The sequence below is a fragment of the Pseudomonas sp. FSL W7-0098 genome, from assembly GCF_005930585.1.
Classification (GTDB): Bacteria; Pseudomonadota; Gammaproteobacteria; order Pseudomonadales; family Pseudomonadaceae; genus Aquipseudomonas; species Aquipseudomonas bubulae.
Genome location: NZ_RXHW01000003.1, coordinates 452,645 through 494,921, shown reverse-complemented (window position 1 = coordinate 494,921; position 42,277 = coordinate 452,645). Strand labels below are relative to the sequence as shown.

Annotated in this window: 41 protein-coding genes and 3 pseudogenes; 12 read left to right on the top strand and 32 right to left on the bottom strand. The window is 56.4% G+C overall.

All coding sequences use genetic code 11. The features are described 5' to 3' along the window. From FHL07_RS08065 to FHL07_RS08040, 6 genes and pseudogenes are all read right to left on the bottom strand, one after another. A pseudogene (locus FHL07_RS08065) lies at positions 1-112 on the bottom strand (electron transfer flavoprotein subunit beta/FixA family protein); the annotation flags it as partial. A gap of 36 nt (positions 113-148) precedes the next feature. Continuing rightward, a complete protein-coding gene (locus FHL07_RS08060; protein WP_133145056.1) occupies positions 149-1,576 on the bottom strand; it encodes a purine-cytosine permease family protein in 1,428 nt (475 codons plus the stop codon). A gap of 77 nt (positions 1,577-1,653) precedes the next feature. Next, entirely contained in the window at positions 1,654-2,796 is a 1,143-nt protein-coding gene (locus FHL07_RS08055) for an acyl-CoA dehydrogenase family protein (protein WP_095026677.1), read from the bottom strand. Next, on the bottom strand, positions 2,793-3,953 hold the full coding sequence (locus tag FHL07_RS08050; RefSeq protein ID WP_138738344.1) for a CaiB/BaiF CoA transferase family protein: 1,161 nt from the start codon (positions 3,951-3,953) through the stop codon (positions 2,793-2,795). The genes FHL07_RS08055 and FHL07_RS08050 overlap by 4 nt, the downstream gene beginning before the upstream one ends. A gap of 292 nt (positions 3,954-4,245) precedes the next feature. After that, complete coding sequence (gene hutC / locus FHL07_RS08045) at positions 4,246-4,998, bottom strand: histidine utilization repressor (RefSeq protein ID WP_095018697.1); 753 nt, start codon at positions 4,996-4,998, stop codon at positions 4,246-4,248. An 80-nt stretch (positions 4,999-5,078) separates the two neighbouring features. Continuing rightward, positions 5,079-5,783: a YoaK family protein gene (locus FHL07_RS08040; RefSeq protein ID WP_095003339.1), complete on the bottom strand. Its 705-nt coding sequence runs from the start codon at positions 5,781-5,783 to the stop codon at positions 5,079-5,081. Between the two features lie 260 nt (positions 5,784-6,043). Between FHL07_RS08040 and FHL07_RS08035 the strand changes: the two genes are divergently transcribed. Both FHL07_RS08035 and FHL07_RS08030 read left to right on the top strand, forming a co-directional pair. Continuing rightward, positions 6,044-6,718 carry a histidine phosphatase family protein gene (locus FHL07_RS08035; protein ID WP_095003338.1) on the top strand — a complete coding sequence of 225 codons (675 nt, stop codon included), beginning with the start codon at positions 6,044-6,046 and terminating at the stop codon, positions 6,716-6,718. A gap of 188 nt (positions 6,719-6,906) precedes the next feature. Next, positions 6,907-7,128, top strand: coding sequence for a YgdI/YgdR family lipoprotein (locus FHL07_RS08030; protein WP_095020697.1), 222 nt, complete (start codon positions 6,907-6,909; stop codon positions 7,126-7,128). 44 nt (positions 7,129-7,172) lie between these two features. On the opposite strand, the gene FHL07_RS08025 is transcribed toward FHL07_RS08030, so the two are convergent. Genes FHL07_RS08025 through FHL07_RS08015 form a run of 3 tightly spaced genes read right to left on the bottom strand, consistent with a single transcriptional unit; the run spans position 7,173 to position 9,981 of the window. Continuing rightward, positions 7,173-8,465: an NAD(P)/FAD-dependent oxidoreductase gene (locus tag FHL07_RS08025; protein WP_095018696.1), complete on the bottom strand. Its 1,293-nt coding sequence runs from the start codon at positions 8,463-8,465 to the stop codon at positions 7,173-7,175. Continuing rightward, positions 8,462-9,160: an amino acid ABC transporter permease gene (locus FHL07_RS08020; protein WP_138738343.1), complete on the bottom strand. Its 699-nt coding sequence runs from the start codon at positions 9,158-9,160 to the stop codon at positions 8,462-8,464. Before FHL07_RS08020 ends, FHL07_RS08025 begins: the two co-directional genes overlap by 4 nt. Positions 9,161-9,219: 59 nt before the next feature. Continuing rightward, on the bottom strand, positions 9,220-9,981 hold the full coding sequence (locus FHL07_RS08015; RefSeq protein ID WP_095018695.1) for an ABC transporter substrate-binding protein: 762 nt from the start codon (positions 9,979-9,981) through the stop codon (positions 9,220-9,222). A gap of 171 nt (positions 9,982-10,152) precedes the next feature. Here FHL07_RS08015 and FHL07_RS08010 point away from each other — a divergent pair, with 171 nt between their 5' ends. Next, on the top strand, positions 10,153-10,929 hold the full coding sequence (locus FHL07_RS08010) for an IclR family transcriptional regulator (protein ID WP_095003333.1): 777 nt from the start codon (positions 10,153-10,155) through the stop codon (positions 10,927-10,929). Positions 10,930-11,062: 133 nt separating this feature from the next. Here FHL07_RS08010 and FHL07_RS08005 read toward each other — a convergent pair whose 3' ends face one another. From FHL07_RS08005 to punC, 8 genes are all read right to left on the bottom strand, one after another. Beyond that, positions 11,063-12,076, bottom strand: a complete 1,014-nt coding sequence (locus FHL07_RS08005; protein WP_095018694.1) for an AraC family transcriptional regulator — start codon at positions 12,074-12,076, stop codon at positions 11,063-11,065. A gap of 127 nt (positions 12,077-12,203) precedes the next feature. Next, entirely contained in the window at positions 12,204-13,241 is a 1,038-nt protein-coding gene (locus tag FHL07_RS08000) for a Rieske 2Fe-2S domain-containing protein (protein ID WP_138738342.1), read from the bottom strand. 208 nt (positions 13,242-13,449) lie between these two features. Continuing rightward, complete coding sequence (locus FHL07_RS07995) at positions 13,450-14,283, bottom strand: SDR family NAD(P)-dependent oxidoreductase (protein WP_095003330.1); 834 nt, start codon at positions 14,281-14,283, stop codon at positions 13,450-13,452. A gap of 16 nt (positions 14,284-14,299) precedes the next feature. Beyond that, the gene (locus FHL07_RS07990) at positions 14,300-15,067 is read right to left on the bottom strand and encodes an SDR family oxidoreductase (RefSeq protein WP_095023741.1); all 768 of its coding nucleotides are present in this window, start codon (positions 15,065-15,067) and stop codon (positions 14,300-14,302) included. Positions 15,068-15,156: 89 nt separating this feature from the next. Continuing rightward, entirely contained in the window at positions 15,157-16,401 is a 1,245-nt protein-coding gene (locus tag FHL07_RS07985; RefSeq protein WP_370688638.1) for a helix-turn-helix transcriptional regulator, read from the bottom strand. Between the two features lie 155 nt (positions 16,402-16,556). After that, positions 16,557-18,983, bottom strand: a complete 2,427-nt coding sequence (locus tag FHL07_RS07980) for an efflux RND transporter permease subunit (protein WP_095003327.1) — start codon at positions 18,981-18,983, stop codon at positions 16,557-16,559. Then, complete coding sequence (locus tag FHL07_RS07975) at positions 18,980-19,957, bottom strand: WD40/YVTN/BNR-like repeat-containing protein (RefSeq protein ID WP_095023740.1); 978 nt, start codon at positions 19,955-19,957, stop codon at positions 18,980-18,982. The genes FHL07_RS07980 and FHL07_RS07975 overlap by 4 nt, the downstream gene beginning before the upstream one ends. 262 nt (positions 19,958-20,219) lie before the next feature. Continuing rightward, a complete protein-coding gene (punC, locus tag FHL07_RS07970; RefSeq protein WP_095026752.1) occupies positions 20,220-21,401 on the bottom strand; it encodes a purine nucleoside transporter PunC in 1,182 nt (393 codons plus the stop codon). A gap of 119 nt (positions 21,402-21,520) precedes the next feature. On the opposite strand from punC, the gene punR reads away from it, so the two are divergent. Next, positions 21,521-22,480 (top strand): DNA-binding transcriptional activator PunR, encoded by a 960-nt coding sequence (punR, locus tag FHL07_RS07965; RefSeq protein WP_095020703.1) that lies wholly within the window; start codon positions 21,521-21,523, stop codon positions 22,478-22,480. Here punR and FHL07_RS07960 read toward each other — a convergent pair. Both FHL07_RS07960 and FHL07_RS07955 read right to left on the bottom strand, forming a co-directional pair. Beyond that, positions 22,416-23,027 (bottom strand): LysE family translocator, encoded by a 612-nt coding sequence (locus FHL07_RS07960; protein ID WP_095020704.1) that lies wholly within the window; start codon positions 23,025-23,027, stop codon positions 22,416-22,418. The genes punR and FHL07_RS07960 overlap by 65 nt on opposite strands. A gap of 227 nt (positions 23,028-23,254) precedes the next feature. Continuing rightward, positions 23,255-23,791: a DUF4174 domain-containing protein gene (locus FHL07_RS07955; protein ID WP_095018690.1), complete on the bottom strand. Its 537-nt coding sequence runs from the start codon at positions 23,789-23,791 to the stop codon at positions 23,255-23,257. Between the two features lie 226 nt (positions 23,792-24,017). Between FHL07_RS07955 and FHL07_RS07950 the strand changes: the two genes are divergently transcribed. From FHL07_RS07950 to FHL07_RS07940, 3 genes are all read left to right on the top strand, one after another. Further along, complete coding sequence (locus tag FHL07_RS07950) at positions 24,018-24,557, top strand: DUF3455 domain-containing protein (protein WP_095003322.1); 540 nt, start codon at positions 24,018-24,020, stop codon at positions 24,555-24,557. A 77-nt stretch (positions 24,558-24,634) separates the two neighbouring features. Further along, positions 24,635-25,201, top strand: a complete 567-nt coding sequence (locus FHL07_RS07945) for a sigma-70 family RNA polymerase sigma factor (RefSeq protein ID WP_095018709.1) — start codon at positions 24,635-24,637, stop codon at positions 25,199-25,201. Then, positions 25,198-25,920 (top strand): anti-sigma factor, encoded by a 723-nt coding sequence (locus FHL07_RS07940; protein WP_095020706.1) that lies wholly within the window; start codon positions 25,198-25,200, stop codon positions 25,918-25,920. Before FHL07_RS07945 ends, FHL07_RS07940 begins: the two co-directional genes overlap by 4 nt. Here the strand turns inward: FHL07_RS07940 and FHL07_RS07935 are convergent. From FHL07_RS07935 to FHL07_RS07920, 4 genes and pseudogenes are all read right to left on the bottom strand, one after another. Beyond that, the gene (locus FHL07_RS07935) at positions 25,907-26,503 is read right to left on the bottom strand and encodes a DedA family protein (RefSeq protein WP_138738341.1); all 597 of its coding nucleotides are present in this window, start codon (positions 26,501-26,503) and stop codon (positions 25,907-25,909) included. The two genes, FHL07_RS07940 and FHL07_RS07935, sit on opposite strands and share 14 nt — an antisense overlap. 46 nt (positions 26,504-26,549) lie before the next feature. Next, complete coding sequence (locus FHL07_RS07930; RefSeq protein ID WP_095025408.1) at positions 26,550-27,596, bottom strand: EamA family transporter; 1,047 nt, start codon at positions 27,594-27,596, stop codon at positions 26,550-26,552. A 721-nt stretch (positions 27,597-28,317) separates the two neighbouring features. After that, positions 28,318-28,521: a helix-turn-helix domain-containing protein gene (locus FHL07_RS07925; protein ID WP_138738340.1), complete on the bottom strand. Its 204-nt coding sequence runs from the start codon at positions 28,519-28,521 to the stop codon at positions 28,318-28,320. 1,723 nt (positions 28,522-30,244) lie between these two features. Continuing rightward, positions 30,245-30,617, bottom strand: a pseudogene (locus FHL07_RS07920) (YobI family P-loop NTPase); the annotation flags it as partial. A gap of 23 nt (positions 30,618-30,640) precedes the next feature. Between FHL07_RS07920 and FHL07_RS23625 the strand changes: the two are divergent. Beyond that, a complete protein-coding gene (locus FHL07_RS23625; protein ID WP_178084380.1) occupies positions 30,641-30,778 on the top strand; it encodes a hypothetical protein in 138 nt (45 codons plus the stop codon). Between the two features lie 423 nt (positions 30,779-31,201). Here FHL07_RS23625 and FHL07_RS07910 read toward each other — a convergent pair whose 3' ends face one another. From FHL07_RS07910 to FHL07_RS07890, 5 genes are all read right to left on the bottom strand, one after another. Continuing rightward, entirely contained in the window at positions 31,202-31,990 is a 789-nt protein-coding gene (locus tag FHL07_RS07910; RefSeq protein ID WP_178084379.1) for a hypothetical protein, read from the bottom strand. A gap of 153 nt (positions 31,991-32,143) precedes the next feature. Then, positions 32,144-33,294 (bottom strand): IS3 family transposase gene (locus FHL07_RS07905; protein ID WP_138738338.1). Its coding sequence is split into 2 segments (ribosomal slippage): positions 32,144-33,057 and positions 33,057-33,294, totalling 1,152 coding nucleotides; the frame shifts between segments, so codons are not numbered across the junction. A gap of 82 nt (positions 33,295-33,376) precedes the next feature. Then, positions 33,377-34,117, bottom strand: a complete 741-nt coding sequence (locus FHL07_RS07900; RefSeq protein ID WP_138738337.1) for a hypothetical protein — start codon at positions 34,115-34,117, stop codon at positions 33,377-33,379. Next, on the bottom strand, positions 34,104-34,517 hold the full coding sequence (locus FHL07_RS07895; RefSeq protein ID WP_138738336.1) for a hypothetical protein: 414 nt from the start codon (positions 34,515-34,517) through the stop codon (positions 34,104-34,106). Before FHL07_RS07895 ends, FHL07_RS07900 begins: the two co-directional genes overlap by 14 nt. A 503-nt stretch (positions 34,518-35,020) precedes the next feature. Continuing rightward, positions 35,021-36,181: a DUF3800 domain-containing protein gene (locus tag FHL07_RS07890; RefSeq protein ID WP_138738335.1), complete on the bottom strand. Its 1,161-nt coding sequence runs from the start codon at positions 36,179-36,181 to the stop codon at positions 35,021-35,023. A gap of 324 nt (positions 36,182-36,505) precedes the next feature. Here FHL07_RS07890 and FHL07_RS07885 point away from each other — a divergent pair, with 324 nt between their 5' ends. Continuing rightward, positions 36,506-37,093 carry a hypothetical protein gene (locus FHL07_RS07885; protein WP_138738334.1) on the top strand — a complete coding sequence of 196 codons (588 nt, stop codon included), beginning with the start codon at positions 36,506-36,508 and terminating at the stop codon, positions 37,091-37,093. Further along, on the top strand, positions 37,093-38,019 hold the full coding sequence (locus FHL07_RS07880; RefSeq protein WP_138738333.1) for a Kiwa anti-phage protein KwaB-like domain-containing protein: 927 nt from the start codon (positions 37,093-37,095) through the stop codon (positions 38,017-38,019). Before FHL07_RS07885 ends, FHL07_RS07880 begins: the two co-directional genes overlap by 1 nt. Before the next feature lie 127 nt (positions 38,020-38,146). On the opposite strand, the gene FHL07_RS07875 is transcribed toward FHL07_RS07880, so the two are convergent. Both FHL07_RS07875 and FHL07_RS07870 read right to left on the bottom strand, forming a co-directional pair. Further along, positions 38,147-38,392: a hypothetical protein gene (locus FHL07_RS07875; protein ID WP_138738332.1), complete on the bottom strand. Its 246-nt coding sequence runs from the start codon at positions 38,390-38,392 to the stop codon at positions 38,147-38,149. A 374-nt stretch (positions 38,393-38,766) separates the two neighbouring features. Continuing rightward, positions 38,767-39,513: a hypothetical protein gene (locus FHL07_RS07870; protein ID WP_138738331.1), complete on the bottom strand. Its 747-nt coding sequence runs from the start codon at positions 39,511-39,513 to the stop codon at positions 38,767-38,769. Positions 39,514-39,914: 401 nt separating this feature from the next. Between FHL07_RS07870 and FHL07_RS07865 the strand changes: the two genes are divergently transcribed. Together FHL07_RS07865 and FHL07_RS07860 are read left to right on the top strand one after the other, a co-directional pair. After that, the gene (locus FHL07_RS07865) at positions 39,915-40,127 is read left to right on the top strand and encodes a hypothetical protein (protein ID WP_238705521.1); all 213 of its coding nucleotides are present in this window, start codon (positions 39,915-39,917) and stop codon (positions 40,125-40,127) included. Between the two features lie 101 nt (positions 40,128-40,228). Continuing rightward, positions 40,229-40,441 carry a hypothetical protein gene (locus FHL07_RS07860; RefSeq protein WP_138738330.1) on the top strand — a complete coding sequence of 71 codons (213 nt, stop codon included), beginning with the start codon at positions 40,229-40,231 and terminating at the stop codon, positions 40,439-40,441. A 341-nt stretch (positions 40,442-40,782) separates the two neighbouring features. Here the strand turns inward: FHL07_RS07860 and FHL07_RS07850 are convergent, their stop codons facing one another. Together FHL07_RS07850 and FHL07_RS07845 are read right to left on the bottom strand one after the other, a co-directional pair. After that, positions 40,783-41,367, bottom strand: a complete 585-nt coding sequence (locus FHL07_RS07850) for a hypothetical protein (RefSeq protein WP_138738329.1) — start codon at positions 41,365-41,367, stop codon at positions 40,783-40,785. Between the two features lie 503 nt (positions 41,368-41,870). Then, positions 41,871-42,223: pseudogene (locus FHL07_RS07845) on the bottom strand (AraC family ligand binding domain-containing protein); the annotation flags it as partial. Positions 42,224-42,277: the final 54 nt, after the last annotated feature.

Genomic DNA, 42,277 nt, shown 5'->3' with positions numbered 1-42,277 from the left:
AGGGGTTCATCGACATCTTGACGTTGGCGAGGTCAACGCCGGAGTTGTCCGCTTTGACGCGCACTTTAACGTTGTAATCGACCACTCGTTTGATACAGGCCAGCACCTTCATTGTTGCTCCCTCTATGGCTACTTGATTGGAAACCTCTTAAACCGTCGCGGGCTCAACAGGCAAAATCAGTTGATCCGGCACCGACTGCCCCGAGTTGCGTGCCACGAAGTAGTACACCAGCGCTGGCAGCGTCAGGCCGATGATCCAGGAAATATCAGTCCCCCCCAGGTGTTCCACCAGAGGCCCGGTGTAAAAGCTGGTGGCGATAAACGGCAACTGCACCACCACTCCGAAGGCGTAGACCAGAATACCGCGCAGGTTCCAGCGCCCGTATCGGCCATTCGGGTTAGACAGCGCCGGTACGTCATAGCGCTCTTTACTGATGAGGTAAAAGTCCACCAGGTTGATCGCGCTCCACGGCGTAAAAAAAGCCAGTAAAAACAGAATAAACGCCGAAAAATCCTTGAGGAACGAATGCTGCCCAAGCAAGGCCAGAGCAGTGGCAAAACCTACCATCAGCAGGATGTAAAACAGGCGTAAGGTCTTGGAGATTTCATGGTTGCCGCGAAAGCCGCTGACGATGGTGGCCAGGGACATGAAACTGCCGTAGGCATTGAGCGTAGTGATGGTCACCTTGCCGAACACCACGCAAAAATACAGCAGCGCCGCCATCGCCCCGCTCGCCCCCATGCCGACGATGTAGGCCACCTCATGCCCGGCAAACTGGCTACCGGCCAGGGCAGCCACAAACACACCGAAAACCATCGATATTTGCGAGCCGACGACAGAGCCCAGCCCCACTGCCAGAAAAGTTTTCAGCGACGAGGTGCTGGACGGCAGGTAACGCGAGTAGTCCGCCACATAAGGCCCGAACGCGATCTGCCAGGAGGCTGACAACGATATCGCCAACAGAAAACTGCTCAGGGAAAAGTGTTTATTGCTCAGCAACAGGCCAATGTCATTCTGAGCAATCAGGGTGTAGAACAGGTAGAAAAACGCCAGCACGCCGACCACGCTCGCCACACGGCCGATCATGTGAATGGTGCGATAGCCCAGAATGGTCAGCAGCACGATCAGGGCAGCAAAAATCAGGATGCCCCACGAGTCACTCACCCCCACCAGTTGCCCCACGGCCTGCCCGGCCAGCACCGAGCCGCTGGCCGAGAAACCGACATACATCAGGCACACCAGCACAATCGGGATCACGGCGCCATAGACGCCGAATTGCACCCGGCTGGAGATCATCTGCGGCAGGCCCAGCTTGGGCCCCTGCGCCGCATGCAACGCCATGATGGTGCCACCCAGCACTTGCCCGATCAGCAGGCCGATCAGCGACCAGAACACATCCCCTCCCAGCACCACGGCCAGGGCTCCGGTGACAATCGCAGTGACTTGCAGGTTGGCCCCGAACCACAAGGTGAACTGGCTGAACAGGCGCCCATGGCGCTCTGACTCAGGGATGTAATCGATAGAGCGCTGTTCGACCAGCGAGGCCCGCGGTGAATCTTGGTTGAGCGTGGACATAAGCAGTTCCTTCAGGCTGGCACCCGGGGTGCGCCGTGTTGTTTTGGGAAAGACTTTTCCAATCCTTGGCCGGCGGATTATCTGGCTGCGTCGAGCAGGGCACGGGAGATAATGATTTTTTGTACCTCGGAGGTGCCTTCAAAAATCCGCAAGATCCGCGCATCACGAACATAGCGCTCCAGCGGCAAATCCCGGCTGTAGCCATAGCCACCGTGCAGTTGCAGCGCAGCATCGGTGATAAACCCGGCGCATTCGGCAGCGACCAGTTTGGCGGTGGCCGAGTCGAGGCTGAAACGCTCGCCGCTGTCACGCCGGGCAGCAGCTTTCATGGTCAGCATGCGCGCGCTTTCGAGCTGCGCATACATATCAGCCAGGCGCCATTGCGTGCCCTGATAAGCGGCCAGCGGTTTAGGCCCGATCTGCCGTTCACGCACCCAGCTCAGGCTGGCTTGCAGGGCGGCATTGGCAATCCCCAGCGACATGGCTGCCACTTCCACCCGCCCACGGTCCAGCACCGCCATGGCCGTGTTGAACCCCTGGCCTTCTACGCCGAGCAGTGCCGATTCGGGCAGCCAGCAGTCCAGCGCCAGTTCATAGATGGTACTGCCACGCAGGCCCATGGTTTTTTCCGGACTGGAGAAGCTGATGCCCGCCGTGCCCCGGGGCACCATAAAGGCACTGATGCCCTTGTGACCTGCATCTGCGTCGGTCTTGACGTAGAGCACAATAAAATCGGCCTCCCTGGCATTGGTGATGTAGTGCTTGTTACCGCGCACCCGCCAACCACCTTCTTCACGTACGGCGCGGCTGCGCATATCCGCCGGGTTGGAGCCCGCCGCAGGCTCGGTCAGGGCAAAGGCACCGAGCAATTCGCCGCTGGCTGCCCGTGGCAGCCACTCATGTTTCTGTTCCTCGGTGCCGCCCAGCAGGATCGAGTCCGTGGCCAGAAAATGCGCAGTCATGGCCGAAGCGGTAGAGGCACAGGCACCCGCTACTGCTTCCACCACGCGGCTCATCGCCAGGCTACCAATGCCCAGGCCGCCATATTGTTCTGGCAGGTTGACGCCCATGCAACCCAGATCGCTCAACGCCCGGATGCTGGCCAGGCAAAAAGTTTCGGTTTCATCGTAGTGCTGGGCCAGCGGCTGAATTACCTCACGCGCCACTTGCTCGGCACTTTCAACTACGGCCATTTCCTCTGCGCTCATTTCAAAGTTCATGCTTTCTCTCCTGCTTTGTTCAAGCCAAATGCGGCGTTGTCTGCGCCCAATCGGGGGGCAATGGTGATGGCGTGGGGTTTACGGCCATTGAAGAACACCGGTTGCGGCACCAGCGGCAATACGCTGCCCTCGGGCTGGAACTGCAACTGGCGTACACGGGCATGTTCACTGCCCGCAGCCTGGGCCAGATCCCACACCGGTGAAGACGGCACTCCGGCATCGAGCAGGCCGTCGCATAACTGTTCAACCTTGTGCTGTGTGGTCCAGGCCTCGATAACAGCGCGTAACGCCGGCTCATTCAGGGTGCGCTGGGTATCGTTGACAAAGCGCGCATCGGTGGCCAGCTCCGGCTGGCCCATGCATTGGCACAGGCGCTCGAACAAGCGATTGCTGGCCACTGCAATCACCACCTGACCGTCTGCCGCGCGATAGCTATCAAACGGCGTCGATACCGGATGCCGGTTACCCACCAGCCCCGGCGCCACACCGTTTGCATACAGGTTGGACAGACCGGTCATCTGCAGGCTGAACAACACGTCGAACATGGCCACATCGATGTACTGGGCCCCCGGGGCATGCCGCTCGCGGGCAAACAGCGCCGAGCTGATTGCCCAGGCTGCATACACCCCGGCACACAGATCGCCGATGGCCTCGCCGCTGCGGGTCGGCCCGGTAGCGGCGAAACCGGTAACGCTCATCAGCCCGGACATGGCCTGCGCGACGATGTCATAAGCCGGGCGACTGGACAGCGGGCCTTGCTGGCCGAAACCGGAGATGCTGGCGTAGATCAGCCGCGGGTTGTGCTGCTTGAGGCTGTCGAAATCGATGCCCAGGCGTTGAGTGACACCGGGGCGGAAGTTCTCGACCATGACATCGGCATCGGCCACCAGTTCGTAGAAACGCTGGCGGTCGGCCGGGTTTTTAAAATCGATTTCAACGCTGCGTTTGCCGCGATTGATCAGCCCGAAGTAGACACTTTCGCCGTCCAGAAACGGGCCCAGATGGCGGGCGTCATCGCCCTCCTCGGGCACTTCGAACTTGATGACGTCGGCCCCCAGATCAGCCAGCATCGCGGTGCAATGCGGCCCGGCCAGCACGCGGCTGACATCCAGCACACGCACACCTTGCAGTTGTCGGGTAAACGGACTGTCGTTCATTTTCACATCCTCAAATGCTCAAGCGGCACAAAGGTGCACACTTATACCAACCTGTATGTACAAGTGAATGCAAGTGAAGGGCCAACACCTGAACGAGATCAACCAGGAACGTACAAAATTAAGATAAATAGCTATTTAAATCAGATAGTTAAAAATTAAGAACTTTTTAATACGGAATATGAGCGCACAGAAAAAATGCAAAAAACTGCCGCAACTTTGGGCATAAACAGGCGGGAAGGTAACAAAAACGCACCAAAAGTAACGCGAGTAACACGGGGCCACCCGCGAGTACTCAGTTACCGCACTGCCCTTGCAGGCGATAGCGCGAACCCGGATAGACCAGCCGGGCACACCCCACCAACCCCTGTGCAGCCCAGGTCCGGCGGCGAATCAGCAGGCATGGCTCGTTGCGCTTTACGTTCAACAGGCGGCATTGCGCGGAAGTAGCATGAATCGCCTCCACCTCATGTTCGCCGCCGGTCAGTGGCGCCAGGTTCATCAGGTAGGCATAGGCTGTGGTGCGGGTGAAGTCCTGTTGCAGGTACTCAGGGGCGATCTCGGCATTGATATAGCGCTCCTCGATCTGCACCGGCACCTCGTTTTCGTAGTGCACCATCAGAGAGTGGAATAAGCGTTTGACCCCGTCCAGGGCAAAGGGCAACACCGGCGTGGTCTTGGCCGGGACCTCTTCGAGCACAATCACTTCGCAGCGGTGCACATGGCCACGATCAGCGATTTCCTGGGCGATATTGCGAATCTCGAACAACGCCGCACTGCCCTTGGGCACGGCGACGAAGGTGCCCACCCCTTGCATGCGCACCAGCAGCCCTTCGATGGTCAGCTCACGCAATGCGCGATTGATGGTCATGCGACTCACCCCCAGCTGGGCAAGCAGTTCACTCTCAGACGGCAACTTGGCATTGGGCAGCCAGGCCCCTGAACGGATTTTTTGCGTTATGGCCTGTTTGACCCGGGCATATAGCGGTGCCGGGCTTTCGATGGAAAATGGCGCAAGGGATGAATTGTCATCGACTGACTTGGACACAACGACTCCTGTTCGTAGGGCTGGGCATGCAGCCGGGCTGCGCCAGTTTACGCGCAGCCCGGGTCAAGCAAAACGAGGGATTAACGCGGCATGTAATCCCGTTGCCAACGACGAGGTATGCGCAACGACAACACGCCCAAAACAGCCGCAAAACCGGCGCTGAACAGCAGGGCCTGGAGGCCGAACTGCGCCTCCAGCAAGGCACCCAGCACTGCACCCAGCAACATCCCGGTCCAGGGCACCAGTTGCACGCGCCAGCCACTGCGCCGCTCACCCAGCAGCCAGCGGCCCAGCCCGCGACCAAAACGCGACAATGCCCCGGTCACGTAGGTCAGGCCCACCGGCAGGCCATTGACCTGCTCCACCGCAGCATTGAGCATGCCCATTGCCACGATGGCTGCCAGCAACGCCGGCACCTGGCTGGCAAACGGCAGCAAAGCTGCTGCACACAACAACCCCGCAATCACCAGCATCAAGGGTAAAGCGCGCCGTCCGCCCCAGCGCCCCAGCAATACCCCCAGGGCGTTACCGACAATAAACGCCAGTACCGCAAGCAGCAGGCGCAACGCCATCTGCAGGTCACCGTCACCGACGGCCACCGCCAGACGCGTGGTATTGCCGCTCATAAATGAGACAAAATCACCGGTGGCCAAAAAGCCGATGGCGTCCGTCATGCCCGCCAGCACCGACAGGCTCGCCACCATGGCCAGCCCTACCCGGCCGCGCCAGGCACGTACTCGAAGATGCACGGGATTGCTCGGTTTTCGCAGTGGCGCTGGAAGCATGGCGCAAGCCTCTGTAGGAATACCAGACTAAAGAGTGAACGATTTTGTCATACAAAAAAGCCACCATAGCATTCACCCTGCAGGACAATTACCGATCTAGCGCAGGTAAAATCGAACCAATTGTGAAAAAGGCATCTAATAAACGCTTCTGCCAAGGATAAGAGGCTCAGGTTTGCAGTAATGACAAGGATCAACACAGGGGCTGCCATGCCCACTGTGCCAGGCCAGTCAGCCTTAACAGATGTATGCAGAAGAATCCCATGACCCAGTCTGTTTGGATTAAACCTCGACTCAAGCCCTATGCATTGGCGGCTATCCCGCTGTTACTGATTGCCGGCGCTGTTGCGCTGGCGGTACATGCGGATGACGTCTTTGCCCAGCCGGTAGACGGTGTGCAAACCCTGGTGTTTTTGCGCCATGCGGAAAAACCCGCCGATGGCCTCGGCCAGCTCACCTGCCAGGGACTGAACCGCGCGATTGACTTGGCTACCCTGTTGCCACAGCGCTATGGCAAGGCTGACTACGTGTTTGCAGCCAACCCTTCGCGCCAGGTTGAAGAAGGCGCCAATGATGATGCCTACAGCTACGTACGGCCGTTGATGACCATCAACCCGAGCGCCATCAAACTGGGCTTGCCGATCAATCTGGAGTATTCGGCCAACGATACCCGCCAACTGGCCAAAGAGCTGACCGACGACCAGTATCACAGCTCAACGATCTACACCGCCTGGTCCCATGGCTACTTGCCGGAACTGATCAACAGTGTCGCCAGTCAGGCGCTGGGCAAGAAGACCTCGTTGACCGAAGACTGGTCCGGTGGCGACTTTGACTCGTTGTATGTGTTGACCCTGACCTGGAAAGACGGCAAGGCCAGCCTGCTCAGTCGCGTCGACAAACAGGACCTCAACAATGGCTCCAGGGCGTGCCCGACCTGATCTGATCCACCCGCACCGGGATCACGGCGCGGTGGCGGCGCGGTTGAATTTTCCAGCACAAATGCCGATCATCCGGCGCACTCTCGGCAAAAAACGCTGTCAGATGCCACACTGACTTTCCAGCGCTGGCTGCTCGAACAACCCCGGCGCGACCCATCTCCAACTTGCGAACAGCTCAAGGTACATGCATGAAGATCAAGGTTACCGGATTACCCCTGCTTTTAGTGGCCTTGCTGGGACTGGCAGGCTGCGCGACCCCGAGCGTTGTGACCCTGCAAAACGGCACGCAATACCTGACCAAGGACCTGCCCACTACCACCAACAAGGACGGTTTCTATGAGTTCGTCGATATAGCAGGCAAGCACATAAAGGTCAGGGCCGATGATGTATCAACGATCAAGGCGGATTGAAGATCAGCGGCAAGCGCCAAGGCTGTTGACGCTTGCCCCTGCTTTTACCCGTTCAGGGCATCCAGCAACCGGTAGTAACTGATACCCGCCGCCACATACAGGCGCTGCAAGCTGTGGAAGGGAATTCTGCGCATCGGCGTGACAGGGAACGGGAAGTCATTGCTGGCCCCCGAAACTCGCGCCGCCAGATGCTTGCCCAAGGTTGTCGCCATCGCAATGCCGCGGCCGTTGTAGCCCATCAGGATCGACAGGCCTGGCTGCGGCTCATGCAACTGTGGCAACACACTATGATTGAGCGCCACACGCCCGCTCCAGCGGTATTCGATCGCCACGCCTGCCAACTGCGGAAACACGCTGATCAATGAGCGCTCAAGGTGTGCCCAGTCTTCGGCACGCCGCGGTTCGGCAAACGGCCCACGCCCACCCAGCAGTACACGCCCCTGGGCATCCTGCTTGAAGTACAGCAGCAGGCGCCGCGCATCGGAGCACACTTCCCCGCCCGGCAAAATGGTTTTGCGCAGCTCCGGCGACAGTGGTCGGGTGGCAATCAGGAAACTGTTGGCCGCCAGCACGGTTTGCCGCAGCCCTGGCCACAAGCCATCGGTATAGCCATTGGTAGCCAGCACCACACGCTCGGCCGTCACGCTATGACCTTGTGCGGTGGTCAGTTGCCACTGCGTGCCGATGCGGCGCAAGTCCGTCACCTGGCTATCGCTGTGAATCATCACGCCACGCCCCAGTGCCGACCTGGCCAGGCCGCGAGCATAGTTAAGCGGATGCAAACTGCCAGCCCGCGGGTCAACCCAGCCACCCACGTAATTGTGCGTACCGATGCGCTGGCATACGCTGTCACTGTCCAGCAACTCGGCGGCTACACCGCGCTGTTGCCACTGGCGGGCACGACCCTCCAGAGTCTTCATCGTCGCGCTGGAAAAGGCCGGCTGAATCCAGCCCTTGCGCGTGGCATCACACGCAATGCCGTATTCGCGAATCAGCGAAAACACTTCATCTGCGGCACCGCCGCAGGCTTCGATAATTTTCTCGCCACGCTCAGCGCCAAAACGCTCAAGCAACTGATCGGGGTCGTATTTGAGGCCGGGGATGACCTGCCCGCCGTTGCGCCCCGAAGCGCCCCAACCCGGCTCACCCGCATCCAGCACACAGACACTGACACCCGACTCTGCCAGGCGCAGTGCAGTCACCAGCCCCGTGTACCCGGCACCGACAATCGCCACGTCCACCCGCTTGTTTTCCGCCAGTGCCTGGGTCAGAGCCGCGGGGCGCGCCGTAGCGGACCAGAGGGAAGGTGGCAAGATCAATTTCGAGGGTGCTTTCATGTACGCCTCCGCAGCGCAAAGCGGCCTTCCAGACGACGCAAGCCATAGGACAGCGGCAAGCTCATCGACAGATAGAGCAACGCAACCAGGGTGTAGACCGTCATGTTTTCAAAGGTCGAAGACGCAATCAGTTGCCCTTGGCGGGTCATTTCCGCCACGGTGATGGTCGACACCAGCGAGGAGTCCTTGAGCATCATCACCAGCGTGTTGCCATAGGGCGGCAAGGCAATGCGAAATGCCTGGGGCAGCACAATCCGGCGCATGATCAGCAGACCGCGCATGCCAAACGACTCGGCGGCTTCGATCTGGCCCAGGTCGATGGCCTGGATCCCCGCCCGAAAGTTCTCGGCCTGATAGGCTGAATAGGCAATGCCCAAACCGATCACGCCCGCCTGCATGGCGCTGAGCTGGATGCCGAAGTCGGGCAACACAAAATAGATATAAAACAGCTGCACGATGATCGGCAGCCCGCGAATCACATTGACCACGCCGATGGCGAACAAGGCGATGGCGCGAATCACATTGACCACGCCGATGGCGAACAAGGCGATGGCGCGAATCTTGGAAACCATCATCAGCGCAAACAGCAAGCCAATCACTGAACTGAGCAGGAACGAACCTGCAGTGACCTGCACAGTGACTACTGCGCCTTTGAGCAGAATTGGAAGAAAGTCCAACGCGTCCTGGAGAAACATAAACTACCTGCGCACCGCTACAAGAAGTGACCCGCCGCAACACGGGGGCCACAGGATCATCAGTTCAGTTGCCACTTCTCGATGATGCGTTGCAGCGAGCCGTCGGCCTTGATGGCGGCAATGCCCTTGTTGACCTGCGCCAGCTTCTCGGCATCGCCCTGGCGCATCACCAGGCATACGTCGCCCATCACCACCGGCACATAGGTGCTCGACAGTTTTACGTCCGGGTTTTTACCCTGGGCCAACTGGTAGGCGATGATCGGGCGATCACCGAATGCCGCCTTGATACGGCCCAGCTTGAGGTCCCGCATCAGGTCAGGAATGGAGTCGTAGCTGCGCACTTCCTTGAAGCCGCCGTGTTTGTTCAGCGCATCGAGAAAGACCGTACCAACCTGGGCGCCGACCACTTCACCGGCCAGGTCATCCATGGTTTTGTATTCTTTAGGGTCGTCAGATTTGACGATCAGGCCTTCGCCGTAGCTGAAAATCGGATCGGAATACTGCACAACCTTTTCACGCTCTGGGGTTTTGAGCATGGCGGCGGAAATCAGGTCGATCTTGTTGGTGGTCAACGAAGGGATCAGAGCCGCAAAGGTGGTTTGCTGGATCTCGGTGTCGAACCCGCCAGCCTTGCCCACCGCCTCGGCCGCATCGACCATCATGCCCTGGATTTTCCCGCTCTTGATATCGAGGAAGGTGAACGGGATGCCCGTTGCTGTCGCCCCGACCTTATAGACAGGCTCTGCAACAGCGCTGGCTGATCCAATCAACCCGGCAGCCATTGCGCATACCAGCGTCAGCACTTGAAAAGGTTTGTGCATAGCGAATCTCCCTGTGGTCGCTTTTATTGTTGCGATACGGCACTCAACAACCCCTGCAGCCTCTGGTGCAAAATGCCGCCATCGACTATAACCAATTTACTTAAATCGTAAAGAGATTTATAAGTATCGCATATCGATACTTATAGGCCTGAAACAAGCCAAGGATGCGCCATGAGCGATAACAACAACCCTCTTTTCAACCAGTCACTGGAAAAGGGCCTGGCCGTACTTCGCGGTTTCGGCGCGGCGCGGCGCACCATGACCCTGGCAGATATAGCGTTGGTGGCAGGCATCAGCAAAAGCTCGGCCCAACGCATGGTGCATACCCTTGAAGAACTCGGGTATGTACGCAAACACCCGCAAAGCCGGCGCTTCCAGTTAACGCCCAAAGTTATGGAGATCGGCTACAACTATCTGGCCGCCGATATATTGGTAGATGTGGCAAACCCCTACTTGGCCGAGCTCAACCAGATCACCGGCGAGACGGTCAACCTGACCGAGCCCGACGGACTGGACATGGTTTACGTGTCACGTTTCGTCGCACCGAAATTTATCCCGATCCATATGCCTATCGGCAGCCGTATCCCGATGTACTGCACAGGTGGCGGGCGTGCTTACCTGAGTGGCCTGGCAGATGATGAAATCCGTGGTGTGCTGCAAGACAGCCAGCTGATCGAACTGACACGCCATACAATTACCGATGCCGACGCCATATTTGAACGGGTGCAGATCAGCCGCAAACAGGGTTATGCCACCAACAAGGAAGAAATGTTTCTGGGTGACATGACCATTGCCGCGCCGATTTTCAACAGTAACGGCCTGCCGGTCGCGGCGGTGCATGTGGTGGTGCCCAGCAGCCGCTGGAGCATGGAAGAAGCCGAAGAAAAACTGGCCTCTACAGTGATTCAGTGCGCCCGCGGGATCAGCAACTCGATCAGGACGCTGTAGCCCGTATATACGACGACTGTGGGAGCGAGCCTGCTCGCGAAGGTCGTTCGCGAGCAGGCTCGCTCCCACAAAAAGGCTTGATCGGCAACAGAGTCTCTTCAGGGGACAGAAGAGTCAGAGGCGCCAATGGTTTTCAAACCGCGCCCAAAATCAACCCGCGGTAATGCCCGGGGTTGGTCCCCGACCATTTGCGAAAGGCCTTGTAGAATGAGCTGGTATCGGCAAAGCCCAGGCGCTGGGCAATATCGGCATAGCTGTGCTCAGGCTCGGCCAGCCAGCCGATTGCCAGCTCCTTGCGCACGCTGTCCTTGAGCCCCTGAAAGGTTTGCCCTTCGTCCGCCAGGCGACGGCGCAAGGTCGATGCCGACATGCACAGACTCTGCGCCATGCCCTGGGTCTCGGGCCACTGCACGGCCGGCAACTGGCGCAGATTCTGTTTTATCTGACTGGCCAGGCTTTGCGGGTCGCGGTACTTGACCAGAATATTGGCCGGTGCTTCGGCCAAAAACCGTTTCAACTCCTGATCGCTGCGCTTGATCGGTGCATCCAGGCAATCAGCGGCAAAAATCATCCGCGTGCGTGGCCGCTCAAAGCGCAGGTTCTCGGAGAACATCACTTCGTAGTCTTCGCAGTAATCGGGCGCAGCACAACGCAGCTCAATGGCCAGAATCGGAATCCTGCGCCCGGCCAGCCAGCAGGCCACACCGTGCACGATCATCCAGTAGGCAAAGTAGGTAAAACCACGGCTGGCCTGTTGCTCAGGCTCGTGCAGGACAATCTCGGCCACGCTTTGCTGACGCACCAGGCGTGCAGGCAAACGCTCCAGCATCAACGACAGAAACCCCAGTACCACCTCCAGCCCCCGGGCCAGGGTTGGCTGCGCCATGGCCGAGCGGCACATGAACTCCAGGCTGCCGGCCCGCAACTTGCGCGGGTCCATGCCAAAAAATTCGTCGTCCAGGCGCCGCGCCAGCAACCGCCACATCCGCGCATAGACCATGGCCGGTACACGGGCATCCGGCTGGTCAAGCAACTCGCGCGCGATGCCGACCTTGTGCAGCACTTCATCCGTGGCACTGCCCGGCGCACAGCTTTGCAGCAGCGCCTCACGCACCAGATGAATGGAGATGGTGTCCTTGTTCAGCATTGGCCCTGTTCCATGCCCGATGACGTATCGATGACGGCCATCTTAAGCAGCACGGATCAAAAAGCCAGCAGTAACTTGCCGCTGGACAGGCAGCGCCAGCGGCGCGGCCCGTGGCTCAGGCAATCAATCAGCGGTTATCCACCGTGGTGATTTCACGACGCTCGGCCATGCTTGCCGGCACGCCCTCTTCGTCGGTGAAAAACTGTTGGTACCACTCGCGTAGCTGATAGACCGGACCATCGCCCTCGGCCAGCACCGGGTTGTTGATGCGCACCTTGTGCGTCCAGATATCAACGTCCTGATAGAACGAGTCGCGGTTACGCTGCACATAATCCACGGCCAGCGCTTCGTTCTGTTCATGGGTCCAGCCCGGCACTTTTTTCACCATGCAGCCAAAACGCAGTTCAAAGCTGTTGGGGCCGATCGGCACGTGGCAATTGAGCAGGATGGACTTTATTTCCAACCCTTCAAACACCGCGCTCATGCGTGTCAGGTGCGTCGCGGGGCCGTAATAGGCCGACTCGGCCACCAGGTCACCGCCCAGCCGCTCGGAGTCGCCATGGAAGATCTGCTGAGCGATATGCCCCTCGAACACATTGTGGAAGTACTTGGTCGGCGTGCCATGTACCGGACCGAAATGCTGAGCGTCCACCAGGTTGTCGACCAGCTCGCGCGGGTTGGTTTCGATGATCAGCTTGTCCATATGCCAGCTGTGCAGCCACTCATCGCTGTCCAGCTCCGGTAGATGGGGGATCACCACATCTTCGGCGGGCGGCTTGCCTTCAGGGTTGTTCCACACAAACAGCAGATTGTTGACCTCGCAGGTCTGCCAGGCACGGGTTTTGGCCTTGGGCGGAATGCGCTTGCAGTAAGGGATCTCGACACACTTGCCGCTGGCTTCGTACTGCCAGTGGTGAAAGGGGCAGACCACACGGTCATTCTCGATAGTGCCCTGGGACAGGTCGGCACCCATATGCGGGCAATGGGCGTCGAGCACACTGATCTCGCCCTTTGACGTGGCAAATGCCAACAGTCGCGAGCCGAACACATTCAGGGTATGCAGCTTGCCATCACGGTACACGTCTGCCTCGCCCAGGCAATGCCAGCCGCGACCATAGCGGGGCGACAAAGCATTCTCGACGTGGATGTGTGCGAGTTTAGTCATTTTTATTATTCCTCAGGTTAAGGGCCAGGGCGCTTTACCCGATGATCTTCACCGAGGTTCGGGGTGGGCTCATCGTTCAGATGGACTAGAGGGGCTGCCCTCACCCCAACCCTCTCCCGCAGGGAGAGGGAGCTGGTTAGCGGTGATCTTTGGGCCGCGTGCGGTCAGCCCCCTCTCCCCCTGGGAGAGGGACAGGGTGAGGGAGCGCTTAGCGCCAATCCTCGACAATCCCGTGTTCACGGGCAAACGGCTGGCAGTGGATGGTCTTGCGCTGGTGATCAACCGCCCCTTCATGGGTGGCCAGCCACAGCATCACCGCTGCTGGTACCTCTGGCGGCGCAGAGCCTGCACGCAGGGCAATGACGCCTTTGTCACCAATGGTGGCGCGCAATGCGTCAGTGGTCACCACACCCGGGTTGAGGGTGTAGGCACGAATCCCCTGCTCCCCCAGTTCCACCGACAATATGCCCGACAGCCTCGACACTGCCGCCTTGCCCGCACCATAGGCGTAACCCCAGCCGCCCTTGCCCGCTGCCACCGGCGGATCGGTTTCTCCAGCACCGGAGGTGACGTTGATCACCACACCGCCGCCCTGCTCGAGCATCTGGCTGACCACCGCCCGGGTCAGCAAGAACGGTGTCATCACATAGCCCTGAAAGACTCGCTCCAGGGTCTCGGGCTGCAACTGCATAAAAGGTACATTCAGATCGCTGCCCTGGTAGATGGCATTGTTGACCAGTACATCCACCCGGCCATATTCGGTAAACACAGCCTGGCTGGCGGCCAGTACCGACTCACTGTCGAGCAGGTCCATGGGCACCACCAGCGCCTTGCGTCCCAGCTCACGGATTGCCGCTGCGGTGGCATTCAAACTGCCGGGCAGTGGCGTGCCATCCGGGTTGCGCAAGCCGTGGGCATGGCTTTGACCTTCGTCCAGGCTGCGCGCACTGATGGCCAGATCAAAACCTGCACGGGCAAAGGCCAGCGCGGTTGCACGACCAATGCCGCGACTGGCGCCGGTAATAAATGCCACTTTGTTCATAAAAGCCCCTTAGCGGTCAGAAACGCTGTGTACGCACCATTGCGTCCATGCCGCCGTCGACAAACACTACGCTGCCGGTCATGAAACTGGCCTGCGCCGATTGCACAAAAGCCACAACCCGGGCCAGTTCTTCAGGAGTGCCCGAGCGCCCCAGTGGTGCGACAAACTCACGTACGGCCTTGCCAAACCGCGCATCGTCCTTGGCCGCCTGATGCAGCGGAGTTTCCACCGCGCCCGGTGCAACCACGTTCAAACGGATACCTTGCGGGGCCCATTGCACCGCCTTGCGCCGCGCGGCACAGGTCACCGCATACTTGGAACCGGCATAGGCCTGGTGCGTCTGACCCAGGGCATTGGCCAGTTCCAACGCCTTCGCCTCGTCACCGGCGAGCATCGCGGCAACCATTGGTTCCTGCTCGGCACCCGAATGGGTGGCCGCCACTGAACCGATCACCAGTGCAGCCGGGTTCTCCCCCTTGGCCAGCGCATCGGCCAGGCCATCAAGCAGTTCACTGACGCCAAAGTAGTTAACCGCCAGCACGATGCCGCTGGAAGGTGCGGTCACCCCGATCCCGGCGCAGCACACCAGCCCGTCGAGCACCCCGCCGCATTGCTCAAGCACCTGCGCCACTGCCGCCTGGCGCCCGGCACGGGTCGAAAGGTCAGCGATCACTTCGGCATTGCCACGGTCAATTCCGATTATCCGGTGGCCCGCAGCTCGTAATTGCGCGCACACGGCGGCGCCGATCCCGGAAGCGGAACCGCTGACAGCAGTAACTGGCATAAGACTTTCCTTGATGATGCAGGCGCAGGCGGCCTGGCTGACGATAAACCGGCGGTGGCGCAAACACCCTCGCCGGCGGGCATAAATCCTTAAGCGCTTTTACGAACCGGACGCGCCAGTTGTGGCGCCGGCACCACCACGGACTCAGCCGCTCGCAAGGCGCACTTGGGCTTTCCCAACGCGACCACGCTGTTCAGCAAAATCCTCACCAGCTCGGTCTGGCGGCGCACACCGGTCTTGGAGAAGATCGAACGCAAATGCGCCCGCGCGGTGTTGCGCCGGATATTCAGGTTTTCCGCCGCTTCCTCCAGGGACAAGCCGTTGGCCAGTTCCATCGCCAGCGCCGTCTCGGCCTTGGTCAGGTTGAACAGTTGTTTGGTCACCACTTCACTGGCCAGCGATTTGCCTACCGAGTCGCGGATATAGATCACTGCCGCCGGTTTGCTCTTGCCTTCGGCCCACTCCAGCGACGGAATGGCCTCGACCACCAGCCCCAGGCTGACCTGACCCGAAGGTCGGGTCACGGACATCGCATCGGCTGTCGCCCCGCCCTCACGCACTTCCTGGCTGAAAGCGTGCTTGACCAGGCGTTGCAGCTCGCGGTTGTCGCTGGGGTAAGTGGCTTCCAGCCTGCCCCCCACCAACTTGAGTCCATCAGCGTTCTTGAGAATTTCTTCGGCCACCGGGTTGAGGCGCAGAACCTTGCCGGTTTCGTCGAGCACGATGGTCGCCACCGACAGGCGGCTGATGGCCTGGGCGTACAACTCGCTCATGGACTCGCTGCGATCGAGCAGGTTGTGCAGATGCAGGGCGCGGCGCAAATGCGGCAGAAAACTGCTGCACAGGGCACGCTCGGCACTGGAGAAAGCCGGGGAAGACTTTGGCCGGGTGATGCGAAACCGCAGCTTGCCGCCATCGGGCGTGGAAATGTCGGCGCCCATCACGTGATAGACATTCTGCGGACCGCAGTAGGCCTTGAAATAGGCCGACTGCACCCACTCGCTCTCGCTCATCAGGTCTTCGACGGTAAATACCTGGTCCAGCGCCTGCCCGACAAAGGGGGTATTGGTTTGCGGATAGGTTTGATAGGTCAGCTCGCCCTCACCTTCGATATCTCCGGCAACGATCATCAAGCCCAGATCGGGCTGATCGGGCACTCGCAGGATCAGGGTTGCGTAGTTGGCCCGGAACATGCCACGCACGGTACACAAGGTACGACCCATTATTTTGGGGTCCAGGGCACCGTCATAAAAGCTGCCGACCATCTGATCGTAATCGGCCAGTTCAAGCCCCAGACCGGCCAGGGTCTGGTGATTCAAGGTCACTGTATCCACGGACTTATCCTCGCTTCGGGCCAGGTTCATGACCGGCCCTTTTTATTGTTCTTATGACTAGCGGCTAACCTTTGCACCACATCCGTAAAGCTGTGCAAAAGCGACTCAGTGTGTCTGTATGCCTGCCGTCATACAAGCCCGGCAAGCTGTCTGCTTCAGCGGTTTGAAGAGTCCTTCGCAGCAACGCTCGGCTTGAGCGGATAATGCCCGGCGGTCGCTTGCGCCGGGCGGGTTTTGACCTTGACCAACGGTCGTGCCAAATTGAACCAGGCCGCCAGCGCCGGTAGCAAAAAGATTGCGCCGAGCACGTTGACGAGAAACATGAAGGACAGCAGTACACCCATATCAGCCTGGAACTTCAGGGGAGCAAAGGCCCAGGTACACACGCCGATGGACATGGTCAGCGCCGTAAACACCGCCGCCGTACCCCGTTGGCACATGGCCTGGTAGAACGCCGTGCGCAGATCCTTGCCGTCAGCCATTTCATGGGCAATCCGCTCGTACAGATAGATCCCGTAATCGACTCCCACCCCCACACCCAGTGCCATCACTGGCAGGGTCGCGACTTTCAGGCCGATGCCCAGGGTCGCCATCAGGGCGTTGCACAGGATCGCGACGATGGCCAGCGGCACCAGAATGCACAGCACCGCGCGCAATGAACCAAAGGTCAGCCAGCAGAACAGCGCCACCGAACCGAACAGCGCCGCGAGCATCACCACCTCGGCCTGCTTGACCGCTTCGTTGGACGCCGCCATCACCCCCACGTTGCCACCGGCCAGCAGAAACTCCACGTTTGGCCCTTGCAAGCCGCCGATGATGCGTTGGGTTTCGTCCACTACATGGCTCACGGTCGACCCTTCGTGATCGGTGAGGAACACCAGGATCTGCATGCGCTGGCAGCCTTCGGTCACCAGGCCGTCGTCCGGCATGTAAGCGCGAGAGCCCTGGCTCAGGCCGCGCTCGGAACCGGGGATCGCCGACCAGCGCGGGTTGCCTTCGTTATTGCCGGCAATCACGGCTTTACCCATGCCTGCCACGCTCTGCACTGACTGCACACCCGCCACGCTGCGGATCTGGAAGTCGAATGATTCAATGGCGCGCATCACTTGCGGCGCCAGGCAACCTTCTTCGATGCCCTTGACCTGCACGAACACCGACATCACATCCAGGCCAATCGAATAACTGTTGATGATCTTCTGGTTGTCCTGGTTGTAGCGCGAATCGGCGCGCAGCTCCGGCGCACCCACGCCGATATCGCCCACTGCCAGATCCCGGGCCTTCCAGGCACCGACACCGAGCAGCAGCAGGCTGACCACAAACACCGCCAGCGCCGGTTTTGGCTCGGCCAGCGCCGATAGCCGCCACCACAGCGCGTGCTTGCCCTGCACCTTGAGCCCTTGGGCCATCGCCCCCGGCTCAAGCTTGAGATACGACAGGATGATCGGCAGCATCAGCTTGTTGGTGATGATCATCAGCATCACCCCGATGCATGCGGTCACGCCCAGTTCATGCACGATGGGAATGTCGATCAGCATGATGACGCCGAAACCCAGGGCGTTCATCAGCAACGCCAGCGAACCCGGGATGAAGATCTTGCAAAAAGCGCCGTGCGCAGCCTGCACCGCAGAGCTGCCCGCCAGTACATCCTGTTTCCAGGCATTGGTCATTTGCACCGCATGGGAGACGCCGATCGAGAAGATCAGAAACGGCACCAGAATCGACATCGGATCGATCCCCAGCCCCAGCAACGGCAGCAACCCCAACAGCCAGACCACCGGCAGCAGCGCCACGGCCAGCGCAACCACCGTAAGGCGCCATGAGCGTGAATAGACCCACAGCATCAACGCGGTGATGACAAAGGCAATCACAAAAAAGCCGATGACCGTCGTCAGGCCTTCAACCACGTCCCCCACCAGCTTGGCGAAGCCGACGATGTTGATCTCGATATCATCATTGCTGTACTTGGCACGGATATCTTCCAGCCGCTGGGCCACCTCGGCATAGGACACCGATTTGCCGGTTTGCGGGTCCATGTCCTGCAGGTCGGCGCGCACCATCGACGAGGTCAGATCATTGGCCACCAGACGCCCGACCTGTCCGGAGCGGGCGACGTTGTTGCGGGCCTGGGACAAGTCTTCGGCCGTGCCGGTAAAGCGCGGTGGCATCACCACATCGCCGAAAAAACCGTCCTCGGTGATTTCGATATAGCGCACATTGGCGGTGAACAGCGACGTCACACTGGCACGGCTCACACCATTGATAAAAAACACGTCATCCGTGACTTTGCGCAGGGTTTCCAGGTACTGGCGGTTATAGATATCGCCTTCGCCTTTCCACTTCACACTGACCAGAAAACGGTTGGCCCCCGTGAAGTACTGGCTGAAGTTGAGAAAGTTGACCATAAAGGCATTGCGCACCGGGATCTGCTTGTTAAAGCCCGGGTCCAGTTGCGTGTGTGTGGCGCTGTAACCCAGGGCCAGGGTCAATAATACAAACAGCGCCAACAGGCTCTTGCGCCAGACGATCAGCAAGTCGGCAATACGCTCGACCGTGCGATTTACAACACTGTTTTCACTGCTCACCGGGCACCTCCAAGGGCAGCAACACCGCCATCAGTCCCCTGGAACACACCGCGCTCGCCGCCTACCAGCAGCCGTGAGCCCACCATTACCGCCGAAGTCAAAGTACCCAGCCCCGGCAAGCGCGTAGCGCTGACCAGTTCACCCTTGCCGTCCAGGCGTACTACCGAGCTGCCAGCACCGACAATCAGCAGGCCACCGTCGTTGGGCAATAGGACATGGCCGTAGAGCGGCAATTGATTGCCGACTTTTACCGGTTCCCAGGTCTGGCCGAAGTCCTGACTGACAAACACATGGCCGCGCATGCCATAGGTCACCCAACGATCGGGGCTCAGGCGTACCACACCAAACAGCGAGCCGTTATAGAACGGCTCGAGCTTGTGCCAGCTGTGCCCGGCATCGTCGCTGCGCAGCACCAGCCCTTGCTCGCCGACCACCATGCGGCGACCGTCTGTTCCGCCATCCATGCCATTGAGGTGAGCGCTATCCACCTCCAGCGGCTGGGCTTGCCAGGTGCGGCCGTCATCCCCGGACTGGTAAAATTTGCCGAAACTGCCGAACGCCAGGACACGATTGCCACCGGCACTCCAGATGCCCAGCAAAGGCTCGGCGATTTCGCCGTCGAAGCGCACCTCTGACCAGTTGGCGCCTTCATCTTCGGAGCGCACAATCCAGCCATCATGGCCGACCGCCAGCAGGCTTTTATCCGGCAGCGCCACCAGTGCGGTAAGGGTCAGATCACGCTGCGGCTTGACCGTCGCTGGCTGCCACGAGCCCCCCTGATCGTCGCTGAGCAAAATATTGCCGCGCTCGCCGACGGCCACCACCCGCTTATCCAGATACAACATACCGTTGATTTGCAGACGATCGGGCCGCAACTGGGCCGAAGCGACATCGGAGGCATGACGTGGAGAGAAGGTAAACGCGATGGTGACAGCGACGATCAGGCAAACCAGATAGCCAATTATTGAGCGCATGGTCGATGCCTCGCTGCACGATTCAGTTGCTGGGCAGAGTTCATGCAGCCAGTCCTCTTTTTATTATCGTGGATGCTCTGGCTGCCTCCTCGGCGAGGCGTCCAGAACCTTCCTTCGATAATCGGACTGGTGAGTCACAGGCACATCGTCCAAATGGCCTAGCTGGAATGGGGGGGTGCAAGCGTATAGCCGGGTTTGACTGACGCGCCGGATAGATATCCGGCGCTTTCGTTGAGCTGAAATCACCGGGGCGACCTGCCCCTCAAGACGCCACTAATGCCTGCGCCTTCACCTTGCGTCGCTGAATAAAATACCCCAGCACCGCCAGCGGCGCCGTAGCCAGCATTACTTCAACCGTGATTTGCAGCGGCTGGCTGATAAAGGTCGACACCAGCAGGCTGCCCAAAAAGCACAACCCAAGCTGCAATGTATTTTGCAAACCCGCCGCCTTGCCTGAGTTCTCCGAAAATGGCATCAGTGCGCTCGCGACAACAATCGGATAACTCGCACCGTTAACCAGCGCCATCAAACAAAACGGGATCAGCAAGGTGGTCAGCGTCGGCACGGTCTGGGTCGCAACCCCATACAGCCCGACCATGCTTGCGCAGTAAGCCACCAGCAACCAGGGTAACAACGCCCGCCCACTGATCCGCTGCAACGCGCTGCGACAGCTGTAACCACCCACCATAAATGCCACAGTAGGCAGCGCGTAGCTCAAACCGATATCGCTTGGGCTATAACCCATATCGCCCAAAATAAAGGGTGAGGCCGTCAACCAGGCGAAAAAGCTGGCCGAACATGCGGCGAAGATCATGACGTTGCCACTGAATTTAGCCGTGCACAGCAGGTGCCAATAGCTCACCCCGGTTTTAACTGCCTTTGGCGCCACACGGGGTTTTTCCTTGAGCAACAACGTGGGTACGATCAGTAACACCGCCAGGCCCAGCAATACCGCAAAAATCGCTTGCCAGCCCAGGTGACTCAGCACCACGGCCCCCAGCAAAGGAGCCAGTGCCGGTGACAGTCCCATCAGCGGCATGATCCCGGCAAACACGCGGTTGGCCTGGTCAGGCGGGTATCGGTCGATGACCAGCGCCTGCCAGGTTACTGCCGCCGCGCAAATGCCGATGGCCTGAATAAACCGCAGGCTCAACAGCAGCACACTGTCCTGCACCCAGAACATGCCCGCGCACCCCAGGGCAAACAGCGACAACCCCGCCAACAACACCGGTTTGCGCCCCAGGCGGTCCGATAACGGCCCCCAGAGCAACTGGCCGATCGCGAACCCGGCCAGAAAGATGCTCAGGCTCGCGCCCACGGCACCGGCTGAAAGCCCCAGTTCACTGCGCAACGTGCCAAATGCCGGTAAGTACATATCCATTGCCAGGTAGCCCAGCATGCTCAGCCCGGCGAGATAACAGGTAAAACCAAAAGTGTTTTTCATGTGCACCCAAAAACTTGCCATCAAACAATTTGTTGACTGCCGCGCATTATCCAGCTGAGGATTTGCTTGTGAAGCGATAATAATTGCCAACTGGCATCGAATTTTTTGAAGGCAAACCCATGTGGTCTGAATACTCCCTGGATGTAATTGATGCAGTCGCCCGCCACGGCAGTTTCAGTGGCGCAGCCCAGGAACTGCACCGCGTTCCCTCCGCCGTCAGCTACACCGTGCGCCAACTGGAGCAATGGCTGGCGGTACCGCTGTTTGTACGTCGTCACCGGGATGTGGAACTCACGCCTGCCGGGCGGATGTTTGTCAAAGAAGCCCGCGACGTCATGAAAAAAATGCTCGGCACCCGCCGCCTTTGCCAGCAGGTTGCCAATGGCTGGAGCGGCCAGTTGCGGGTGGCCGTGGATTCAATCATCAAAAAACCGCGCTGCCAGCAGATGGTCATCGACTTCTACCGGCATTTCCCCGACGTGGAACTGATTGTTCAATACGAGGTGTACAACGGTGTGTGGGATGCCTTGGTAGACGGCCGTACCGATCTGGTTATCGGAGCCACCCGTGCAGTGCCCGTGGCGGGGAGCTTTGCCTTTCGCGACATGGGTTTTCTGCACTGGCTCTGCGTCGCCAGCCCGCGGCATCCGCTGGCGTCCATTGGCGGATTGCTGGGTGATGAGCACCTGCGTCCCTACCCTGCACTGTGCATGGATGACACTTCACGCAGCCTGCCCAAACGCGACACCTGGACCCTGGATAACCAGCGCCGCATGATGGTGCCCGACTGGGCTTCGGGGCTGGCCTGTTTGAGCGACGGTCTGTGTGTCGGCATGGTGCCCGCCCATCTGGCCCAGCCACTGATCGACCAGGGCCAACTGCTTGCGCTGAGCCTGCAGCGGCCCTTTCCGGCCAGCCCTTCGTGCATTGCCTGGGCACAGAACAACCATTCCCCGGCCATGAGCTGGCTATTGGAGTACCTGGGTGACACCGCCACCCTGAGCCAGGAATGGCTCAATGAACATCAAACAGAATCGGATACAGCGACACCACCAGCAGAATCGCCATCGTCAGGTTGAATGCCAGCAGCCACTTGGGCCGGGTCAGCACATTGCGCAACGCACTGCCGCAACCGGCCCACACGCAGACACTGGGCAAGTTGATGATGGCGAAGACCAGCGCGATGACAAACACGTTGGCGATATAACCCTGGGACGGCGTGTAGGTGGTGATTGCACCAATGGCCATCACCCAGGCCTTGGGATTGACCCATTGAAACGCCGCCGCGCCCCAGAAGCCCAGTGGCCTGCCCTGGGCCGCACCCGACTCGGACACCGGCCCCGAAGTGGCGACTTTCCACGCCAGATACAGTAAGTACGCCGCCCCCAGATAACGCAAAACGGTGTAGGCCATGGGCACGGCCTTGAATACACCCCCCAGCCCCAATCCAACCGCAAGCACCAGGAACATAAAGCCGAAGCTGATGCCCAGAGCATGGGGGATGGTGCGCCTGAAGCCGAAGTTGACCCCCGATGCCAGCAGCATGGTGTTGTTGGGGCCGGGGGTGATGGACGACACAAAGGCAAAGAGTGCGAAGGCAGAAATCAGTTCGAGGGAAAACGGCATCTTGTTATCCGGCAGTCTGGTGAGCGGTGTGTTCACACTATCGGATTACCGAGCCGGAATTGCGCTACAGATGGCCATTATTTTGACCAGACACATTTGTCCGATCAAATGATTTGACTGCGCAATTTTCACATCACTTTCACATCGCTGCGCCTAGATTGGATCCACTCCTTTAGTGAATCCCATTTAGGCCCGCTTCCCCCAGCGGGCCTTTTTTTGGCTGGTGTTCAGTCATCCAGGGTCTGAGCCGCTTTTGCCGGTTTGGCGGGCTTTGTCGATTTGCCAGCGGCTGCGCCCTTGGCCGGCGTCTCCACCGCAACCGGGGCCTGGGTTTCCTTTTCGGCAGCGGGCAAGGCATCGATGGTTTTAAACAGCTCGGCCAGGTCAACATCCCCCACTGTCTCGACTTTCTTTTCCCCATCCTTGCCGATCAGGATCACTTTGGCCTTGTCGATAATCATCCCCGGCTTGAGCCCGCGAATCAGCGACATGGTGCTCTGGGGTTCAAGGTCCTTGCCATCGCGTTTGCCTGTAATGCCCACAATCGTATAGAGCACCATATTGCGCTGGTCAAAAGCCTGCTTGTTGGCCGGATCTTCAAGGGCTTTTTTGAGGTTGACCAGGGTTGGGTCGGCATCTGCACGGGCGACCACTACCAGCGGGCGAAACTTGCCGCGATCCTGTTCAAGCGGGCTTGGAACTTCAACGGCCTGCACCGTGCCTGCAACCAGCACAGAAGCAAGGATCAATAAACGGATAAACATCCAGATCTCCTTTTATTATCGGACCGGCTTCGCGAACGTGCTGCCAATGCCTTGAAACCCTTGGCGTTGAGCCTGTATTCCCAAGCTTAGGCCAAGGGATCCGTCACGCAACCGGGTTCCCGGACTTTGCCTTTCAAGTTTATTTTTTGCAACTGCATCCAAATCCTCCTGCTGCGGGTAGTACCCGTAACAGCAGCGTGCTGTTATCCCATCAGGAGATCGGAACATGAACGCAAAACCTTTGATCAGCCATGCCAGCCTGACACTTGCCGCCATGCTGCTGGTGGCAGCCCAAGGCGCCTGGGCACAGTCGAATTTGCCCGAAAACATTAGAGTTCCCGACGGCCACAAGATGGCAATGACAACAGTTGGTGTAGGCGAAATCACATATGAGTGCAAAGAAAAAGCCAGCACTCCAGGCGAAATGGAGTGGTTTTTTGTAGGCCCAAAAGCTCAGCTCAATGACACAACTGGTAAACAAGTTGGTAGCTACTTTGGCCCGCCCGCGACCTGGCAAGCCCTGGACGGTTCCAAAGTCACCGGCACCCAGCTCGCAGTGGCCCCTGCCGGAGCTGGCAACCTGCCCTATCAACTGGTCAAGGCCAATCCTGCAGAGGGCAAAGGTGCCATGAACGGTGTGAGTTACATCCAGCGTGTGGCACTGAAGGGCGGTGCGGCACCTGCCAGCGCCTGCACAGCCGCCAACAAGGGCCAGCGACAAGTAGTGCCATACCAGGCCGATTACATTTTCTGGGCCAGCCGCTAATGCGTTACATCGTCTACGCTGCTTCGATGGAGACCGGGCAATGACCGGAGATGTCCCATCTGCAACGGCGGAACACAGTGACACTACCTGAGCCACTATTTGACTATGAGGCCTGCCTGCTGGCCTGCGCCCGCGGCGAGCAGCAGGCGCTGGTGGCCCTGTATGCCCAGGAAAGCGCGCGCTTGCTGGGGGTAGCCAAACGCATTGCCCGCGACAGCGCACTGGCTGAGGACATCGTGCATGACGCTTTTATCAAAATCTGGATGCGCGCCGCCAGCTTCGATCCCGGGCGCGGTTCTGCACGAGGCTGGATTTTCAGCCTGACCCGGCATCTGGCCCTGAACTGCAGGCGCGACACTCGCCTGGAAATTCAAGTCAGCGAAAGCAGCGAACTGGCCTTGCAACCTCTGGCCACTCTCGACGGGCGCCACCAGACGCAGGACCCACTGCAATGGCCGGATGGCTGCGAGCGCATATACGGCTGCCTTGAGCAACTCGACCCGGCCCGACGCTCCTGCATTGTGCATGCCTATGTTGACGGCTATACCCATGCAGAAATTGCAAACAAACTGGACACCCCTCTGGGCACCGTAAAAGCCTGGATCAAACGCAGCCTGAGCGCCTTGCGCGAGTGCATGGGATGACTTTTACACCTGACAATAGCGACCCGGCCGATCTCGATGCCTTGGCGGGCGAATACGTGCTGGGCACGCTCAATGGGCAACAACGGCGTGCGCTTGAGCAACGCCTGCCCCATGAGCCTGATCTGCAGGCCGCAGTCGATCGCTGGGAAGCGCGACTGTTGCCCCTCAACGACCTTGCCCCGGCGCAACAGCCTTCAGAGCAGCTGTGGCCGAGAATCGAGCGCAGCCTGAACGCCCTGAATGTCCCAGCCCTGCCAACACAGGCCCGTACTGGTTGGTGGAACCTTCTGCCATTGTGGCGCGGCCTGACGGCCGCAGGCCTGGCCGCAACGCTGACACTGGGCGTGGCATTGTGGTCCGTGACCCCAGCCATCTCACCGCCCGCCTATGTGGTGGTTCTGGTGGCACCACAAAGTCAGGCACCCGGCTGGGTCATCCAGGCCAACGATCGTGAACACATCCAGCTGATCCCCCTTGGCGTCGCGCAAGTGCCCGGCGACAAGGCCCTGGAGTTCTGGACCAAGGCCGACGACTGGGCCGGGCCGGTGTCCCTGGGGCTGGTCAAGCCGGGACAAGTGCTGTCACTGCCACTGGATCGCCTGCCGCCGCTGTCGCCCAATCAACTTTTCGAGCTGACCCTGGAAGGCCCCAACGGTTCGACAACAGGCAAGCCGACAGGGCCGATCCAGTTTATTGGCCGGGCTGTCAAAGTGATTTGACCGCTTTGGTTTTCGCCCTGGTTTTCGCCCTGTAGTGACGGGCAACGGCCACCACCACCATCAATGCGACCACGCCCAGGGCAATCGGCAAGCGATAGGGCTTAAGGTCGCCCAGTACGCCTTCGAGAAACTCCCCGGCCCAATAGCCGCCACTGGCAAACAGCGTTGCCCACACGGCCGCGCCCACGGCATTGATGCAGAGAAACTTCAATGGCGAGACCTTGCTGCCACCGATCACCATGGGCCCGATCAGGCGCATGCCATACAAAAACCGCACCGAAAAAATGGACACCGTCGGATACTGGCCAATCAACTGCGTCACGCGATCAATAGCGGCCTGCTGTTTGTGCAGGCGGGGCAACAGGCGAGCACCGAAATAACGCCCGAGCCAGAACAACAACTGATCACCCAGCATCCCCGCCAGGCTGGCATAACCAATCACCGGCAACAGCTTGAGGACATGCTGGTGTGCCGCCATCCCCCCGAGGATCAGAATGGTTTCACCTTCGAGCAAACAGCCGATAAAAATGGCCAGGTAACCATACGTTGCCAGCAGGTAATTGAAGTCAATATGTTCAAACATGCGCGATCCATAGCTCCATTGAAATCAGGGTTTAAAACGCAATGGCTCAGTGCCGGTGGCGATGATGGATATCCGGGAAATGCGGATGGTTATGGCTGATGACCGAATGCTGATGTGCATGACTGTGAGCCTTGCCCGCAGGAATATCTGCGGCATGCTCATGCTGGTGATGTTCATCGTGGGTATGGCGATGGGAGTGCTCCAGCGGCTGATGTAAATGCTCATGCTCATGGCGCTCGGTCAGATGCAGCCAGACCCCGACAATCATGCAGCCAGCAGCCAGCCAGAACAGCAGCGATACTGACTCGCCCAGCAGCACAATGGAAATTGCCGCCCCCAGAAAAGGTGCCGTTGAAAAGTACGCCCCGGTGCGCGCCGCCCCCAGGCCGCGTAATGCCAGGACAAACAGCACCAAGCTGACACCGTAGCCCAGGAAACCGATCAGCAGGGTCGGGCTCAGTACCCCAAACGACGGAACCTTCGCCCCCAAAGCCAATGCAATCGCACAGTTCACCAACCCCGCGAAAAGGCCCTTGGCGCCCGCGATATACAGCGCATCAGAAGCAGATACCTTGCGCGTCAGATTGTTATCGACCGCCCAACAGAAACAGGCAAACCCCACCGCCAATGGCCCAAGCCAGGAAAGCGACACCGCCGCAGATGCCCCGGATGGCCAGGACAACACAACGCCGCCGGCAATGATTGCCAGCATCCCCAGCACGATTCGCCGGTCTGCGTTTTCCTTGAACACCACCCAGGCCAGCAGTGCCGTGAGCACTGGTTCAAGATTCAACATCAACGAAGCCGTCGCCCCGCTGGTGAGGGTCAAAGCGAACATCAACGCCACGGGGCCCAGGATCCCGCCACATACAATTGCGCCGAGCAGCCAGGGCCATTCACCGGCACCCAGACCCGAGGGCTTCCAGCCCCGATCGCGGACACAGCGCACCAACAGCAAACCCAGGCCACTGCCCAGATACAACAGCCCGGCCAGCATCACCGGCGATACTTCGGTACCCAGCAGCTTGGCCAATGGCGTACTGGCCCCGAACAGCGCTGCCGCTGCCAATGCGTAAATCACACTCGTATTCATAACGCCCGCTCATGTCCCAGCTGTGCAAGCAGCCTAGCCTACTCGGGAATACGCGCCGCAACAGCGCTGCAAATACCCTCAACACAGCGGGGACACCCCCGGCGTGGTGCATATATCTATGATTTTTCGACGGTTTTACCCAGGCACGGAGAAAAAAAATGTACCACAATGGACACTATCGACCTTGCCTCATGAGCGCAGGCTCTATATATTCGTCCACCTGTTGCGCAGGCTCTTGAGTACTTTCTTTGTTAAAGCACCTTCCTTCGTGACCCGCTTTATAGCGCTACCGCCCGAATGGCGAAATTGGTAGACGCATGGGACTTAAAATCCCCCGGGGGTCAACCCCCATCATCCCTCCTCGTTACAAAAATCAAAAAAAACCTCAATTAAATCAGCCTGTTGAAGCGATTTCCTCTCTGTAAAATACTTTCCAAGTCCATACAGCTCAGCGCTTGGGAGCTATTAGGGAGCCGCAGCGCTCAAAAGTCCAATCTCCAGCAAGCTACGCACCGCCCACATAAGCTCCCGCCAGCCACAGAAGCTCCTGATTGATCGCCAGTCTCTATTGGCAAACGGCAAGCGAGCAGCTCCCAAGCGGCTTCCAAGTGGATCTTTGGTGATGAGGTAGGAGAGGTGATCGCGCAAAAGAAAAGGCGCACCGCCTCAACCAAAGACGGTGCGCCTTATTTTCTACCGCGAATAAAACACCAGGCTGGTGTTAGGCGGCGCTCATGCTTATTTCGGAAAATCGTTGTACATCAGCTTTTTTGTAAAAGATCTTCCGGCTGATGTGCATAAATGGTGGCAGCATGTCTTTGTACTTGCCGGTGTACCGCCAAAAGCGAAGGGTCTCAGGAGAAAGGCCGAGAATTGCGGCAGCTTCTTTAGCCGGGACGTAATCGCTATTTTGTGGCAAGCGCATAAAAATACCCTTTAAAGTCAATAGGTTTCACCTTTCGCACGTCCTGGGGCTGTCTGGTGTCAATACATGCTCATTGTTTTTTGCGGAGAGGTCAACGACCGCCCGTCGTATTTATTTGGGTTCTCTATTGACAGATCGTCAATTTAAGAAGTTAGCACAGGAAAGCTATACTATTAAGGCTCGACTTAATCTTGAGGCGGGGGGGGGGGGTTTTTAGGGGGTGACAACAAATGGCCTTTTAAAAGCTGGAATTGCTAGGACGGTTGACATTGCCTACCTTGCTCCATCTGTAAGTGCCCAGCGACACACCTTCAGAATCCCTGAACTAAAAGGCGATTGTGTCTTTCTAATTTTTAGCGGGCGCGATCGCCCATCTCGCTAGGATTTCCATGCGCCAATAAAGCTCTGATTCCAAACCCTTCAAGACCTAGGCTGTGTAGGGGGGGCTGCTACCCGGAGCCACGGTTCCAGGCCGCCCTCATTCATGGCGTCAGCGCCAACTCGATCCGCAAATGCCTGCCTAACCATTTAGGTGTGTTGAGCAGACGCTTACGCTTTACGAGCTTTTAGGAGTATAAAAACTCATCGCAACACTCGGGCAGGCGGTGAGGAGAGCCGGGATCAGAAACCGTACCAACACGTAATCCGAAGACCTGTAGGGGATAAAATCACACTCAGCCATCGCCAGGTGGTGCCTATCAAGAAAAAACTGCATAAGCCTACTCTTGAGCGCGTTTAAGAGATATGCGGGAGGGGGGATTGTCACCTCGGGATGTGAGTTCGGGTAGGGCTTCCTGGTTGACGTTCCAAGTGGCCGATCCGCCCTAAGGAGGGGGTCGAATCTGTCCAAAATTTTCTCGTCTGTGAGTTTTCCAATCCCGCTTCTTTGTTGTTATTTTGGCGGCATGACGATTCTCAAATTTTGGACGTGGTTATCCCCAAAATTTAGCCGCTTGGTTTGGGCTCAAAAGACAAGCTAGCCGTCCTGCGGCCGAATAAACGACTATTTGAAGCAAAGCGGCCTCCTTAGGTTTTCGGTAAGATTGATTGGATTTTCTTAACATGCTACCAATTGGCCTGTAAGCAAGTTGAATGTCAGAAGCACTGGGCAAATGTCAGTTGGGTTTTGCTTGAAAAGTTGAGTATTGATTAAGAGGTTTGGAGAAAGCTGTTTTTGAATACAATAACTATACACTCCGTTTTAAAAAAAAGAATTCAAGGGCAAAAATAAAATATATATTTCTTGATATTTAGAAACCACTGTAAAATCTAGGCTTTGCGCCGTTTGTGGCCAATTGATAGCTGTCACGAAAGCGGCTCGCAACTCGGGCCTTGTGTCGTTTTGATACCGTCATCTGAGGTAGGCTCTTACTAATGCTGCCTCGATGGGCTGGAGATGATAATGATAGCGGGAGAAAATTACGGTACTCCAGATCTTGATTGCTGTCTGCTGTCTGCTGTCTGCTGTCTGCTGTCTGCTGTCTGCTGTCTGCTGTCTGCTGTCTGCTGTCTGCTGGTGACTCCAGAGGTTCGCGAAACGTTTGTCAAAGCGCTGTACTGCGTAATTTCACTACTACCCGCTATCGCGATCTCTTTACTGCCGTATTACATGTATGTCGCGAATGCTTGTCCGGCAACAGGCGTAGTGGGGGGCGGTTACAAGACTTTTCTAGAGTTTATGACAGGCCCCAACATCCAGAGTACGGCGACGTTGAATCACCCCCAGTTTCTTGCCATCAATAGCCCGAGTCATCATGAGCTCTTGAAGCCTCTCCCTTGAGTTTTCAGAATTGACGACAGGGATCACAGGGATGATCAGATCAAAAAAAATCGTCTTATCGGTGACGGTGAACAGCTCGTCACGAATAGCGTAAATGAAGTGAACAGGTCGAGTTATTTGGGGTGAGTGGCGGATTGTGAAGTTGATCTCGCGCAAGCGAAAAAATATTTCCTGAGTTCCGAAACGATCCAAATCCTCAATCACCACGACGCGGACATCACTTCGTTCAAAGCAGTAGATAATTTCATCTACGTTCTTGTGAAGTACTGATCCGTGATTCACGGCCTCGAGCCCCCCCCTTTATGGTTAGGCCGTCATTACAAGGATCTGCCGGGCAGTTTGGGGCCTTCGGTAGATGATGTTCGCTACGAAGCCCTTGAGTTCGAGAAAATGGTCAAGGGCTACATCGAGCGCAAAACTGGCAAATGGCCCAAGCACCCAGGCCTTGCGTCATTGATCAAGAACGAGTTGCCCTAATTCGACATGCACCCGGAAATACCCGAACTCTGGCCTGAGTTTTTAGACCAGTTGGGAAAGCTCAACACCATGCAGAACAAAAAATTGTTCACTTCGACCTCTCTAGCCTTTCGGACTTACCAAGAAATGAATGACTGGTGTGTCGAACAAGCTGGAGCTGGACGCATATCGAAACTCCGACCAGTGCTCCTGGTTTCGACCCAACAATAGCCCGCTCGCTTCAGCTGTCAGCATCAGCTCCAAAGGGCCTTCTGCCTCTTCGACCTCCCCCCATTCGTCGTGGCGAAATTTAGGCTCCCATGAGAGAGAGTCCGGGTTGCGTGGCTCAGCGGGTGCAACGAACAAGTCATCATCCAGCTGGTAAATCCACGGAAAGCCACGACGAGATCGTGATGGCATCGCTGCAAAGCGAGGCTCCGAGCGTCATTCACCAGCTGCGGAAAAGTAGGCGGCCTTTCGCTCCGGCGTGACATTCGGCAACAGCTCTTCCACGGGCGAGAATTTGACACTGAACACCCCGTTGACCATCACGAACTCGGACGGCCTGATTCCCGCCCAGAAGAGCACAAGATCCTTGTCCCCAGTGCAGAGGAGAGTCTCCTCATCCGGGAACGCTGCAAACAGGTGCATCAGTAACTCAAGCGATCGAAGGTCGGCCAGGGCGTTGTACGCATCCTCAACCGTGTATTTACTTACGTTGAACTTGAGCAGGCCTTTGGCCGGACTCTTGCCGTTTGGCACACATACAGCACTCAAGGCAGCAAGCACCACAAGTGATCGAGCAGGGACGCCACATGCTTTGGCGGTGGATAGCACATCATCCCAGACCTCACTCACACGTCGCGCGGCTATAGGAGCCCGTAGTCTCGGCGCCAAGCACATCAGAAATTCCTGCTTACGCGCCATGCTGGCTTCACTGTCCCGAATGAGGCCCTTTACACCCTCCAGACAACCCCGCCCGCTCGGTACTATCTGAGCCAATGGCAATGCCGCGTTGATGATCTCAGTTGCGACTTCGAACTGATGTTCGATGCTTGCATAGTCGGGATTTCTTTTGAGGTTACCCTCAAGCACATACAGCAGAGGATTGATTCGAACCGGGCGCCCGGTGAGGAAATCAAGGAAGTCCTTGTCCTCCAACTTTGTTTTTTCCCCAGCACGAAACCTGCCGGCAAGCTCAGTGAAAACGCATCTGTCGGGAAGCACAATCATCGAATCCTTGAATGCGATGCCAGAAGGGAGCCAGCCATCTCGCACCAACCCAAGTGTTCTTGACGAGTATGGGCTATTCAACACTGCGCTGATCGCCCCCTGTGCCTCTAAACAGAGGACTTCCAGATTGCTCTCTGAATCGCCCCGGATTCTCTAGACACCTTGCAAGCTCATTGCGTAACGCTTTTCAAACTCTACCGGTGACAGCTGATTGTTGAAACCATGCCGGCGTTTTACGTTGTAGAAAATCTCGATGTAATCGAACACATCACTACGAGCATCTTCCCGCACGGTATATATTTTTCGCTTGATCCGTTCCCGTTTCAGAAGTTGGAAAAAGCTCTCGGCCACGGCGTTATCATGGCAGTTGCCTCGGCGACTCATACTGGCAACCAGATTGTTCGCTTTCAAAAAGCTGCGCCAATCGGAGCTGCTGCACTGGCTGCCTTGGTCGGAATGAACCATCACCTCTTGCTTCGGTTTACGCCTCCAAACCGCCATCAATAACGCATCAATGGCCAAATCACTGGTCATTTGCGACTTCATTGACCAGCCAACGACCTGACGAGAAAACAGATCTAGCACCACCGCCAAATACAACCAGCCTTCATACGTACGAATGTAGGTGATGTCGGTGACCCAAACCTTGTTGGGTTCCACGACATCGAACTGGCGCTTCAGCAAATTGGGTGAGGCGACCGCTGGCTTACCGCCGTACTTTCCAGGGCGGCGTCTATAACCTGTCTGAGAACGGAGACCTTCAAGACGCATCAGCCTCGCCACACGATGACGACCACAATCCTCACCGACCTCGCGCAGATCGTCATGGATTTTACGATAGCCATAAACGCCTGCGTTCTCCAACCATGAATGCTTGATCAAACCCAGCAGTCGCTGGTCGTCTTTAGCGCGTGCAGATTGCGGCTCAGACAACCAAGCGTAATAATCGCTGGGATGGACTTTCAGCGTCAGGCATAGCCGTCGAATGGAATAGTCGCTGGCTCGCTGCTTAATAAAGGCGTACTTCAACCGCACTCCTTGGCAAAGTACGCGGCGGCCTTTTTTAATATGTCTCGCTCTTCAGTGACGCGCTTGAGTTCCGCTCGCAGACGACGCAGTTCAGCGTGCTGATCATCATCCTGCTGCCGTTTTTCTTGAGGTTTTCTGTAGCGCTTTATCCAGGCATAGAGGCTATGCGTCGACACGCCGAGACGCGCCGCTACATCAGCGACAGACAGCTTCTTTTCGGTCACTTGATTGACTGCTTGGATTTTGAATTCTTCGGGGTAACGCGGGTTGCTCATGGCACCTCCTAATTGGCCTCAGTTTAAGGCAAAGAGGTGTCTACGAAACCCGGGGCGATTCATTTTAACCCCCGATTACTCGCTATTTACCTTTCAGTAATTTTGTATAGTAAATATATACTTTATTCGACAGATCCTCTTGGTTTCTATAAATCAAAACCCTCTCACCCTGCAAGTCAAACGCCACCTCATCGATGCCTTCCGAAACTAGCAAAATATTTTTACCCAAGCAATGAGCGATACCTAGTTCATAATGAACATTTGGATTTCTACCATTAATATTCGCAATAATGTACGGCGACACAATGATTTGTTCGATCACATGCTTTAGGATATTACCCACTCTGAAAGCCTCATCTCCTCGCACAGCTTTCAATGCGTTCATACTGCAAGCATCTCTAATTGTGTCGTATGTCTCCTCGTACATAGAATGGAACGGCGTGAGCACGAAAACTTGATTCTCTATCGCCGCCAATGAATTGAAATCTATACCTAGGTCTTCAATAAAACGATATGGATTCAGAGATAAGACTGGCTTAGTTGCGGCCTCGCTTGAGGAAGATGATTCCGCAGCACTACCCTCAAGAATGAGGTGATTAACTTCACGCCAACGCCTTGGATCTTTCTGCATCCTCTGAGTCAAATCATGTATCTTTTCCTCAAAGGAGCTTCTAAGAATATCTAGCTCGACCCGCCGAGCTTCATGATTATAAGAAGTTTTACTTCTTTTAAAATACAATATGCACGCAAGCGATGCCCCAGAGACAACAATAGAAACCAAAGCCGCAATCATCCCAAACTTGGCAAAATCAAACCCCAACATGTTCTCTCCCCACCAATAGAGCTACTGAGTACATCGCCATCATTATCGTCACAAAAAAATTAACACCTGTTCCGATGACAATACCACTTAAGCTCCAGGCCTTCAGACTTCCTCGTTCCAGGACGGCTAAACATTGGCGCCAAATTACAATGCTTAATATTTTTAGCGATAGAAAAAACAAAAGTAAAAACAGCGCTTCCGCCAAGCCCCCTCCATTCCCTACGACCATAATGAAGCTAATTAATGTCGACACCCCAAAAACAGAAATATCAACAGGAACTTCCATAGCCGCTCGCCACACCTCAAGAATGCTTAGTGGTTTGCAAGCTGTTAACTTTACCAAGAACACTATAAATAAAAGCGCAATTGGAAGTGTCGCTGTATAAATTGCCGGCGTCATTCGTAGCAATCCTATGCATCAGAAATTTTCTTGTCACACCAAAGCGTTGAGCTACTACGAGTTGTGACGGATGGCATTATGCCACACTACAAAGTCGAGAAGCACCTTAATAATCAAGCAGTTGCCATACGAATGAGGCTTACAGACACTCGTTTAGTCCACGAATAGGCTTCCCGATGAGATTTTTTGGAGCTCGAACTAGATGTCGGCGATGCTGCGTACCTATATAGAAGAAATTGTTGGCAACACGCGCTGCCTTGTCCTATCAAGAGCGCCTCAGATTGCGGATCGAATAGGCGAGTTTACTGAGACGTGGGATAGCGGAGGAAATGAAGGCCGGCGGTAGAGAACGGTTGCTCAAGATGCCGGCAATGGCTCGGGCGATCGCATTGGCGACCTACCCCAGAGCTCATGGCTGAAGTCAGGCAGAATATCGGGTATCAAGCACGGTGCGATCATCCAGATCGCCAGCCACAAAACCAGTTGCGCCGAAAACCCCGAACCTACAAAACCTCAAGTGATAAAAGCAACTTTCGGATCTGGGCGAACTGGTCTTCTGCCAAGATGTCGTACTCCCCTACGCTGCTGAGCCGATAAACATCCCGAGCTTTCTTGACTCGATCAAGCAGCGGCAGAATCTGGCTTGATGCGAGCTCCAGGAAATCATTGATGTCTGAGCGGCTTCGGGGGATTTTGTACCCCTTCGTAGCGCTAGCAATGATCACCTCGGAGTCACGCAGCTTCGCGATTCCACTGGATCTGATTTTCTGATCTCCGAGCCCCTGAAATCCTTTACTCGCTAGGTGCTTGGCGATGTCATCAGTAGATACGTACTCATCACTGACGAATTCACTTCTAAATCGCAAGAAATCCAGGATGCAAAGCTGTAGGCGCTCATCCTCATTCGGATGGCCGCCAAACTTGGCCAGAAACTGATCTGCCTGCTTCAACGCTTGCTGATGCACTCGGTAGTCCGCATACGCAGACTCGCTCATCGGCGGGGGAATAAGAGACTGATACTTCGGCGGCCACTCCAGTAATCCCAAGGTTTGGTTACGCAGGATGTTCTTGTATACCTCGACTACATCCTCTGAAGCCTTACCTTCGTAGATGTGAGCCACGGTGCCGGCGAAGAAATCTGCAACCTGGATCAGGACATCGCTATCGCTGCTCCTGGTCTGAAAAGCCGAGTCCCCAAAAAGATCATCGGAGTATCGTGCCGCCACGTACTCCCGCAGGCTAGCCTGAAACTCAGGCCCTCCGTGCTCATCGACGGTCATGTGCAAATCGGTGCAGTGATTGAACAGACGCTCGTACAAGAGGTTATTTACGCTCTTGATGAAGGACTGCTTGAATTGCAGCCCCCCATCCTTGTGCACGCGGCTTTTGTCCACGACCGTGAAATAAAGCTTCAGGGGCAGCTCGGATAGATCTAGCAGGATTTTGCGACGGCGATCCGAATCCTTGGCTTTGAGCTTACTGGACTTGATCTCACCCGTTTGAAAGTGCTGTAAGCGTAGCGCTTCTGCTCGCTCGTAGGCCCCCGACAGATTTTTCTCGGTTATGATGATCGAGCAGATCACAAAGAAGCCTGAGCTTCCCGATTTCGACGTATCCAGGTCATGATTGCCAGACTCATCGACGAATGCGAACGTCCTTCCCACGCAACTACTCCATTAGTCAAAGCGCAATGCGCCGCGCGCTTGTATGTTAACTGAGTTCTAGGCGGCCGCAGCCATGTACCCAGATAGTCTGGTAAGCCTATGGACTCGAATGGGGGCCTAGCACGCTGAAAGCGAGTGAATAAAGTTCAGACTCATGCAATCAATGATCCATTCATCTGCCACAGACGACATAGGTTAGAGCATTGTAGTCAACGTCCATTGACCTGAATTGAAGGCATCTGGGCTACAAATTCCGAAGAGCCTAGTGAGGCTGCACCCGAGTGATAAGCTGATTCCATAACGACTAGCTGGTGCGATCGACGCATGAAAATCAAAATCTTCCCTGCCATTCTGCTGTTCATGGCTTCCTACTTCCCTTTGAGTCTGATCCTGCTGTTGCAGGATGTATCCGAGGCTAGTTGGAATAGCACATTTTGCCGCTCGTTAAGCACTTGCGGTCTTCCAGTGCTGATGAATGCCTCTCGATCGCTCAGTTTGTTCATGATCTGCTTGGCCAGCCTTGTTTTTTTCATAGCAGTCATGAAAATGATCCCTGCTGATCACGACCTGACGGTGACAGAGGCCAAACCTGCTCCGAACGACCTGATTAATTACGTCTTTCCGTACGTGGTCTCGTTCATGGGACTGGATCTCGGGAGCAGCGGCAAGTTGTGCGGGTTTCTGGTTTTCCTAGGATGGATGTTCCTCATTACATATCGATCAGGCCAGATTCTGATGAACCCAGTACTCATCGCGGCAGGGTGGCAGCTACACGAAGTGACCGTTCGCATCGGGGGAAGTGATCGCACTGGCTTCGCCTTGGCTAAGGCCCCTGTAAACCCTGGTGATGCTTTCAAATACAGCAAGCCGCAAAACGGCGTCTATGTGTTAACGAAGAAGGAATCCACGTAATGCCTGGACAGGAAGCACTGACGCAACTTCGAGCGTTTGACGTTGAGAATGCCACCCTTAGTATGTGGACGCTGAAGAAAAGTACCAGCAGACAAAACCGCTTCCGAGCCCAAGCCGTCATCGTGTCTGACGACCTGCGTACAGAGCTAAAGCGAATCGCCACAGATGCTATCCAGCGGCGCGAAGAGGTGGAGGATTACGGTCTACTGACTCAGACCAACGATACGTCCTGCCTCTACTTGGGAGCTGATGAGACGCTATTCCCCATGATCGGAGTGCTTGTTGATGCACCTCCGGATGAGCATCAGATCCAGAATGCCGAGGAGCTCTTGGGCAGTGCGGCCTACCTTGTGCGGATGGAGCACCAGGCCGACACTCTATACTGTGTATGTCGTCTGGCCGGAGACTGGACGACAAAAGAGCGGCAAACTCGTGTGAAGCTAGTTTTCACGCGCACTGAGCTAGACCTCGCCCAAGATGATGTATTCGCCATCTCGAAGCATTTCGATTTCTTCGTCCTCAACGAGGACATTCTCGTAGCGAACCCGAAGAACTTCGAATCGTTGCTTGAATACAAAACGACGTACATCAACTCTTTCGCTGAGTTAAGGGCAGATAGAGGCTTCCAAGCGGCGTTCGCTGATATGGCTGCGCTGGAAACCTTTGTCGGTACCAACACCACGCACCTACGCCGTATGGCGGTGGTACAGGAGCGGGGCTTCTACAATAATCCGGCCTATATGCAGCGTCTCCTAGTGGTCAACGAGGCGCGAGGATGGGACATAGCGTTTGATGACGACGGCAAGATCGTTGCTTCGGCGGAGACCGCCAGGACGATCATCCATGTGTTGCTGAACCATCGCCTTCGCTCCGAACTTTCAGAAAGCGACTTTGACGTACCGTCCGCTAGCCCAGTCGGTACGTAGCAACGTAGGGCTGGCTTAGCCCCCAGCCCTGATCGTGCCGCAACCCTTCCCAGAAGCCGGCTCGGAATGACGCGCGAGACAAACCTTAGCAAGCCTTTCTCATTGTGAAGGGAAAGCGCGCAGTCAGTCATGGAGCGAGAGCAGCCTCGATCAAGCGTGCGTTAGGTACGGCTCGGCGCACGTTTTCTATGGCGCCCTCAATTGCGTCATCTGCAGAGGGTGCTTCTCGGACAAACTCGAGAGCCAGACGGCCAGGCAGCCCTACTCCGATCAATGCATCATCGCAGTCTTCTTCCGCCAAGCTCTCCATCAGCGTGTCCATGTCGCTCTCGTCAGACGTCAGTTCGTACTTCAGAGTGAAGGTAAAGACCATATCTAATACTCCGTTTCAGCTAGATCCGACGTGTTTTGTATTATTGCTCGGCACGAAAAGCAGTGCCCTCTGGGACTGCAAATACCTGTTTGACTCAAGCGCTCGACAGAAAAAACAAAGCCCCAGAGGTTCGCGGCTCCGGGGCTTCTATTTTCGCCTCCATCCCTTAATGGTCTGACGAACGTGCCAGGACATTACCAGCACCTTTTAGATTTTTCACTACGATTTTGGATACCTCTGCGCGATAGTTTGCCGTACGAAGTCACCGAAGCAACCCGACTCCCAGGTGCGGATATCCTCACTAATCCCGCCGCGCTCACTCGCACATAAGCCAAGCCCCTAGGGGCGCTGTTCTCCAAGACCTTCATATGTTCTTACGCCTCAATTTTGACGCTGCCCCCAACGGCCTTCTTGGCTCGCAGTGGCGGGATCTGAGGTTCGACCCGGTTCAAAACGGTTCGGGTAGCCTCTTGGGTAAGCCACCTCGGCCCGGTGACGTCAGGGCCTACCTCCATGGCCCATCTGAGAAAATCCTTTTGCGCCGGTGTGGCGTGGCGTCCATAAATATCTTCAGTGGCATGCTTGAGAATATCTTCAGCAGAACTGCTGTGGCCACCAAGGGAATAAATATGCTCTTGGGTAAGAGTTTCAACCTTCAGGACGATTTCGCACTGCGCATCTCCGTACTTGCCCATCCCCTTTGCAAAACGCTTGATCGAACTCTTATGCTTCTCAATGGCTGCTTGGAAACTCGCATCACGGAACAAGGCCCACAGGTTGACGATGATCTCATCTTGCTGGGGCGGTCGTTCGAAGATGATGCCCTGCAACCCTTTGCCATGGAGAGGAACACCGTCCTTGAAAACCTTGGCAACCTTCAGGTCGAACGTCCATGACGAGATTTTCTCCGGAAGTGCTTGCTCGCCCAAGAGGTTCCAGATGCTGCCCTTTTTTAGCACCACTCGACGAAAACAAGCTGACGGGACGGACTTGAACTCGATCGGGAGATTTGCGCATTCTTGCTCCAGCGCCTGTCCACGTCGCAGTGCAACCTCTGAAGCACCGCCAATCTGCCAGTCGCTGATAACCTGAAGAAGAGAAAGCGAGAACAGTTCTGTCATCGAGGCAAGACCTGGGTCGTATCGAGAGAAGCTACCGCGTTGAGAAGGTGGATAAACGAGTAATCCATTATGGGTACCTATTGGTGGCTCAGAGACCAGATGGGGCTGGTGGCTGGGTAGAGATTGGTCAAGGCTGCCATGCACTTCTATGGAATCTATCGTGAGAGCTAAGGTATCAGATAGGTAGAGGCTCAGCTGGCATTGACTCATATCGCATCACGGCGCGTACCCACAGGTCGCCTTCGCTCGCCGCCCTCTTAATCGAGGAAGGCGATGTCACCAGCCATTTACCGATTTTCGGCTTGAGCAGAGGCTGCGCCATGCGGGCGTGACAGGCTATCAGGAACGGCACCATCTTTTCGATGATGTGTGGCTCAAGATGGGATAGATGGCCACTAGCCGTGATAAACCGTCATTTGCTGGCCCTCGCGCTTTTGATCAAGTCACCCAGCGCGGTGAACGGCGAACTGTCGGCAGATGACATCGATCTGTTTTCAACATTGCGTAGCATGTCGATCGTACGTGGCATCGAATACCCGCCTGCCCTCGAAGCTTATCGCATGCGTATGGCAGATCGTGTAGGAATTGAACTGCACGATAAAATAGCGATTTAGGCGCTCTTGCATAATGCTCCTAACTGGGGGAGTCCCTCTCTACGCCTGGAATGAGGTACAAGTTTAAGGCACAAAGGTGTCTACGAAACCCGGGGCGATTCATGCTTCAGGAAAAAGGAGTCAGTTATATCCATGTTGTAGATGTGAATGGCTGGTTCGGTGCACCCGACGTCGATAAAATTCTGGAGATTCTGGCGGGTAATTTTACCGGAGCGCTGACCGCTAACGCTGGATTGGATCTGGAAAAGGCAGCGGCTCTTGTGAAAGATTCGGGCGTTACTTCATCGCCAATCCTGAACTTGTTGAACGCTTAAGAACAGGCGCGCCCTTGAACGACCTAAACAACCAACGAATTTATGCTGATGGCGAAGACGGCTATACAGATTACCCATGTAGCGCTTGATCGGTAGCACAAAAATAGCCCACATTGCGTGGGCTTTTTTTTAGTCTGCGTTCAGTATCGGGTGTCAAAGTTTCGACCGCCATGTGCGGTTTCCCCGCACGAATGACATCTTGACTATCCAGCTAGAGGCAGGCGCAAATCTGTCCTCGGCACGTCCTGGGATCATTGCCTGTATTAGGGGGCAGAATCGTAATCCACTTTTGGTGAGCGATATAGAGAAAGCACGGTACCATCGTTGATCGCATGCTCTGTCTAGACAGCGTTAGCACCGAGTGGATCAGAGTGCCTTGTGAATGCGTCACCCAATAACTCTGCGAGCAAGCTGTTGAACCAGTTTTCAGCTTTCTCCACGGTCTCAATCTCGTCACGTGAGAGCATCATCTCTTGCGTCTGCTTGGGATGTGTAACCCTGTTTCGGATTGCAATTCCATTTTGGAAGCTTTCATAAGTATGGTGTCCGAAAGCATTGGCAACATACATCTCACGCCCAAGGCACCTCCCCAATATGTTTATCGTCAGGCGGAATCCAGGAAGAAATTGGAGGAAGCTTTCTTTTGTTTTGATATTTCCTTTGCCGTCCAAGACAAAGGTCTTCTCATTGAGCAAATCACGCTCCTGAGCTGAGATCTGATATCGTCCAGATAACGCTTGCGCCAGAATGTATTGCCTAATTGCGTACCCTACTCCTTCAAACATGGCGAACACCGTCCGAACATAAGATCGATCATCGAAGCCACTCCACGTGGGAGAGAGTCGCTCGCGACTGATCACTGCATCCGATTGCAAGCCTAGGTATAGGGCACAGAGCTCTGCTTTGGCGACATCCAACTCTTGCATTTATATGGTGTCTCTTATGATTGAGTGGGGTTGAAGAATATTCCGATCGGGGCTCAATGTAAAAGCGTGGCGCACAGCATTTCCGAAGCTGTGCGAATGCTACATGCAGGTAACTTGCCCAAGAACAGAGATCGCTCCAGCCCTGCCGAAAATTCGAGCGTTGGCATATTGAATTAGCTATCGCAGGATAAGCAAACGGCCTCAGACCTTTACGTCCGCCTTGGATTGTTTTTCTGCCAGTCAGGCTACGAAGGTGCAGATAAGTTTGAACGTAAATGGATGGTCATGTCAGCGCGATTACTACACAGTAGATATCCAGAACACTCACCAGCTATGACCAATACTCAAAATGAGACTGCCTGCCGCGTGCGCCATTGCTTGCCCACTGACATCATTCTCAGATTAAAATTTTTCGGGCTCACGGCTCACTGTCGATCTGAATAGGGTTAAGAAAATTGTGTAAAATCTGTCGCCGGAGACCGAAGATGTTTGCCGAGGCAATGAGGCGCAAGTCCTGAATCTTGATCGAGCAGACTCCAAACCAGCTGCTGCTTGACGGTCAGTGCATGACCTTCACTGTTGGGTTTTGTGGCGAAAGAATGAGGGACAGTCGGAGGGGTGAGGAAAACATCGGCCCCCGTTCGACGTATTGCTGATCATCTAGATACACCCTGACAGCACCGCTTTTTACGTTGCGCATTTGGAAAAAACGATCATGTCGATGCACCGGTATATTGCGCCCGAAGAATCCCGCAAGGTTGCTTAGCCGGTCGTAGTGGATTTCAGCATCTCTATAACGTTTATCATAGACTTGGCCGATATTGATAATGGGGGGCGGTGAACGCTCAATAGTCATCACAATCAGCTCTTCTTATTTTTTTAGCCAGTACGGGCGCTTCGACTCACCTGC

What these genes read in the sequence shown, in the direction of transcription:
- FHL07_RS07910 (WP_178084379.1), bottom strand. Translation starts at nt 31,990, where the DNA reads ATGATTGTGCTTCCCGACAGATGCGTTTTCACTGAGCTTGCCGGCAGG.
- FHL07_RS07860 (WP_138738330.1), top strand. Translation starts at nt 40,229, where the DNA reads ATGCTTCAGGAAAAAGGAGTCAGTTATATCCATGTTGTAGATGTGAAT.
- punR (WP_095020703.1), top strand. Translation starts at nt 21,521, where the DNA reads ATGTGGTCTGAATACTCCCTGGATGTAATTGATGCAGTCGCCCGCCAC.
- FHL07_RS07850 (WP_138738329.1), bottom strand. Translation starts at nt 41,367, where the DNA reads ATGCAAGAGTTGGATGTCGCCAAAGCAGAGCTCTGTGCCCTATACCTA.
- FHL07_RS08060 (WP_133145056.1), bottom strand. Translation starts at nt 1,576, where the DNA reads ATGTCCACGCTCAACCAAGATTCACCGCGGGCCTCGCTGGTCGAACAG.
- FHL07_RS07900 (WP_138738337.1), bottom strand. Translation starts at nt 34,117, where the DNA reads ATGTTGGGGTTTGATTTTGCCAAGTTTGGGATGATTGCGGCTTTGGTT.
- FHL07_RS08025 (WP_095018696.1), bottom strand. Translation starts at nt 8,465, where the DNA reads ATGAAAGCACCCTCGAAATTGATCTTGCCACCTTCCCTCTGGTCCGCT.
- FHL07_RS07940 (WP_095020706.1), top strand. Translation starts at nt 25,198, where the DNA reads ATGACTTTTACACCTGACAATAGCGACCCGGCCGATCTCGATGCCTTG.
- FHL07_RS08040 (WP_095003339.1), bottom strand. Translation starts at nt 5,783, where the DNA reads ATGCTTCCAGCGCCACTGCGAAAACCGAGCAATCCCGTGCATCTTCGA.
- FHL07_RS07925 (WP_138738340.1), bottom strand. Translation starts at nt 28,521, where the DNA reads ATGCGCTTGCCACAAAATAGCGATTACGTCCCGGCTAAAGAAGCTGCC.
- FHL07_RS07935 (WP_138738341.1), bottom strand. Translation starts at nt 26,503, where the DNA reads ATGTTTGAACATATTGACTTCAATTACCTGCTGGCAACGTATGGTTAC.
- FHL07_RS07870 (WP_138738331.1), bottom strand. Translation starts at nt 39,513, where the DNA reads ATGACAGAACTGTTCTCGCTTTCTCTTCTTCAGGTTATCAGCGACTGG.
- FHL07_RS07960 (WP_095020704.1), bottom strand. Translation starts at nt 23,027, where the DNA reads ATGCCGTTTTCCCTCGAACTGATTTCTGCCTTCGCACTCTTTGCCTTT.
- FHL07_RS07880 (WP_138738333.1), top strand. Translation starts at nt 37,093, where the DNA reads ATGCCTGGACAGGAAGCACTGACGCAACTTCGAGCGTTTGACGTTGAG.
- FHL07_RS07895 (WP_138738336.1), bottom strand. Translation starts at nt 34,517, where the DNA reads ATGACGCCGGCAATTTATACAGCGACACTTCCAATTGCGCTTTTATTT.
- FHL07_RS07950 (WP_095003322.1), top strand. Translation starts at nt 24,018, where the DNA reads ATGAACGCAAAACCTTTGATCAGCCATGCCAGCCTGACACTTGCCGCC.
- FHL07_RS07975 (WP_095023740.1), bottom strand. Translation starts at nt 19,957, where the DNA reads ATGCGCTCAATAATTGGCTATCTGGTTTGCCTGATCGTCGCTGTCACC.
- FHL07_RS07990 (WP_095023741.1), bottom strand. Translation starts at nt 15,067, where the DNA reads ATGCCAGTTACTGCTGTCAGCGGTTCCGCTTCCGGGATCGGCGCCGCC.
- FHL07_RS07885 (WP_138738334.1), top strand. Translation starts at nt 36,506, where the DNA reads ATGAAAATCAAAATCTTCCCTGCCATTCTGCTGTTCATGGCTTCCTAC.
- FHL07_RS08055 (WP_095026677.1), bottom strand. Translation starts at nt 2,796, where the DNA reads ATGAACTTTGAAATGAGCGCAGAGGAAATGGCCGTAGTTGAAAGTGCC.
- FHL07_RS08035 (WP_095003338.1), top strand. Translation starts at nt 6,044, where the DNA reads ATGACCCAGTCTGTTTGGATTAAACCTCGACTCAAGCCCTATGCATTG.
- FHL07_RS07930 (WP_095025408.1), bottom strand. Translation starts at nt 27,596, where the DNA reads ATGAATACGAGTGTGATTTACGCATTGGCAGCGGCAGCGCTGTTCGGG.
- FHL07_RS08015 (WP_095018695.1), bottom strand. Translation starts at nt 9,981, where the DNA reads ATGCACAAACCTTTTCAAGTGCTGACGCTGGTATGCGCAATGGCTGCC.
- FHL07_RS07875 (WP_138738332.1), bottom strand. Translation starts at nt 38,392, where the DNA reads ATGGTCTTTACCTTCACTCTGAAGTACGAACTGACGTCTGACGAGAGC.
- FHL07_RS07955 (WP_095018690.1), bottom strand. Translation starts at nt 23,791, where the DNA reads ATGTTTATCCGTTTATTGATCCTTGCTTCTGTGCTGGTTGCAGGCACG.
- FHL07_RS08030 (WP_095020697.1), top strand. Translation starts at nt 6,907, where the DNA reads ATGAAGATCAAGGTTACCGGATTACCCCTGCTTTTAGTGGCCTTGCTG.
- FHL07_RS08000 (WP_138738342.1), bottom strand. Translation starts at nt 13,241, where the DNA reads ATGACTAAACTCGCACACATCCACGTCGAGAATGCTTTGTCGCCCCGC.
- punC (WP_095026752.1), bottom strand. Translation starts at nt 21,401, where the DNA reads ATGAAAAACACTTTTGGTTTTACCTGTTATCTCGCCGGGCTGAGCATG.
- FHL07_RS08050 (WP_138738344.1), bottom strand. Translation starts at nt 3,953, where the DNA reads ATGAACGACAGTCCGTTTACCCGACAACTGCAAGGTGTGCGTGTGCTG.
- FHL07_RS07995 (WP_095003330.1), bottom strand. Translation starts at nt 14,283, where the DNA reads ATGAACAAAGTGGCATTTATTACCGGCGCCAGTCGCGGCATTGGTCGT.
- FHL07_RS08005 (WP_095018694.1), bottom strand. Translation starts at nt 12,076, where the DNA reads ATGCTGAACAAGGACACCATCTCCATTCATCTGGTGCGTGAGGCGCTG.
- FHL07_RS08010 (WP_095003333.1), top strand. Translation starts at nt 10,153, where the DNA reads ATGAGCGATAACAACAACCCTCTTTTCAACCAGTCACTGGAAAAGGGC.
- FHL07_RS08020 (WP_138738343.1), bottom strand. Translation starts at nt 9,160, where the DNA reads ATGTTTCTCCAGGACGCGTTGGACTTTCTTCCAATTCTGCTCAAAGGC.